This is a genomic window from Streptomyces sp. NPDC053665, assembly GCF_055585285.1.
Window position 1 is genome coordinate 506,377 of record NZ_JBVJKK010000005.1, and the last position, 56,753, is coordinate 563,129.

The window sequence follows — 56,753 nt, forward strand, 5'->3', positions numbered from 1 at the left end:
GGCCTGCTGGTCACACCGGGCCGCAAGACGGTACGGCGGCTCGCGGCCTGCGTGTCCGACTCCGCCACCGCCGCGCAGGCGCTGCACCAGTTCGTCAACGCCAGCCCCTGGGACTGGGAACCGGTCCGCGCCCGTCTCACCGACTGGGCCGCCCGCCGGTCCACGCCCCACGCCCTGGTCCTCGGCGCCGCCGTGCTGCCCAAGCGGGGCGACCGCTCCTGCGGGGTGCACCGGCGCTTCGTCCCCGGCGAGGGCCGCACGGTCAACTGCCAGGTCGGCATCGGCGCGTTCCTCGCCGTGGAGGGCGGAACCGTCCCGGTCGACTGGCGGCTGCTGCTGCCCGGGCCCTGGTCCCAGGACCCCGAACTGCGCGGCCGGGCCCGCGTCCCCGGCTCCGCGACCGGTGACGAGGACTCGGTCTGCGCCCAGGCGCTGGACCTCGTCGACGCCTTCGTCCGGCACCGGCGCGCGACCGGCCCGGAGCCGGCGGTCGGCCCGGAGCCGGCGGCCGAAGCGGACGCCCTTCCGGTGGTGGCCGACCTGTCCGGGTTCGCGGACGCCGCCGCCCTGGCCGCCGGACTCGCGGCCCGCGGACGGCGGTTCGTGCTCGCCGTGCCCGACGGGCTGGTCGTCGTGCCGGAGCGGGCCGCCCCCGTCGACCGGGGCGGGGCGCCGGCCGGTGTGCGGGTGGGGGACGTGCCCGTCTCCCACCGGTCCCGGCCGTCCCTTCCCCGGCCGGCCGCCGTGGCGACGGGGAGGGTGCGCCTCCCCGGCCTCCCCGTCGCCCTCCGGCTGGTCGCCGAGCGGCTGCCGGACGGCACCGGGGAACGGATCTGGCTCACCGACCTCGTGGACCGGCCGCCCCGTGAGGTGGTGGCACTGGGCCGGCTGGCGACGGACGCCGCCCGCACGGTGGACCGGCTGGCCGAGGACTTCGGACTGCGTGCCTTCGAGGGGCGTTCGTACCCCGGCTGGCACCACCACATGACCCTGGTCTGCGCGGCCTACGCCTACGGCACCCTCGGCTCCACGCCACCGCCCGCCCCCGTCCCGTCCCGGTCCGCCCGCGGCCCCCGCGCCGGCCGCCCGCCCCGCGGCGCCCGCACACCGTCCGCCCCGGCCAGAACCGCACCCCCGGCCACCGCCCCGACCCCGACACGACGAGACCCGGCAGCCCCGACGCCGTCCCCGACGCATGACCGCCCCGCTACGACGACCGCGACCACACGGCCGGACCGCGATCCGTGGGACGCGGCGGTGGCGGGAGCGCGAACGCCCGGTTCCGCGAACGGTGCTGGCGCCGCGCTGCCGCAGGACGCGCCGACGGTACGCACGCGAGTGCCCGGTTCCGCCATGGGCCCTGGTGTCGCGCTGCCGGAGCGCGAGCAGCGGGACGCGACGACCGGAGCGCGCACGCCGGGGGTACGAACGCGAACGCCCGGGTCCCCGACGGGCACCGACACGGCGCCGCCGGACCACAATCCGCAGGACGCGTCGGCGATAACGCACGCGTCGGCAGTTCGCACGCGAGCGCCCGGTTCCGTGACGGACGCCGGCGCCGCCCCGCCGGAGCGTCCGCGGGACGCGGCGGCAGGAGCGCGCACGCTGGCGGTTCGCGCGCGAACGCCCGGGCCCCCGACGGCCACCGACACCGCGCCGCCGGACCACGATCCGCTGTACGCACCGGCGTTACGAGCGCGGACGCCGGGGTCCGCGACGGACCCGCAGGCGCTCCGAGCGCGAAATCCCGGGTCACCGGCGGACGTCGGCACGGAACGTACCCGGAATCTCGCCGCGGCGGCACGCACTCCGCAGGGCGTGCCGCCACCCGCCGGGCCCCGTGCCCCGGCCACCCCGCCCCGCCATCGGCAGGACCCCACCGGGTGCCCGCCGGCCCCGACACGAACGGACTGCTCCTGATGGCCCTTCCCCAAGCGTTCTGGCTGCTGTGGTGCGGGCAGACCGTCAGCCGGCTCGGCACCCTCGCCCCCGCCTTCCTCGTCCTCTACCTGGAGCAGGACGGCCTGGTCGCCCCGGGGACGACCCCGCTCGTCGTCGGCCTCTTCGGCGCGGGGGTCGTGCTGTCCGGACTGGTGGGCGGCGCGGTCGCCGACCTGATCGGGCCACGCCGGACCATCGTGGCGGCCCAGCCCGTCACCGCCGCGATGGCCCTGCTGTTCGCCGTCGCCGACCACGTGGTCGCGCTGTGCGTCCTGTCCCTGATCACCGGCTTCCTGTCGTCCGTCGACCGGCCCGCCGGGGCCGGGCTGATCTCGGCGATCGTGCCGCAGGAGCAGTTCTCGAAGGCGTACAGCCTCTTCCTCGTCGGCTTCAACATCGGCATGTCGCTCAGCCCGGTCGTGTCCGGCTTCCTGCTGGCGGTCAGCCCCGGCGCGCTGTTCGTCGTCTGGGCCGCCTCCAGCCTCGTCTACGCGGCCCTGGTGTTCGCCGTGCCCGCCGACGCGCCCCCCGCCGCCGACCGGCCCACCGGGGCGGCCGCCGCCCTCAAGTCCGCCGCGCGCGGCATCACCGAGCCCTTCCGCACCCCGGTGCTCCTCGGCTTCCTCCTGCTGACCTTCCTGCTGGCCTGCATCTACCTCCAGGTCAACTCCGCCCTGCCCCTGGGCATGCGGGACAACGGCCTGACCTCCGGCGACATCGGCTTCGTCCTGGCCGTCAACGCGGTGCTGTCCGTCATGCTGCTGCCGCTCGTACCCCGGCTCGTCGGACGGCTGCGCGCCCACGTGCCCCTGATGCTGGCCGGCGCCCTCATGGCCGTCGGCTTCGGCGCCAACGCGTTCGCCGGGGGCGTCGTCTCCTTCACGATCACCACGGTCGTCTGGACGCTCGGCGAGGTGCTGTGGGCACCGATGTCCGCGACGTTCATCGCCGACCGGGCACCCGCCGGGCGCAGCGGCACCTACCAGGGGTCGTACTTCTTCGCCTGGAACGCCGCCTTCGTCGTCGGCAGCCCTGCCGGACTGGCTCTCGCCCGGGTGCACGGCTACGAGTCGCTGTGGATCACCGTCCTCGGCCTCGGCCTCGTCGTGACGCTCGGCTTCGCCCTGCTGCCGCGCCTGGCCGGGTTCGCCACCGAGCCGCGCACCGACGCCGAACCCGAGACCACCGCCCGCGAATCCACCGCCCCCGAATCCACCGCCCTTCAGCCCACCGCCCCCGAACCCACCGAAGCGCTGACCCGAGAGAACAGGTGACCCCCGTGTCCGCACCGCACACCCCCCGCACCGCCCTGCTGATCGGCGCCGCCGGCGGCATCCTCGAGGAAGTCGCCCGCGAGCTGGCCGAACAGGGGCACACCCTGGTCCTGTTCGACCGCGACGCCGAGGCCCTGGACCGGCTCGCCACGCGGCTCACCGCGATCACCAAGGTCGAGGCCGTCGTCGGGGACATCACCGACATCCCGGCGGCCGAACGGCAGCTGACCGACATCGTCGACCGGTTCGCCCCGTCGATCCTCGTCAACGGCGTCGGTGGCGACACCCGCGTCATCGGCTACGCCGACCTCACCACCGACCACTTCGACCAGTCGTTCCTGGAGAACGTGGTCAGCAGCTGGATCGCGGTCAAGGTCTGCGCCCCGCGCATGGCCGCCGACGGCTACGGCCGCATCGTCAACTTCGCCTCCGCCGGCGGCCGTACGTACAGCCACTTCAACAACGCCGCGTACGTCGCCGCCAAGGCCGCCGTCATCGGCATGACCAAGCAGATGGCCTACGAACTGGCCGCCAGCGGCGTCGTCCTCAACGTCGTCGCCCACGGCCCCATCGCCACCGCCCGGGTCGCCGGTGCCTGGGAGCGGCGCGACCCCGCGCAGAAGGAGGCCGTGCTCGCCCGGCTGCCGATGGGCCGCATGGGCACCGTCTCCGAGGCGGTCGGCAGCGTCCTCCACCTGTGCTCCGAGAGCGCCGGCTACTCGACCGGCTCCGTCATCGACATCAACGGCGGCCTCTACATGTGAGGCCCGCCCCCGTCCCCGACCCGGCAACCGCCCGGACACCCCAGGAGGCACCCATGGCGACCTTCGTCGTCGAGTTCGAGTACAACGTCGACCGCGAGGGCCGGGAGCACCTGCACCCCGCCCACACCGCGTACCTGCGCGACCTCACCGACCGCGGCGTGCTGCTGCTCGCCGGTCCGCTCAAGGACGTCAACGGCGGCCTGCTCGTCTACGAGGCCGACGACGCCGAGCACCTGCAGCAGATCCTGGACGCCGAGCCCTACGTCAAGGGCGGCATCGTCTGCCGCGTCCGCATCCGCCGGTGGGCCCCCGGCAAGGGCGCGATGCTCGCCGCCCCGCAGCCCTCGGCCGCCTGACCCCACCGCGACCCCGCCCGGCCGCCCCTCCCGTTCCCCAGCCCCGGAAGGAAGCAACTGACGTGCTCGTGACGCCAGTTCAGCCCGACACCGCCCTCCGCCGCGAAGCGCTGCACGCCGGCATCGTCGATCCGGACATGGACTCGATGCGCCTGCTCAGCGAGACGGCGATGAAGTTCCCCGACGCCCTGTCGTTCTCCTCGGGCGCCCCCCACGACGGCACCCACGACCTCACCAAGCTCTCCTACTACGTCGACCGGTACCTGACCCACCTGCGGGACCAGGGCGTCCCCGAACAGCGCATCACCCGGCTGCACTTCCAGTACGGGCCGGTCAACGGCTTCATCCAGGACGAGGTCGTGCGGATGCTCGCCAAGGACGAGGGCATCGAGGTGCCGCCCGAGGCCGTGATGATCACGCACGGCTTCCAGGAGGCGGCCCTCATCGCCCTGCGCGGCCTGTTCCGCTCGCCCGACGACGTCCTGCTGTGCGTGTCCCCGGCGTACGTCGGGATCCGGGGCGCCGCCCGCATGCTGGACATCCCGGTCAAGGGCATCACCGAGGGCCCCAGCGGTCTGGAGCCCGAGGCCGTGGCCGCCGCGGTCCGCGCCGTCCGCGCCGAGGGCCGCCGCCCCACCGCCCTGTACCTGGTCCCCGACTTCTCCAACCCCTCGGGCACCGTCGTCCCGCTCGAAGCGCGCCGGCGACTGCTGGAACTGGCCGCCGAGGAGGGCTTCACCATCCTCGAGGACAACCCCTACGGCCTGTTCGCGAGCGACGAGGAGCGGCTGCCGACCCTGAAGGCGCTCGACACGCGCGGCGACGTCGTCCACCTCGGCTCGTTCGCCAAGTCCGCGTTCCCCGGAGCCCGCCTCGGCTTCCTGGTCGGGGACCGCACGGTCGTCGGCGAGGACGGCGTGCGGCGCACCCTCGCGCAGGAACTGTCCAAGGCCAAGGCCATGTTCACCGTCGGCTCCTCGTCGCTGTCCCAGGCCGCGATCGGCGGCATCCTGGTCGACGCCGGCCACGACCTGCGCTCCGCCACCCGCGAACTGGCCGCCGTCTACAAGGAGCGGCTCGCCGCCACCCTCGACGCCCTCGCCGAGCACTTCCCGCCGGAGCACTACGCCGAGCACCAGGTGCGCTGGAACCGGCCGCGCGGCGGCTTCTTCCTGGTCGTCGAGGTGCCCTTCGAGGCCGACCTGGCCGCCATGGAACGGTCCGCCCGCGACCACGGCGTCAGCTGGGCGCCGATGAGCATGTTCCACCTCGACGGCGGCGGCGAGCGCGCCCTGCGCCTGGGCTTCAGCAACCTCACGCCCGGCGCGATCCGCGAGGGCGTCGCCCGCCTGGCCGGGTTCATCAAGGCCCAGGCCGGCGACCCCGGCACGGCCCCCACATCCCCGATCGTGCCGGAGGCCCACTCGTGACCAGCACATCCACCGGACCGGGCAGGCGCCGCGTCGCCGTCGTCGTCGACGGCTACTCCGCCGGCAACTTCTACCCCGTCGCCTTCGCCGCGTACGACACGGACGTCGTCCACGTGCAGAGCACGCCGGAACTCATCCCGGCGATGGCACCGCCCGACCTCACCGCGTACCGCGAGAACATCGTGTCCTCGGACGAGACCGCCCTCGTCGAGGCGCTGCGCGCGCTGGACCCGGTGTGCGTGATCGCCGGCCAGGAGTCGTCCGTGCCCCTCGCCGACCGGCTGAGCGAGGCGATCGGCGTCCCGTCCAACGGCTCGGCGCTGTCCCCGGCCCGCCGCGACAAGTACGAGATGACCGAGACGCTGCGGCGGGCCGGCGTGCGCTGCGCCCGCCAGATCAAGACCGCCGACCCGGACGCGGCCGTGGCCTGGGCCGAGGACCACGGCAGCTACCCGGTCGTCGTCAAGCCGCTCAGCTCGGCCGCCTCCGACGGCGTGGTCGTCTGCGACGGCCCCGACGCGGTGCGCGCCGCCGCCCGCGCCGTCCTCGACGCCCCCAACATGTTCGGCCTGGCCAACACCGAGATCCTGGTGCAGTCCTACCTCAAGGGCACCGAGTACATCGTCGACACCGTCAGCTGCGGCGGCGAGCGCTACGCCTGCGGCGTCTGGGAGTACGAGAAGACGCTGCTGCCGTCCGGCAAGAACATCTACAACCGCGATCTGCTCGCCGACCCGGACACCACCCCGCTGGTCGCCGACCTGATCGGCTACGTCGACCAGGTCCTCGCCGCCCTCGGCATCGCCTGGGGACCGGCCCACGCCGAGGTCATCGTCACCGACGAGGGTCCCGTCCTGGTCGAGATCGGCACCCGCCTCAACGGCAACATCAACGCGCCCTTCCACGACGTGTGCCTGGGCCACAACCAGGCGGCGCTCACCGCGCAGGCGTACACCCGGCCCGACGAGTTCCGCGCGCAGCACGCCGGCCGGACGTACGCCCGGCGGCAACCGGCCGTCGTGTACAACACCCCGACCGCGCTGGACGGCGTGGTGGAGGCCGTCGACGAGACGGCCGTGGCGGAGATCCGCTCCCTGGAGAGCGTGTTCTTCACGGCGGTCAAGTTCCCGCCCGGCTCCCGCATCCGGCCCACCGTCGACCTGCTGACCAGCTCGATGCGCGTGTACCTCACCGCACCGGACGAAGCCGCGCTCACGGCCGACTACGAGAAGGTCCGCTCCCTCAAGGACGCGGTCTATCGGCTCGCCTGACCGGACACCGTCCGGCTCCCCGACCTTCCTTTCCCTCATCACGACCCTTCCCGGAGGCTCACTGTGCACAGCCGTATCGGTCTCTTCCTGTCCCCCGTCCACGAGACCGGCCAGGACCCGCACCTGGCGATCCGCCGGAACCTCGACCTCGTCGAGTACGTCGACGACCTCAACTTCGACGAGGCGTGGTTCGGTGAGCACCACACCCTGGGGTGGGGCCTGGTCGGCGCACCCGAGACGCTGATAGCCGCCGCCTCGCAGCGCACCCGCCAGATCAAGCTGGCCCACGGTGTCGTACCGCTCTCCGGCCACCACCCCTTCCACGTGGCCAGCCGGGCCGTCCACCTCGACCACCTCACCCGCGGCCGGTACATCCTGGGCGTCGGGCCGGGCGTGCCCTTCGACGCCAAGATGTTCGGCCTGGAGCAGCCGGTGCAGCGCCGCCGTCTGGAGGAGGCCCTGCCGACCGTCCTGGAACTCGTCAACGGCGAGGAGCGCATCACCCAGCAGACCGACTGGTTCGACCTGCGCGACGCCAAGCTCCAGCTGCCACGCTTCAGCCCGCAGGGCATCGAGGTCGCCGTCGCCACGTCCGGCACCTCGCAGTCCAGCCCCCGGCTGATCGGGCAGTACGGGCTGAGCATGACCTCGTTCGCCCTGCCCTTCGCCCTGCTGACGCCGGGCGCCCCCGCGCACATCAACCTGGCCCACCAGTGGAAGTACGCCGAGGAGGCGGCGGCCGAGCACGGGCAGACGCTGGACCGCGACAAGTGGCGCATCGCCCTGCCGGTGCACGTCGCCGAGACCCGCGAGGAGGCCTACGCGGACGTGCGCGAGGGCTACGACCGCTGGCTGTTCGAGTACTTCGGCAAGGCCGCCGGCCGCGAGGTGCTCAGCCCGGACGTGCCCCGGGAGCGGGCGCTGGAGGCCCGGGTCGAGGCGGGCGGCGCGCTCGTCGGCTCCGTCGACGACGTGGTCGCCGGCATCGAGCGGCTGCACGAGATCACCGGCGGCTTCGGCACGCTGCTCGTCTACGTCGCCGACTGGACGTCGTGGGAGAGGACCAACCGCAGCATGGAACTGCTGGCCCGCTACGTCGCCCCGCGCATCACCGGCTCGGCGGCCCGGCCGCAGGAGGCGGTCGACTTCGCGATCGCCGCCCGCCGCAAGTAGCCCGCGGAACCACCGCCGACCGGGACCCCGCCGCGGCACCGCACCGCCGCACGGGGCCCGGTCGACGGGCGGGGGCGCCCGACGGCCCCGGCCCGCCCCCGTGCCACGCCACGCCTGCACGCACGCCATCGGAGAGAACTCATGCTGGAGCAACGCTCGTTCCGCGACATACTCGGCCGGTTCACCACGGGAGTGGTCCTGGTCACCGCAGACACCGCCGAGGGCCCGAAGGGCATGGCGGTCAACTCCTTCACCTCCGTCTCCCTGACACCGCCGCTGGTCGCCCTGTGCGCCGCGGACACCTCCTCGACCTGGCCGGCCATCCGCGAGCACGGCACGTTCGCCGTGACGATCCTCGGGGACGGTCACGCGGACCTGTGCCGGCTGTTCAGCACCAAGGGCGCGGACCGGTTCGCCACCGGCCGCTGGTCGTCGACCCGGGCCGGGCACCCCATCCCGGCCGACGGCCTGGGCTGGCTCGACTGCCGCATCAGCACGCTGCACCGGGCGGGCGACCACGAGCTGGTGATCGCCGAGGCCCTGGAGGGCGACCTCACGGAGCAGGCCGGCCCCCTGGTCTTCCACGCCGGCCGCTTCACGGCGCTGGCAGCGGCCTGACGCACGGCAGCCGCGCCTGACGCACGGCAGCGGCGTCACCCGCCGTAGCGCGTCGCCCAGGAGCCACCGCCCCCGGCACCGTCGACCGGCCCGGGCCGAAGCCCTCCGGCACCCTCGGCCCACCCGCCGACCTGGACGGGCCCTCCGAGCCGGGCTCGACTTACTCGGCCTGCTCGGTCCGCTGGGTCCGTTCGGCCCAGGTCGGCTCACCTGTCCTGCTCGCCTGCCTGGTCTGCTCACCTGTCCTGCTCGTCCGCTCGGCCCGTCCGGCTCAGCTCGGTTCCTCGGCCGCTTGGCTGCTCGGTTCGCTCGGCTCGGCTCCTCGGTCTGCTCGGCCTGGCTCGGCCGCCTGCCCTGCTCGGCCACCCGTCCTGCTCGGCCCGCCGGGCCTGCCGAGCTCGTCGTGAGCCGGCCCGGCCGAACCCGGCCGGTCCTGCCGAAACACGGCCGACTTCTGCCGGACAGGGGCCGGACCCGGCCGGGCACGGGCCGGTACCCGCACCCGGTCCGCCCCGGCAGGACCGGACCGGCCGAGCGCCTGGCCGGGTCCGGTACGCGCCCGTGCCGACGCCCACGAGAAAGGCAACCCGCGTGTCCCTCACCGACCCCATACCCACCCTGCCCCTGCCGCCGGATGCCAGGGGCGAGGCCGAGCTCCGCTTCGTGCGGACCGCACCACGCCATCTCGTCGACCGCACGGCGGTCGCCGAGGTACTGATCACGGACTGGCGCCGGCTCGGCCCCGACACCTTCCGCCTGGGCGCGCAGTGGCCGCGCGGCCACCACTTCTACGCGCCCGTCGCCGGCGTCTGGTACGACCCGCTGCTCGCGGTGGAGTCGCTGCGCCAGGCGTCCGTGCTGGTCGGCCAGACGTACTACGGGGTCCCGGCGGACCACCACTTCGCCATCGCCGACCTGGAGATCGAGATCGTCCCGGCCGCCATGCTGCTGGGTTCTCGGCCCGCGGAGGTGCATATGGAGGCCGGTGCCTCGGAGGTCCGGGGCCGCGACGGCACCCTCAGCGCCCTCACCCTGGAGGCCGACCTGCTGCGCGGCGGCGACTTCGCCGGGGCGGGACGCCTCACCCTGCGCGTCGACGCCCCGCGCGAGCCCGCCGCAGCGGAGGGCGCCGGGTACCCGCCCCTGCCGCCCCCCGTCCCGCCGGCGATCGTGGGCCGCCTCGACGAACGCGACGTCGTCCTCGGCGTCCCCGGCTCCGCGGCCGCCCGCCGCGGCCTGTCCTGGGACCTGCGGATCGACCCCGGCCACCCGGTGCTCTTCGACCACCCCGCGCACGACGTCCCCGGCATGGTCCTGCTGGAGGCCACCCGCCAGGCCGTCCAGGCGGCCTGCGCCCCCTACCGCGTCCTGCCCACGGAACTGCGCTGCGCCTTCCACGCACCTCTGTCCCTCAGCGTCCCGTGCCACGTCACGGCGACGAGACTCCCGCCCCAGGACGCCACGGAGGACGCCGTGCTCCGCGTCACGGCCCACCAGTCCGGCCACCTGGCCTTCGACAGCCTGGTCGTGGCCACCCTGTGCGACTGAAGTCGGGTGGGCCTCGCACGCGAAACAGGTGAGGCACCCAGGAACGTTCCTGAGTGCCTCACCTGATGTTTCAACTGTCGGGGTGGCGGGATTTGAACCCACGACCTCTTCGTCCCGAACGAAGCGCGCTGCCAAGCTGCGCTACACCCCGATGTCGCTGCTGTCGCGGCGACGTCGTTTACTTTAGCCCACCGGTGGCTAGAGACGAAATCCGGTTTTGCCGCGGTGGCGCATGGGGTTCGGGCGGGCGTGGTCCAGCCCCACCAGCAGGACTGCCAGCGCGTAGAAGGACAGGCCCAGGAGCAGGGCGTTGCCGAAGACCTTCTTGTAGCCGTCCTGGGCGACGTCCAGGAAGGGGTAGAGGTACTGGTCGGTGCTGCCCGGCAGGAGCAGCTCTCCCCGGACCAGGCAGAAGGCCAGGTACGCCAGGGGGTACAGCAGCCACGTGCTGGCCTGGCGCAGGTGCAGGCGGCCCGGGGCCGTGAGCAGGAGCCAGTCCAGTACCGCCAGGACGGGGGTCACGGTGTGCAGCACGGCCTGGGAGACCGCCCGCCGGCCGCTCGGCTCGGCCGCCGCCTCGCCGGTGAGGGCGAAGGGGCTCGCGTCGTTCGCCAGGAGCAGGTGGTGCACCGCCGCAGCGATCACCACGTAGAGCAGCGTCGCGCCCAGGAGGCCGCCCGGCAGCGGGCGGCTCGCCGTCCAGGCGCGCCGGGCCGACAGGGTCATGACCAGGGCCAGCAGGATGTTGCTCTGGACGACGAAGAGCCCGAGAGCACGGGACGCGTCGCCGAGGAGCAGCTCCAGCGTCACGGCCCCGGCCGCCGCGGCGGCGACCAGGAGGCGGAACGCCGCGGCCGCGGGGCGGCGGACCGGGGTGACGACGGCCGTGGCGGGCACGGGCGTCGGCTTCAGCGCGGGCTTGCCCGGAATCGCGGGGAGGTCCGGTATGTCCCTGGGTATCGGGGCTGTCATGCCCTCACGCTGACAGAACCGGACATAAGGGGCTATGTGGGCGGAGCTGAGTGGGTGACCGAGCCCCGGCCCGGGGCCGCGCTCCGGCCCGCTGCCGCCTGCCCCGGCCTCTACCGCCTGCCCTGGTCTCGTCCGACCAGCGTCAGCAGCGTCGCCTCCGGCGGGCACGCGAACCGTACGGGGGTGTAGCGGTTCGTCCCGCAGCCGGCCGAGACGTGCAGGTACGACGTGTGCCCGTCGGCCGTGTGCGTGGACAGGCCCTTCACCCGGTCCGTGTCCAGGTCGCAGTTGGTGACCAGGGCGCCGTAGAAGGGGATGCAGAGCTGCCCGCCGTGGGTGTGGCCGGCGAGGATCAGCGGGTACGCGTCGGCCGTGAAGGCGTCCAGACTGCGCAGGTACGGGGCGTGCACCACGCCCATCGAGAAGTCGGCCGAGTCGGACGGGCCGCCGGCCACGCGCGCGTAGCGGTCCCGCTTGATGTGCGGGTCGTCCAGACCCGTCAGCTCCACCGTCGCGCCCTCGAGCTTGAGCTCGCCGCGGGTGTTGGTGAGGTTGAGCCAGCCCGCCGCGTCGAAACCGTCCCGCAGGTCCTCCCACGGGTTGTGCACCACACCCTTGGCGGGCGCGTTGCCGTTCAGGCCGTGGCGGCCCTGGGCCTTCTCCTTCAGGTAGAGGGCCGGGTTGCGCAGCTTGGGACCGTAGTAGTCGTTGGAGCCGAAGACGTACGCGCCGGGGAACTCCATCAGCGGGCCGAGCGCGTCCAGGACCTCGGGGACGCCCTCGGGGTCGGACAGGTTGTCACCCGTGTTGATCACGAAGTCCGGGCGCAGACCGGCCAGGGAGCGCAGCCAGCGCTGCTTCTTGCGCTGTCCGCCGACCATGTGGATGTCGGAGACCTGGAGCACACGCAGGGGGCGCATCCCCGGGGGCAGGACCGGGACGGTGACCCGGCGGAGGCGGAAGGAGCGGGCCTCGAAGCCCGCGGCGTACAACAGACCGGCGGCGCCAGCCGCCGCGATTCCCAGGGGGACTCCGTATCGCGCGCGCATACGCCCATCGTGTCAGACCGCGGAGGCGGGCCGGGTACGGCGGTGGGTGAAATGGCCTGCCGGTACGGGCCCTTGCGGTGCCGTCGCCGGGCAGGGCCGCGGTACGGCCGCTAAATCGAGGGCGCCCTTCGTCGCGCACCTGCGACAATCACCGCATGACCACGCTCAAGTCGAAGCTGCAGGATGACCTCAACGCCGCGATCAAGGAGCGCGACGAGCTCCGCTCCTCGACGCTCCGGCTGACGCTCGCCGCGATCACCAAGGAGGAGGTCGCGGGCAAGGAGAAGCGCGAGCTCTCCGACGACGAGGTCCAGAAGGTGATCACCCGCGAGGCGAAGAAGCGGCGCGAGGCCGCCGAGGCCTTCGCGCAGGGCGGTCGTCCCGAGCAGGCCGAGCGGGAGAAGGCGGAGGGCGAGGTCCTGGCCGGTTACCTGCCGCAGCAGCTGTCCGACGACGAGCTCCAGCGGATCGTGGCGCAGGCCGTCGAGGAGGCCAAGGCGGCCGGTGCGGAGGGGCCGCGGGCCATGGGCGCGGTCATGAAGATCGTGAACCCGAAGGTGGCCGGTCAGGCCGAGGGCGGCCGCGTCGCCGCCGTCGTGAAGAAGCTCCTCGCCGGCTGAGCCGACGCCAGACGTCAGACGTCAGGCGCCAGACGCCGACGCCAGACGCCCACGCCGTACGCGACGCGGCCCCCTCTCCACCACCAGGTGGAGAGGGGGCCGCGCTCATGTCACTGCCCGTCGGAAGCCGCACGGGCCAGCGGAAGTCGCCCGCGTCAGCGGAAACCGCCTCCGTTGCCGCCTCCGTTGCCGTTGCCCCCACCGTTGCCCTGGCCGCGGAAGAGGCCCTCCGGGAGGGAGAACGAAGGCGTCGGGAAGGGGTTGTCGCCGCCGCCTCCGCCGTTGTTGTTGCCCCCGAACAGACCGCCGATGAGGCCGTCGTTCCCGCCGTTGCCGTCACCGTTCCCGCCGTCGTCACGGCCACCGCCGTCGTCCCCGCGGTCCCGGTCCCGGTCGCGGTCGACGCCGCCGGGGATGTGGACGTCGTTGAAGTTCTCGACCGGCTTGCCCGCCAGCGCGCCGGACATCATGTCGCGCCAGATCGGACCGGGCACCTCGCCACCGAAGACCTTGCCGTAGGACCGGCCGCCGATGGTGATGCCGGTCATCTTGCGCTTGTGCGCCGGGTCGCCGACCCACACCGCGCCGGCCATGTTCGGCGTGTAGCCCACGAACCAGGCCGCGTACCGCTCGTCCGTCGTACCGGTCTTGCCCGCGCTGGGCCGGCCGCCGAGGCCCGCCTTGGAGCCGGTGCCGTCCTCGACCACGCCCTTGAGCAGCGCGTTGATCGTGTCGGCGGTCTTCTCGGACATCGCGCGCGAGCACGTCGACTTCGGCACCGGGAGCGACTTCGTCTTGTCACCGATCCGCCGGCTGACCGCCTCGATGGCGATCGGCGTGCAGTGCATGCCGCGCGAGGCGAAGGTCGCGTAGCCGTTCGCCATGGTCAGCGGGGACATCTCCTGGGTACCGAGGGCGATGGACGGCACCTGCGGCATCTTGTCGCCGTCGGCGCGCTGGACGCCCATCTTCTTCGCCATCGTCGTCACCGGGCAGATGCCGATGTCGCTGATCATCTGCACGTAGTAGGTGTTGACCGACTTGGCGGTCGCCTCGCGCATGTCGTACGGGCCGACCTCCGACTCGTTCTCGTTCTCGAGCCGGGCCGGGTTGCCGGTGTCGTTCATCCACTGCTTGCCGTCGCAGGCCGAGACGGGGCTCGGGTACGGCATCTGGTACGGCGAGGAGTACACCTTGTTCGCCGGCATCCCGTCCTCGAGGGCCGCCGCCGCCACGATCGGCTTGAACGTCGAACCGGGCTGGTAGCCCATGCCGCCGCCCATCGCCTGGTCGACGGAGAGGTTGATCTGCGTCTCGTTCTTCTTGAAGCCGTACGGACGCGACTGGCCCATGGCGAGGATCTTGCCGGTGCCCGGCTGGACCACCGTGGCGGCCGTGGCCACCTCGTCGCTCTTGTAGACGTGGTCCCGGATGGAGTTCTGCGCCGCGTCCTGGGCCTGCGGGTCCAGGGTGGTGCGGATGGTGAGGCCGCCCTGGTTCCAGACCTTCGCGCGCTGCTTCCTCGTCTTGCCGAAGACCGGGTCGGTCAGGAAGACCTCGCGCACGTAGTCGCAGAAGAAGCCGGCGCCCTTCACGGCCGTGATGCAGCCGTTCTTGGGCTTGCTGACCTTCAGCCCGAGCGGTGCCTCCATGGCCTTGGCGGCCTGCGCGCCGGAGATGTCGCCCACCTCGGCCATGCGCCGCAGCACGATGTTGCGCCGCTTGGTGGCCTCCGCCTCGTCGTTGACCGGGTCGTACCGGCTGGGCGACTGGACGATGCCGGCCAGCAGGGCCGACTCCTTCAGCTTCAGGTCCTTGGCGGGCTTGGAGAAGTAGCGCCGGGACGCGGCCTCGATGCCGTAGGCCTGCTGGCCGAAGAACGTGATGTTCAGGTAGTTCTCGAGGATCTTCTTCTTGCCCAGCTCCTCCTCGACCTGGATCGCGTACTTGAGCTCGCGGATCTTGCGGCCGATGGTCTGCTGGGTGGCTTGGGCGACCTTGGTCGGGTCGTTGCCGGCCTCCTCGATGAAGACGTTCTTCACGTACTGCTGCGTCAGGGTGGAGGCGCCCTCGGAGACGCCGCCGGCCTGCGCGTTCTTGTTGAGGGCGCGCAGGACGCCCTTGAGGTCGACTGCGCCGTGCTGGTAGAAGCGCGAGTCCTCGATAGCGACGATCGCCTTCTGCATGGACGGCGACACGTCCTTGAGGGGGACCACCGTGCGGTCGCGCGAGTAGACCGTGGCGATCGGGCCGCCCTCGGCGTCGAGGATGGTGGTGCGCTGGCTCAGCGGCGGGGTCTTCATGTTGGCCGGGAGCTCGTCGAAGCTCTCGACGGATCCCTTCGCCGCCAGCCCCAGCGCACCCACCGCGGGCAGCGCGAGACCGGCCAGCACCGCCCCCGCCAGGACACTGACACCGAGGAACTTGGCGGCCTGCTGCGTGGGAGACAGACCACCGCCCGAGCGCTTGTTTGGCATGAGGGCAGCCTACGTTCTCATTCGCCGGACAGGCGTATATGCCTTGGCCTAAGCTGCTCTCAACTGTCACAGCAGCGAGGTCACGTATCAATACGTCCGGCGACCCCGAATCGTTCCGGATGTTCCCGACTTTCTGGTGGGGGCGTGTCCGAATCCGCCTTGTGTGTCATACGGCGTCCGTTGTGACGCAACTGAACTGTCCCGTTTTGACGGGAAAGTTGCGTATGTCGCCAGCTCACTCCCCCGGGTGATCTGCCGCTTACCCATAGTCCGTTCGGGCCATTCAAGATTGGGCCCGAAGGGGGTGTTGCGCTGTGCCCACCTTCCGTAACGTCCTCAACTGGCGGCGGTGAATATGCCGCTGCCGCCGTGGGGGAGCCTCGATTCGGGAGAGGACGGCGCCGGTATGGGCTGGGTAACCGACTGGAGTGCGCAGGCGGCCTGCCGCACTACCGATCCGGATGAACTGTTCGTTCAGGGAGCAGCGCAGAACAGGGCCAAGGCGGTGTGCACCGGATGCCCGGTGCGCACGGAGTGCCTGGCCGACGCGCTGGACAACCGCGTCGAGTTCGGCGTGTGGGGAGGCATGACGGAGCGGGAGCGCCGCGCACTGCTGCGCAGGCGACCCACCGTGACCTCCTGGCGCCGGCTGCTGGAGACGGCGCGTACGGAGTACGAGCGGGGGTGCGGTGTCCTCCCCCTCGACGACGACGAGGTCTACGAGAACTACGCGGCGGTGAGCTGAGCGGCTCCCGCCGGGAGCCGCCGGAGGTCGAGGGCCCTTCACGGGGCCCGCGCCACCGGTCGCGGACGATTCCGCCACGCCACCCGGCCACGGAGTGGCGCCACCCGGCGGCACAGGGCCCGGCGCCCTTCGACGCCACCGGCCTCTTGCAGCCGTTTTTCGGTCCACCCGGGCGTCGGCGGTGCCGGCGGGGTGCCGCAGTGCCGGCGGTGCCGGCCTCAGGCAGTCGCCTCGGGCGGGTCGTCCGACTCCGCTCCGGTCGTCGCGGCCGGGTCGGGCAGTTCCCGCTCGCCTGCCGCGAGCCGGTCGCCGATCTCCCGCAGTCCCGCGAGGTCGTGCACGTCACCCGGCAGCGCCGCCACCTCCGTCACGGCCACCTCGGGGTGGAGCGCGGCGAAGCGGTCACGCGTGCGCTGCTCGCGGGAGAGCAGCTGCATCCGGTCCGCGTGCAGCCTCAGCAGGCCCGCGGTGAGCCGGTCGACGGCCCGCTCGTCCTGCGCGGCGTCCTCGACTGTTCCGCTGTCGTCGCCACCCTCGGTGTTCTCGGCGGGGGAGCCGGGCTCGGGAGCCGGGGCGGCGTCACGTTCTGGGGTTCCGGGCGTGGGAGAGTCTGAACTGTCCTGTGCGTCGGGGGAGTTACGAAGTAGTGCTTTCCCGCCCCCCTGATCCACAATGCGAGCCTCTTCAAGATTTTCCGCGGCGGCGAGCGCCCGCTCGGCCGACAGCCCGTCGGCGCCGCTGCCGTGGACCCGGTTGAGCACCAGCCCGGCGAGCGGCATGTCCTCCGCGGCCAGCCGCTCCACGAAGTAGGCGGCCTCGCGCAACGCGTCCCGCTCCGGGGCCGCGACCACGAGGAACGCAGTACCGGGCGCCTGAAGCAGCTTGTACGTCGCGTCCGCGCGGGTGCGGAAACCGCCGAACGTGGTGTCCATCGCGGAGACGAACGTCTGGACGTCCTTCAGGAGCTGACCGCCGAGCAGCTTGCCCAGGGTGCCGGTCATCATGGACATCCCGACGTTCAGGAACTTCATGCCGGCCCGGCCGCCCAGCTTCGCCGGAGCCGTCAGCAGCCGGATCAGCCGCCCGTCCAGGAACGACCCGAGCCGCTTCGGCGCGTCCAGGAAGTCCAGCGCCGAACGCGAGGGCGGGGTGTCGACGACGATCAGGTCCCACTCGTCCCGGGCGCGCAGCTGCCCGAGCTTCTCCATCGCCATGTACTCCTGCGTGCCCGCGAAGCCCGCCGAGAGCGACTGGTAGAAGGGGTTGTTCAGGATCGCGGCCGCCCGCTCGCGGTCCGCGTGCGCCTCGACGATCTCGTCGAAGGTGCGCTTCATGTCGAGCATCATCGCGTGCAGCTCGCCGCCCGCGGCGTCGTCGATGCCCTTCACCCGGCGCGGGGTGTTGTCCAGGGAGTCGATGCCCATGGACTGGGCCAGCCGGCGGGCCGGGTCGATGGTCAGGACGACGACCTTGCGGCCCCGCTCCGCCGCGCGCAGCCCCAGCGCCGCCGCGGTCGTGGTCTTGCCGACCCCGCCCGAGCCGCAGCAGACCACGATCCGGGTCCGCGGGTCCTCGAGCAGCGGATCGACGTCCAGCGGGCGGGCGGGGGCGAGGCGGTGACGGGCCTGGTCGTGCGTGTGGGCCGGGTCCGGACGACTCATTTCATCCCCTGCTTCCCGCTCGTGACCGACCTCGACCGTGTGCCCCTGGGCCGTGTGCCCCTGGACCGAGCGCCCCTGGACCGTGCGCCGCCGCTCATGACACGCCCTGCTCGCGCAGCTCGCGCGCCAGGGCGTACAGCCCCGCCAGGTCCATGCCCTCGGCGAACAGCGGCAGTTCGTGCAGCGGCAGGCCCAGCTCGGCGAGGACCGCGCGCTGCTCCTGCTCCAGCGTGTACCGCTCGGCGTACTCCCCGGCCTGGGCGAGCAGCGGGTCCACCAGCCGCTCGGCGTGCCCCCCGCGCCGCGCCCCGCCGAGTCCCGCCGACGACAGCGACCGCGCGACGGTGGAACGCGCCACGGCCCCCACGAGTTCCAGGTCGGCCGCGTCCAGCACCTCCGGGCGGACCATGTTGACGATGACCCGGCCCACCGGCAGCCGGGCCGAACGCAGCTCGGCGATGCCGTCCGCGGTCTCCTGGACGGGCATCTCCTCCAGCAGCGTCACCAGGTGCACCGCCGTCTCCGGCGACTTCAGCACCCGCATCACCGCCTGGGCCTGATTGTGTATCGGGCCGATCTTGGCGAGTCCGGCGACCTCGTCGTTGACGTTCAGGAAGCGGGTGATGCGGCCGGTCGGCGGGGCGTCCATGACCACGTAGTCGTAGGTGAAGCGGCCGCTGCGCTCCTTGCGGCGCACCGCCTCGCACGCCTTGCCGGTCAGCAGGACGTCCCGCAGGCCGGGCGCGATGGTGGTGGCGAAGTCGATCGCGCCGAGCTTCTTCAGGGCCCGTCCCGCGCTGCCCAGCTTGTAGAACATCTGGAGGTAGTCCAGCAGGGCCTGTTCGGGGTCGATGGCGAGGGCGTACACCTCCCCGCCCCCGGGAGCGACGGCGATCTTCCGCTCCTCATAAGGCAGCGCTTCCGTTTCGAAGAGCTGCGCGATGCCCTGGCGGCCCTCGACCTCGACGAGAAGCGTCCGCTTCCCTTCCGTGGCGAGGGCCAGCGCTAGGGCAGCGGCCACCGTGGTCTTGCCGGTACCGCCCTTGCCGCTGACGACCTGGAGCCTGCTCACGTATTCGAGCCTAACCAGTCCGCGCCCGCGCTACGCGGCAGGCTGTGGACAACGGGTGGCGGGGGCGCCCCGGGACCGCGGCCCTGGCCCGTCCGGACACGGGCTAAAGTCGGCCGCATGACCAAGTGGGAATACGCAACCGTGCCGCTGCTCGTCCACGCCACGAAGCAGATCCTGGACACCTGGGGCGAGGACGGCTGGGAGCTCGTCCAGGTCGTGCCCGGGCCGAACAACCCCGAGCAGCTCGTGGCCTACCTGAAGCGGGAGAAGCAGTAGTGGGCGCCGTCGAGGCGAAGCTCGCCGAGCTGGGCCTGACCCTGCCCGACGTGGTCCCGCCGCTGGCGGCGTACCAGCCTGCCGTGCAGTCCGGCCCCTACGTCTACACCGCGGGCCAGCTGCCCATGGTGGACGGCAGGCTCCCGGTCACCGGCAAGGTCGGCGCCGAGGTCACCGCGGAGGAGGCCAAGGAGCTGGCACGCACGTGTGCGCTGAACGCCCTGGCCGCCGTCAAGTCCGTCGCCGGCGACCTGGACCGCATCGCGCGCGTGGTGAAGGTCGTCGGGTTCGTGGCCTCCGCCGCGGACTTCACGGGCCAGCCCGCGGTGCTCAACGGCGCGAGCGAGCTGCTCGGCGAGGTCCTCGGCGACAAGGGCGTGCACGCGCGCAGCGCCGTCGGCGTGGCCGTGCTGCCCCTGGACGCCCCGGTCGAGGTCGAGATCCAGGTGGAGCTCGCGTAGCAGCCCGCACCCCTGCGAGCTGCGCGATCCGTACCCGGGGGCCACTCGAACATCCGGCCGTCACGGGATAGCCTCGCGCCCATGGCGAACGGTCAGTGGTACCCCGCGGAGTGGCCGGACCGCATCCGCGCCCTCGCGTCGGGGGCCCTCACTCCGGTGACCCCGAAACGCGCGGCCACCGTCATGCTCCTCAAGGACACGGGCAGCGGCCCCGCCGTCCACATGCTGCGCCGACGCGCCTCCATGGCCTTCGCCGGGGGCGCGTACGCGTACCCGGGCGGCGGTGTGGACCCGCGCGACGACGACCACCAGGTCCGCTGGGCGGGTCCCACGCGCGCGTGGTGGGCCCGGCGGCTCGGCGTCGGCGAGGCGGAGGCCCAGGCGATCGTCTGCGCGGCCGTCCGCGAGACGTACGAGGAGGCGGGCGTGCTGCTCGCCGGTCCGGCGCCCGACGCGGTCGTCGGCGACACCACCGGCGCCGACTGGGAGGCCGACCGCGCCGCCCTGGTCGCCCGGGAGCTGTCGTTCGCGGAGTTCCTCGACCGCCGCGGCCTCGTCCTGCGCTCGGACCTGCTCGGCGCGTGGACCCGCTGGATCACCCCCGAGTTCGAGTCCCGGCGCTACGACACCTGGTTCTTCGTGGCCGCGCTCCCCGAGGGGCAGCGCACGCGCAACGCCTCCACGGAGGCCGACCGCACGGTGTGGATCGCCCCGAGCGACGCGGCGGCCCGGTACGACGACGGCGAGCTGCTGATGATGCCGCCGACGATCGCGACCCTGCGCCAGCTGACGGCGTACGGCACGGCCGCAGAGGCCCTCGCGGCCGCACCCGAGCGCGACCTGACGCCCGTGCTGGCCACCGCGCGCCTGGTGGACGGGGAGATCGTGCTCTCCTGGCCGGGACACGACGAGTTCACCAAGCACGTCCCGACGTCCCCGACCGGTGGAGCCAGCGCATGACGGACGCCGCAGCCCTGCCCGGCCAGCCCCGCGGCGGGGTCCTGTCCGGCCCCGCCACCGCGCGGGCCGTCAACGTCCTGGCGCCCAACGCGTCGGCGATGACCCTGGACGGCACCAACACCTGGATCCTGTCCGAGCCCGGCTCGGACCTGGCCGTCGTGGTCGATCCGGGACCGCTGGACGACGGGCACCTGCGCCGGGTCGTCGCCACGGCCGAGGAGGCGGGCAAGCGCGTCGCCCTCACGCTGCTGACGCACGGCCACCCGGACCACGCGGAGGGCGCGGCCCGCTTCGCCGAACTGACCGGCACCCGCGTGCGGGCCCTCGATCCGGCCCTGCGTCTCGGCGACGAGGGCCTGTCCGCCGGGGACGTGATCACCACCGGCGGTCTCGAGCTGCGGGTCGTGCCGACGCCCGGGCACACCGCCGACTCCCTGTCCTTCCACCTCCCCGCCGACGGGGCGGTCCTGACCGGCGACACCGTCCTCGGCCGCGGCACGACCGTCGTGGCCCACCCCGACGGCCGCCTCGGCGACTACCTGGACTCCCTGCGCCGCCTGAGGTCCCTCACCGTCGACGACGGCGTCCACACGGTGCTGCCGGGCCACGGCCCGGTCCTGGAGGACGCCCAGGGCGCCGTCGAGTACTACCTCGCCCACCGCGCCACGCGCCTCGCCCAGGTGGAGACGGCCGTGGAGGACGGCCACCGCACCCCGTCCGCGGTGGTCGCCCACGTCTACGCGGACGTGGACCGCTCCCTGTGGCCGGCGGCGGAACTGTCCGTCCGCGCCCAGCTGGAGTACCTGGAGGAACACGGCCTCATCCAGCGCCCCGGCTAGGAGCCCCGGGCAGAGCGTCCCCCGGGACGCCCGCACCGCCCGTGACACGACGTCGGGCCCCGTCCCTGCAGGACGGGGCCCGATGACTGCGGCCCGGTGGGTGGGCGCTCAGCGGGAGCGCTTGGCGAGGCGTTCGACGTCCAGGAGGATCACCGCGCGGGCCTCCAGACGCAGCCAGCCGCGCTGCGCGAAGTCCGCCAGCGCCTTGTTGACCGTCTCGCGGGACGCGCCGACCAGCTGGGCCAGCTCCTCCTGCGTGAGGTCGTGCACGACGTGGATGCCCTCCTCGGACTGCACGCCGAACCGGCGGGACAGGTCCAGCAGGGCGCGGGCGACACGGCCCGGGACGTCCGAGAAGACCAGGTCGGACATGGCGTCGTTGGTCTTGCGCAGCCGCCGCGCGACGGCGCGCAGCAGGGCCGTGGCCACCTCGGGGCGGGCGTTCAGCCAGGGCTGGAGGTCGGGGTGGCCGAGGCCGAGCAGCTTCACCTCGGTCAGCGCGGTGGCGGTCGCCGTGCGGGGGCCCGGGTCGAACAGCGACAGCTCGCCGATCAGCTCGCCGGGGCCGACCACGGCCAGCATGTTCTCCCGGCCGTCGGGCGACGTGCGGTGCAGCTTGACCTTGCCCTCCGTGACCACGTAGAGGCGATCACCGGGGTCGCCCTCGTGGAACAGCGAGTCCCCGCGGGCGAGGGTCACCTCACTCATGGAGGCGCGGAGCTCCGCGGCCTGCTCGTCATCGAGCGCCGCGAAGAGCGGATTGCGCCGCAGAACGTCGTCCACGAGTTCTCTCCCTTTCGACCTGCTCAGGGGATCTTGCTCCCCTGCGTACCAGGGGACCGTGGTGCCCATTTTGCCGGACGGTCCAAACAGTGTGATCTGTCACAAGGATGCCGTACACGTGTCCCGGGGTACGCGGCAGGGGTCCAATTGGGCGCCGATCTTCGGGGGCCGGGGCGGGCGACAGTGCCACGCCTTAGGCTGGCCGGGTGTCCAAATCGCCGGTGAGAGCACAGGCCGAGGGGGCTGCGCGGGTGGTTGTACGTCGCGATTCCGCTGTGGGCGAACAGAGCCCCGATGGCGGTAGGAAAACGGCGAAAGCGACAGAGGAGGCGGCGGTGAGGAAGACGGCGGCGGCCTCGGCGGAGACGACGTCCGCGGCGAAGGGAGCGGCGCCCGCGAAGAGGGCGACGCGTACCGCGAAGAAGGAGCAGGCACCGGTGGCGGAGAAGACCTCGGCAGCCAAGAAGGCCCCTGCCAAGAAGGCCCCTGCCAAGAAGGTCCCTGCCAAGACGGCCGGTGCCGGGAAGGCCGCTGCCAAGACCGGTGCCGAGACGGCCGGTGCCGGGAAGGCCGCCGCGAAGAAGACCGCCACGAAGGCCCCTGCCAAGACGGCCGCTGCCGGGAAGACCGCCGCCGTGAAGAAGGCGCCGGCCGCCAAGAAGGTCGCCGTCGCGCCCAAGAAGGCCACCGCCCGGGTCAAGGACACCGCTCCCGCCAGAACGGTCGTCCACCCGCCGGGCGACGAGTCGCGCACGGCCCTGGTCCGCCGCGCCCGCCGTATCAACCGCGAGCTGGCCGAGGTCTACCCGTACGCCCACCCCGAGCTGGACTTCGACAACCCCTTCCAACTCGTCGTCGCCACCGTCCTGTCGGCGCAGACCACGGACCTGCGCGTCAACCAGACCACCCCCGCGCTGTTCGCCAGGTACCCCACCCCGGAGGACCTGGCCGCCGCCAACCCCGAGGAGGTCGAGGAGATCCTGCGCCCGACCGGCTTCTTCCGGGCCAAGACCAAGTCGGTCATAGGGCTGTCGAAGGCCCTGGTGGAGGAGTTCGGCGGGGAGGTGCCCGGCCGACTGGAGGACCTGGTCAAGCTGCCCGGGGTCGGCCGCAAGACGGCGTTCGTCGTGCTCGGCAACGCCTTCGGGCGGCCCGGCATCACCGTCGACACGCACTTCCAGCGGCTGGTGCGCCGCTGGCGGTGGACCGCCGAGACCGACCCGGACAAGATCGAGGCCGCCGTCGGCGCGCTCTTCCCCAAGAGCGACTGGACGGACCTGTCGCACCACGTCATCTGGCACGGCCGCCGGATCTGCCACGCCCGCAAACCGGCCTGCGGCGCCTGCCCGATCGCCCCGCTGTGCCCGGCCTACGGCGAGGGAGAGACGGACCCGGAGAAGGCGAAGAAGCTCCTCAAGTACGAGAAGGGCGGCTTCCCGGGCCAGCGGCTGCGGCCCCCGCAGTCCTACCTGGACGCGGGCGGCACACCGGCGCCGCCGCTGGGGGCCGGATGATTCGCCCGCACCGCCCGTACCGCCGCCCGTACCCCCGCCGGTCCCGCCGGTCCCGCCGGCCCGCGGGCCCGGGCAGCTTGGGGGCGTGCCCGGCCTCCTCACGCGCCGCTGTCCACCCCCACGCGAGCTCCTCGATCGGTGGAACAGGGCCGTCCGCGGAACGATCCGCCGGGCGCCGGGCGTTGGAAGCGGCAGGACGACGGGGGTGGCGATGACGCGGGCGAGTGAGACGCAGGGCGGGCCGGTGACGGTGAGCAAGGAGGACCTGCCCGGCTGGCTGGACCCCGTGGTGCGCGCGGTCGAGACGGTCCGGCCGCAGCAGTTGAGCCGCTTCCTGCCGCCCGAGGACGGCGCGGGACGCCAGTCCGCCGTGCTCATCCTGTTCGGGGAGGGCGAGCGCGGCCCCGAGCTGCTGCTCATGGAGCGGGCCAGCTCCCTGCGCTCGCACGCCGGTCAGCCCTCCTTCCCGGGGGGCGCGCTGGACCCCGAGGACGGCGACCCGGCCGGTGACGGCCCGCTGCGGGCCGCTCTGCGCGAGGCCGAGGAGGAGACCGGCCTCGACCCTTCCGGCGTCCAGCTGTTCGGTGTCCTGCCCCGGCTGTACATCCCGGTCAGCGGCTTCGTCGTCACGCCCGTGCTGGGCTGGTGGAGGGTGCCGAGCCCGGTCGGGGTGGTCGACCCGAACGAGACCGCCCGGGTCTTCACCGTCCCCGTGGCCGATCTCACGGATCCGGCGAACCGGGCCACGGCCGTCCACCCCAGCGGTCACCGAGGTCCGGCATTCATGGTCGAATCGGCCCTCGTCTGGGGCTTCACGGCCGGCATCATCGACCGGCTGATGCACTTCGCGGGCTGGGAGCGGCCCTGGGACCGGGAGAAGCAGGTCCCGCTCGACTGGCGCGCATGACAGGGTGGCCTCCGTGAACGTGCTGGACATCTTGTTGCTGGTCGCCGCCGTGTGGTTCGCGGTCGTGGGATACCGCCAGGGGTTCGTCGTCGGCATCCTGTCGGTGATCGGCTTCCTGGGCGGTGGCCTCGTCGCGGTCTACGTGCTGCCCGTCATCTGGGACGCGATGACGGACAAGGCGGAGGTGAGCACGACCGCCGCCGTCGTCGCGGTCGTCGTGGTCATCGTCTGCGCCTCCGTCGGACAGGCCCTGACCACCCACCTCGGCAACAAGCTGCGCCGGCACATCACCTGGTCCCCGGCCCGGGCGCTGGACGCCACGGGCGGCGCCCTGGTCAACGTCGTGGCGATGCTCCTGGTCGCGTGGCTGATCGGCTCGGCCCTCGCGGGCACCACCCTGCCCACGCTCGGCAAGGAGGTCCGCAGCTCCAAGGTGCTGCTGGGCGTCTCGCAGGCGCTGCCCGACCAGGCGGCCACCTGGTTCGCGGACTTCTCCTCCGTCCTCGCGCAGAACGGCTTCCCGCAGGTCTTCAGCCCGTTCTCCAACGAGCCGATCACCGACGTCCGGCCGCCCGACCCGGCGCTGGCCCACAGCCCGGTGGCCGCCCGCGCCCAGCGCTCCATCGTCAAGGTGATGGGCACGGCCCCCGACTGCGGGAAGGTCCTGGAGGGCACCGGCTTCGTCTTCGCCGACCGCCGGGTCATGACCAACGCGCACGTGGTGGGCGGCGTCGACGAGCCGACCGTGCAGATAGGCGGCGAGGGCCGGAAGTACGACGCCGAGGTCGTGCTCTACGACTGGCGGCGCGACATCGCCGTCCTGGACGTGCCGGACCTGGACGCGCCCGTGCTGCGCTTCACCGACAAGGACGCGACCAGCGGCGACGGCGCCATCGTCGCGGGCTTCCCGGAGAACGGGGCGTACGACGTGCGGGCCGCGCGCGTGCGCGGACGCATCACGGCCAACGGCCCGGACATCTACCACCGCGGCACGGTCCGCCGCGACGTCTACTCCCTGTACGCGACCGTCCGCCAGGGCAACTCCGGCGGCCCGCTGCTCACCCCCGGCGGCAAGGTCTACGGCGTGGTCTTCGCCAAGAGCCTCGACGACGCCGAGACGGGGTACGCGCTCACCGTGGACGAGATCCGCGAGGACATCACCAAGGGGCGCACCGCCGACCAGCAGGTGGACAGCGACAGCTGCGCACTCTAGACGCCCGATGGAACAGCCGGGTTGTCACTCACGCGAGTGACAACTCAGTCACGTGGGTGACGCAGGCGTACGGAGACCCACCGGGCCCGCCGGCGGAGGATGCGCGGGATTCCCACCCGGGGGTCGGCGGTCACCATCTGCGGTGCGCCGCTGCGCCGGTAGGGGTTCGTACCGCTCGCCGAGCGGCGACTGCGGGTTGCGTCACTGTAGTCGTGCGTCCAGCCCATACCCGGACGTGTGCCCCCGCCCCATGGTCCATAACCGCTTCGGCGGCGGCCAATTGGCCTATGCGCCGGGCAAGTGGCCGTTCGTCGGACACGCGTTCAGATCCGCGCGTACCGGGCGCCACCCGGCGGTCACCGGTCGGGTTCGGGATCCCGCAGCCAGTTGATGAGTTCCGCCGAGAACGCGACCGGGTCCTCCTCGTGCGGGAAGTGACCGAGGCCGTCGAACAGGCGCCAGCGGTACGGGGCTTCGACGTACTCCCCGGAGCCGGCCGCGCTGCGCGTGCGCATCACGGGGTCGAGCGAGCCGTGCAGGTGCAGCGTCGGCACCCGCACGGGCCGCTTCATCCGGCGGTTGAACTGGATGCCGTCCGGCCGGGCCAGGGAGCGCACCATCCAGCGGTACGGCTCGACGGCGCAGTGCGCCGCGGAGGGGATGCACAGGGCGCGGCCGTAGTTCTCCAGCGCCTCGTCCTCGGGCGGGCGCGGCCCGGACCAGTCGCGGATCAGCTCCCCGACCAGCGCCCCGTCGTCGGCGGTGAGCTGCCGCTCGGGGATCCAGGGGCGCTGGAACCCCCAGATGTGTGAACCGGCACGGGTCTGCTTGACGTCGCGCAGCATGGCGGCGCGCCAGCGCCGCGGATGGGGCATCGAGGCGACCGCCAGCCGCCGCACCAGCTTGGGGCGCATCGCGGCGGCCGTCCAGGCGAGGTATCCGCCCAGGTCGTGGCCGACCAGCGCGGCGTCGGACTCGCCGAGGGAGCGGATGACGCCGGTGACGTCGAGCGCGAGGTTGGCGGGGTCGTAGCCGCGCGGTGTGCGGTCGCTGCCCCCGACGCCCCGCAGGTCCATGGCCACGGCCCGGAACCCCGCGTCGGCGAGCGCCACCAGCTGGTGCCGCCAGGTCCACCAGAACTGCGGGAACCCGTGCAGCAGCAGCACCAGCGGCCCGTCGCCCAGCTCGGCGATGTGGAAGCGGGCGCCGTTGGCGGCGACGTCGCGGTGGCTCCAGGGGCCGTCCAGGAGGACGGCCGAGGCCGAGGGAGCCGGGGGCGGGGCGGGGTCCGTCATGACGACGAGCGTGCCACAGCCTCGATGGCCTCGGGGACCCGGTCCTTCGGGAGCTCGGGACGCGGGTGCGGCTTGGCGTTCTGCAGGACGACCGCGCTCTCCTTCATCGACGCGGCGACCTTCTGCGGGCCCTTGCTCTTCTTGGCCTTCTTCGCGAAGACCACGCCGATCAGCGCCAGCCCGCCCGCCACCAGCACGTTCGCGGCGAAGGACAGCAGGAAGCAGACGGCGAGGTTCCAGTCCGACCAGGTCCGGATGCCGTACGCCAGCGCGAAGTTCAACATCGGCAGGGAGAACACCAGGACGGCGCCGGCCAGCGAGAAGGCACCGCCACTGGTCGCGCCGCGCTTGACGTCCTGCTTGAGCTGCGCCTTCGCCAGCGCGATCTCGTCGTGCACCAGCGCCGACATGTCCGCTGTCGCCGTGGCGAACAGCTGGCCGATGCTGCGTTCGGCGCCGACCGGGCTGCCGTCGGGTGCGCTCATCGCGGTCTCCCTCTTTCGCGTACGGTCCGATTTCCGCTACTCCTGCCGGACCCGCACACGGTCGTCCGCTGCGTCCGGCCCGACTGCGTACGGTCCCGTCTTTTGTACCGTCTCGTCAGATCATGCCGGACGGTGGTGGTCCTCGCCTGCCCCGCCCGGCACTTCGGCAAGCTCGTGGCGCGCGGCCGCCTTCTCCTGGGCGATCCGGCGGTGCTCGGCGGCCTTGCGCTCGTAGATGTCGGCGAGCCGCAGGTGGTAGGCCGGGTCGTCCTCCTCGTAGACGTCGGGGATGCCGTCGGCGTCCTCGTCGCGGTCCTCGTTCTCGCACAGGCTGCGGTACTTGGCGTTCCGTATCTTCAGCAGCACGGTGGCGAGTGTCGCGGCGACGAGCGACCCGATCAGCACGGCCGCCTTGACCTCGCCGGTCATCGCCTCGTTGTTCTCGAAGGCGAGTTCGCCGATGAGCAGGGAGACGGTGAAGCCGATGCCGGCGAGGCTCGACACGGCGAACACGTCCGCCCAGGCGAGTTCGTCGCTGAGCGAGGCCCGGGTGAAACGGGCCGTCAGCCAGGTGCCGCCGAAGATGCCGAGGGCCTTGCCGACCACCAGGCCGAGGACGACCCCGAGCGTCTCCGGCTGGGTGAACACGTCCGCGAGGGCCCCGCCCGAGACGGAGACGCCCGCGCTGAACAACGCGAACAGCGGCACGGCCAGCCCCGCCGACAGGGGCCGCACGAGGTGTTCGATGTGCTCGCCGGGGGAGACCTCCTCGCCCTCGCGGCGGTGGCAGCGCAGCATCAGGCCCATGGCGACACCGGCGATGGTGGCGTGGACGCCGCTGTTGTACATCAGCGCCCAGATCACTAGCGCGAGCGGCACGTACACGTACCAGCCGCGCACTCCGGTGCGCAGCAGCAGCCAGAATACGGCCAGCCCGGCGACGGCACCGCCGAGCGCGGCGAAGTCGAGGCTGTCGGTGAAGAACACCGCGATGATCAGGATGGCGAAGAGGTCGTCGACCACGGCCAGTGTGAGCAGGAAGGCGCGCAGTGCGCTGGGCAGCGACGTGCCGATGACCGCCAGCACGGCGAGGGCGAAGGCGATGTCCGTGGCGGTCGGCACCGCCCAGCCCGCCAGCGAGCCGCCCCCGCCGAGGTTGGTGAGCGTGTACACGAGCGCGGGTACGGCCATGCCGCACAGCGCGGCGACGACCGGGAGCGCGGCCGCCTTGGGATCGCGCAGATCGCCCGCGACGAGTTCGCGTTTGAGTTCGATGCCGGCGACGAAGAAGAAGACCGCGAGCAGCCCGTCGGCGGCCCAGTGCGCGACCGAGAGATCGAGTCCGAGGGCGGCGGGGCCGAAGTGGAAGTCGGAGACGCTGTCGTAGCTGCCGTGCAGGCCCGGGATGTTCGCCCAGAGCAGCGCGGCGACGGCGGCGACGAGGAGCAGCACGCCGCCCACGGTCTCGGTGCGCAGCGCGTCCGCCACGTAGGTCCGCTCGGGCAGGGACAGCCGGCTGAGGACCTTGCGGGTGGTGGTGGGGCGGGGCGCAGTCACGAGCAGAACCTCCGGGAGGTGGGCAGGACGGAGCACATGCCGACCAGACTTCCCGGCGCACCATGGAGCACTTGTACTTATTAGTTTAGCTAAGGGAGTGGTCGCCCGCATCCCTTGATCTGCGGCGGAGGCGCGCGGAGGGCACCCGGCGTACCGCTCACCGGGTGCCCTCCGCGGCCTGTGCCATGCCCGCGTGCGGTCAGTCCTCGCTGGGCGCCGCCGGCAGCTTGGCCTGGATGAGGTCCATGACCGTGGAGTCCGTCAACGTGGTCACGTCACCCAGCTGGCGGTTCTCGGCGACGTCCCGCAGCAGCCGGCGCATGATCTTGCCGGAGCGCGTCTTGGGCAGCTCGGCCACGGGCAGGATCCGCTTGGGCTTGGCGATCGGGCCGAGGGTGTTGCCGACGTGCGTGCGCAGCTCGCCGACCAGGTCCTCGGTCTCGGCGGCCGTACCGCGCAGGATCACGAACGCGACGATCGCCTGCCCGGTCGTCTCGTCCGCCGCGCCGACCACGGCCGCCTCGGCGACCGAGGGGTGCGACACCAGCGCGGACTCGACCTCGGTGGTGGAGATGTTGTGCCCGGAGACGAGCATGACGTCGTCCACCCGGCCCAGCAGCCAGATGTCGCCGTCGTCGTCCTTCTTGGCGCCGTCACCGGCGAAGTACTTGCCCTCGAAGCGCGACCAGTAGGTGTCGAGGAACCGCTGGTCGTCGCCCCAGATGGTGCGCAGCATCGACGGCCAGGGCTCGGTGAGCACCAGGTAGCCGCCCCCGCCGTTCGGCACCTCGTTGGCCTCGTCGTCGACGACCGTCGCGGAGATGCCGGGCAGTGGCGTCTGCGCCGAGCCGGGCTTGGTCGCGGTGACGCCGGGCAGCGGGGTGATCATCATCGAGCCGGTCTCGGTCTGCCACCAGGTGTCGACGACCGGGGTGCGGTCGCCGCCGATGTTCTTGCGGTACCAGACCCACGCCTCGGGGTTGATCGGCTCGCCCACCGAGCCCAGCACGCGCAGGCTGGACAGGTCGAACTTGGCGGGGATGTCGTCGCCCCACTTCATGAACGTGCGGATCGCGGTCGGCGCGGTGTAGAGGATCGTCACGCCGTACTTCTGGACGATCTCCCAGAAGCGGCCCTGGTGCGGGGTGTCGGGCGTGCCCTCGTACATGACCTGCGTCGCGCCGTTGGCCAGCGGGCCGTAGACGATGTACGAGTGGCCGGTGACCCAGCCGACGTCGGCGGTGCACCAGTAGACGTCGGTCTCCGGCTTGAGGTCGAAGACGGCGTGGTGGGTGTAGGCGGTCTGGGTGAGGTAGCCGCCGGAGGTGTGCAGGATGCCCTTCGGCTTCCCCGTGGTGCCCGAGGTGTAGAGGATGAACAGCGGGTGCTCGGCGTTGAACGCCTGCGGGGCGTGCTCGGCGCTCTGCCGCTCCACGAGCTCGTGCCACCACACGTCGCGGCCCTCGGTGAAGGCGACCTCCTGGCCCGTGCGGCGCACGACCAGGACGTGCTCGACGTTGCCCGCCTTCTCGACGGCCTCGTCCACGGCCGGCTTGAGCGCGGACGGCTTGCCGCGGCGGTAGCCGCCGTCGGAGGTGATGACCACGCGCGCGTCGGCGTCCTGGATGCGGGTGGCGAGGGCGTCGGAGGAGAAGCCGCCGAACACGACCGAGTGCGCGGCGCCGATGCGGGCGCAGGCCAGCATGGCGATCGCCGTCTCGGGGATCATCGGCATGTAGACCGCGACCCGGTCCCCGGCCTGGACACCGAGCTCCAGCAGCGCGTTGGCCGCCTTGGAGACCTCGTCCTTGAGCTCGGCGTAGGTGATGGCGCGGCTGTCGCCGGGCTCGCCCTCGAAGTGGATGGCGACCCGGTCGCCGTGCCCGGCCTCGACGTGCCGGTCGACGCAGTTGTAGGCGACGTTGAGCTCGCCGTCCTTGAACCACTTGGCGAACGGCGGGTTCGACCAGTCGAGGATCTCGGTGAACTCCTTGGCCCAGGTCAGCCGGCGGGCCTGCTCGGCCCAGAAGCCGAGCCTGTCAGCCTTGGCCTGTTCGTACGCCTCCGCGGTGACGTTGGCGTTCGCGGCCAGGTCGGCGGGGGGCGAGAAGCGTCGCTCCTCCTTCAGGAGGTTGGCCAGGCTTTCGTTGCTCACGGCATCTGCCTTTCCCAGGGTGTCCGTTGTGTCCCAAGCCACAGCTCATCAGACCCGGGGGTGCGCTGACAAGGGCCGACCGCCGATTGGTTTAGACCTGTCGACGGTGCTGGTGGCGGTGCTGCCGGGGACCGGGGTCATCCGTACCCACGGACGCCGACCAGGGAAAGTTCACGCGGGGGTTCGCTGCGCGGGTGCCGGGATGCCGGGATGCCGGGGCGCGGGGGCGCGGGGGCGCGGGGGTGCTGGGGTGCGGGGGTGCTGGGGTGCCGGGGCGCGGGGGTGTCGGGGTGTCGGGGTGCCGGAGCGCGGGGACGCGGAGGCGCGGGGTGCAGGGGCGCCGGGCGCGGCGGGGCAGGGCGTGCGGCCGCGCCCGCCATGCGGCCGCACGCCCTGCCCGCTCGACGCGCCGACGGGTTCACGCCGTCACGTCCGCCTCCCGTACGCGGTCGAAGACGCCACCGGCCTCCGTCTCGGTGAGCAGGTACGCCTCCGCCTCGCCCACGTGGAAGTACATGCCCTGCAACTCCAGCGCCCCCTTCTCCAGGGCCCGGGCCACCGACTCGTGTGCGCGCAGATGCTCCAGCTGCTGGACGACGTTGGTCAGGCACAGCTGCTCGACCGCGTCCGCGGGCATCCGGCCGGCCAGTCTGCTCCAGGGCCGGCTGCCGTCGCCCATCCGCTCCAGGCTCGGCATACCGTGCCGCAGCCACCGCTGCAACGGGGTCCGTCCACCGCCGGGCTCGGCACCGAGCAGGGCCTGCATGGCCCCGCATCCCGAGTGCCCGCACACGGTGATGGAGCGCACGCCCAGGACGTCCACGGCGTACTCGATCGCCGCGGCCACCGAGTCGTCGCCGCTCTCCTCGCCCGGGCGGGGGACGAGGTTGCCCACGTTGCGCACCACGAACAGGTCACCCGGGCCACTGGAGGTGATCATCGACGTGACCAGCCGGGAGTCGGCGCAGGTCAGGAAGAGCTGCGAAGGCCGCTGTCCCTCACGCGCCAGCCGGGCCAGCTCGCTGCGCACCAGGGGTGCGGTGTTGCGCTGGAACGCGCTGATGCCGCGCGCCAGTTCGTCCCCGCTGCCCCCACTCTGGCCCATCGCATCCGACGGCGCCGGCTCGGAACCGTCCGTCCTCCCCGACGGGCCCCGCTCGCGCTCCTGGGCGGCGGACTCGGGGCGGTCGCACTGGTGATTGCGCCAGGGCGTCCAGGGCCGGCAGCGGCAGCCGGTGAAGTCCTGGGGCTCGGAGATGCGGATGCCGGGGTGGCGTCCGGTGATCTCCACGCCGCCGCCCTGCGAGGTGTGCGTCTTCTGCCAGTCCTGCAACGTCTCGTACGCGGCGTGGTCCATGAACGACCCGTCCAGCTCGACGACGGCGTCGGCGCCGTGCGGCACGAGGTGCAGGGCGCGGCTGAGCCGCGGCACGGCGAGGAACGTCAACTGACCTCGGACGTGGACGTGATGGACTCCTTCCCTCTCCTCGTGCGTGATGCGGGTGCGGGTGAGGCGGTGCAGGGCGACACCGACGGCCATGGCGATCCCCAGCGCCACGCCCTGGAGGACACCGAGGAGCACCACGCCGAGGGTCGTCACGGCGTAGACCCACACCTCCCGGTGGCGGGTCACCGTGCGGATGTGGTTCAGGGACACCATCTGGATGCCGACGGCCATCACCAGGGCGGCGAGCGAGGCGAGGGGGATGAACTCCAGGATCGGGACCATCAGCAGGGTGGCGAACACCACGAGAACGCCGTGCAGCATCGTGGAGTTCCGGCTCACCGCTCCCGCGTGCACATTCGCCGTACTGCGCACCGCGACACCGGCGATGGGCAGACCGCCGAGCGAGCCGGAGACGATGTTGGCGGCTCCCTGGCCGAGCAGTTCGCGGTCGAGGTCGGAGCGTCCGACCCGGGCGGGCAGGCCCGGGCGGCCGGCCACCAGCTTGTCCACGGCGACCGCGCCGAGCAGCGACTGCACGCTGCACACCAGGGTCGTCGTGAGCACGGCGGCCACCAGGCCCAGGACGGGGCCCTCGGGGAGCCCGGCCAGCGCGTGGTTGCTCCAGGACGGCAGGTCCACCTTGGGCAGGCGCAGGCCCGTGAGCGTGGCGACCGCGGTGGCCCCCGCGACGGCCACGAGCGCGGCCGGGACCTTGCGCAGCACCCGGCCGGCCCGGCCGGGCAGTCTCGGCCAGAGCAGCAGCAGGGTCAGGGTGAGCACGCTCACCGACACCGACGCCGGGCGCATGTCCGCCAACTGTGCGGGCAGGGCACGCAGGTTGTCGGGCACGGAGCTCTGCGGAGTGCCGCCGAGCACGATGTGGAGCTGGGCGACGGCGATGGTGACGCCGATCCCGGCGAGCATGCCGTGCACGATGGCGGGGCTGACGGCGAGGGCGCCCCGGGCCACGCGCAGGCAGCCCAGACCGAGTTGGGCGAGCCCCGCGAGGACGGTGATGGCGCAGGTCGTCCGCCAGCCGTAGCGCTGGATGAGGTCGGCGGTGACGACGGTGAGGCCGGCGGCCGGTCCGCTCACCTGGAGCGCGGACCCGCCGAGCCGGCCGACGACCAGCCCGCCCACGGCGGCGGCGACGAGGCCGGCCTGGAGGGGGGCGCCGGTGGCGAGGGCGATGCCCAGGGACAGGGGCAGGGCGATCAGGAAGACCGCGATCGAGGCCGACACGTCGGCTCCCGCGATCCGGTAGCGGCGAGGGCCGGTGGGCGGCGGACTGTGGGGTGGATGGGTGCGCTCGGTCCGGTTCGGGTCGGCGGCGCGGGTGGGGACGCAGGCTGACATGGGTTCCCGTCTCCTCCGGGGCTGCGCGGTCGCATGACTGGTGTCCCCGCTCCAGCGGGGTCGGTCGCGGCCGTTGGGTCACGGCGTGAATCGGCGGGATGAATCAACGCTCGGTAAACGGATCGTAATGCAGAGTAAAGGCAGGGCATAGACTTTCCGGGCAAATGGGTGAATGCATCATCCGGAAGAGTGGCGTGGATATTTGATCGGCTTGTCGTACTAATTCCTTCTCCGGGTCGTGCGAATTTGGCGGCGCTGTCGGCACCCGAGAGAAGGAAGAAGGTGGGCGGAACATGGCCGCCACCCACAGGATCGCCGCGTGCTCCGTGATCGCCGCGGTCTGCGCCGCATCGCTCGCCGGTTGCGGGACCGGCACCCCCCGGCAAAGCAACCCCGAACCGTCCAAGGCGAAGCCCGCCCAGGCGCCGAAGAGCATGGTCCGCCTGATCGGGGACGGCTCCACCGCCTACACCGGCGCCCAGCCGCACCTGCCCACCCCCGAGCGGCTGCGCCCGGGCCAGAAGCCGCCGCAGTTCGTCGTCTTCTCCTGGGACGGCGCCGGTGAGGACAGCCAGAAGCTGTTCTCGCACTTCCGCAAGGTCGCCAAGGAGAACAAGGCGACCATGACGTACTTCCTGAGCGGCGTGTACATGCTGCCCGAGGAGAAGCGCGACCGGTACCGGCCGCCCCAGCACTCCCCGGGCCGCTCCGACATCGGCTTCAACGACCGCAGCGGTATCGCCGCCACCGCGAAGCAGCTGCGCCTGGCGTGGCTGGAGGGCAACGAGATCGGCACCCACTTCAACGGCCACTTCTGCGGCAGCGGCGGGGGAGTCGGCGAGTGGTCGGTCGACGACTGGAAGGACGAGATCTCCCAGGCCAAGCAGTTCGTGAAGACCTGGAAGACCAGCACCGGCATGAAGGACGCGGCCCCGCTGCCCTTCGACTACGACAAGGAACTGATCGGCGCCCGCACCCCCTGCCTCGAGGGCCAGCACAACTTCATGCGGGCCGCCCGCGACCTGGGCTTCCGCTACGACACCAGCGGCGTCAACGACCAGGTCTGGCCCAAGCGGAAGCAGGGCCTGTGGGACCTGTCCATGCAGCTCGTGCCGTTCCCCGGCCACTCCTTCGAGCAGCTCACCATGGACTACAACTTCATGGTCAACCAGTCGGGCACCAAGACCCAGGGCAACCCCGCCATGCACGACTTCTGGGGCGACCAGATGCGCGACGGCCTCCTCGCGGGTTTCCAGAGGGCGTACGACGGCAACCGCGCGCCCCTGATCATCGGCAACCACTTCGAGTCCTGGAACGGCGGCACCTACATGCGGGCCGTCGAGGAGGTCATCGAGACCGTCTGCACCAAGCAGGAGGTGCGCTGCGTCTCGTTCCGCCAGCTCGCGGACTGGCTGGACGCGCAGGACCCGAAGACGCTGGAGAAGCTGCGCACCCTGAGGGTGGGGGAGGCGCCCAAGGGCGGCTGGGAGGCCTTCCTGTCGAACCGCCCGGCTCCGGCGCCGAAGGGCGTACCGGGCGCCCCGGCGGCCAGGGACTAGTCCGCACGCAGGCCTCACGTAGGCCCTCCGGAGGCTTTCCGTCGCTCCACGCGCGAGTGGAGCGACGGAAGGCCCCCACGCGCGCGTGAAGAAGGCCACTCCGCCGCAGGGTGGGGCCGCGGGATGCGTAGGGTCGTACTCATGAGTACAGCAGGTGCGACCGATCCGCTCGCGGCCCTGGGCACGCTGCCCGGCGTGGCCGATTCCGTGGAGTCCGTGCGCAAGGCCGTGGACCGGGTCTACGGGCACCGGATCATGCGGCGGCGCAGCAACGAGATCACCTCCGAGGCGGCCCTGCGCGGTGCCCGCGGCTCGGCCGCGCTGTCGGGTGCGGACTGGGCCCTGGAGGAGGTGCGCCGCCGGACGGACTTCAGCGGGGACGCCGAGGCGCGCACCGTGGGCGCCGCGCTGCGGCTCACCGCGGAGGCGGGCCAGCTGCTGTCGATCTGGCGGCAGTCACCGCTGCGGGTCCTGGCCCGGCTGCACCTCGTGGCGGCCGCCGAGCAGGCCGACCACGTGGGCCGCCCCCGCCAGGAGGGCGAGCCGGTCGACGAACCCCTGGTCGGCCTGCCCCTGCCCGGCGCCGCCGAGACGCACGGCCGACTGGAGGGACTCGCCGAGCTGATCGTCGCGGGCGGCTCCGCTCCCGCCCTGGTCACGGCGGCCGTGGTGCACGGCGAACTGCTGGCGCTGCGCCCCTTCACCTCGCACAACGGCCTGGTCGCGCGCACCGCCGAGCGGATCGTCCTGGTCGGCAGCGGCCTGGACCCGAAGTCCGTCTGCCCGGCCGAGGTCGGTCACGGCGAACTGGGCCGCGCCGCCTATCTGAAGGCGCTCGACGGCTATGTCTCCGGTACCCCCGAGGGCATGGCCGCATGGATCGCCCACTGCGGCAGGGCGGTCGAACTGGGCGCCCGGGAGTCGACGGCGGTGTGCGAGGCACTGCAGCGCGGAGCCGCGTGACGCCGCGGCCCCTGCCGGAACGTCCGGAACACGAAAATGCGGCGGTACGAGAACTCGTACCGCCGCTGGCATGACCATCGGGTTACCAAGCGTCCTCGATATGTGCCCATCAGGCCGGGGACTTTGCCCGTCACCTGGTGCGGCTGGCCCGTAATCGACGGGTCGACGTCGCGTGGGTGCCCGGTGTTCATGCGCGGTCCGTGGGGCCAAATGCGTGTAAAGGTGATCCTTTCGGATGTCCTTGGTCTCGCGGGCCGTTGAATCCTTTGTACTCCTGACCCGGTGGTAGCGGAAGTCCGGGCCGCAGTTCTTTACTTTTAGGTTCAAACAGGGCGTTCGTGCGGGGCGATCAGGCGGCCGATGCCCGGCGCCGGCTGGCGTACCAGACGAGTCCCGCGGTGGCCGCCGCCGCGCCTATCGCGGCGATCGCGACGAGCGCCGGACGCGGTGGCACCGAGAAGGCGGGCATGCGCTGCTTGAGCCGCACCGGACGGTGGAAGTCCAGGATCGGCCAGCCCCGCGCGAGGGCCTCGCGGCGCAGCGCGCGGTCCGGGTTCACGGCGTAGGGGTGGCCGACGGACTCCAGCATCGGCACATCCGTGGCCGAGTCGCTGTAGGCGTAGCAGCGGCTGAGGTCGTACCCCTCGGACTCGGCCAGCTCCCTGACGGCCTCGGCCTTCGTGGGGCCGTACGCGTAGTACTCCACCTCGCCGGTGAAGCAGCCGTCCTCGCCCACGACCATGCGGGTGGCCACCACCCGGTCGGCACCGAGGAGTTCGCCGATCGGCTCGACCACCTCCGCGCCCGACGTGGACACGATCACCACGTCGCGGCCGGCGGTGTGATGCCCCTCGATGAGGGAGGCGGCCTCGTCGTAGATGATCGGGTCGATCAGGTCGTGCAGTGTCTCGGCGACGATCTCCTTGACCTGCTGGACGTTCCAGCCGCGGCACAGTGCGGACAGGTAGGCGCGCATGCGCTCCATCTGTTCGTGGTCGGCGCCGCCGGCCAGGAAGACGAACTGGGAGTACGCGGTCCGCAAGACGGCCCTGCGGTTGATCAGACCGCCTTGGTAGAACGACTTGCTGAAGGTGAGCGTGCTCGACTTCGCAATGACCGTCTTGTCCAGGTCAAAGAAGGCCGCTGTGCGGGGCAAGGAGTGGTTTTCCACGCCCTTGAGCATAGGGGCAGCCCATTCGGCGTAAGGTGTGGCGCGTGGGTTTGCCTGAGAGGGCTCTCGGGTACACCATGGAGGTCACGGATCGTTCGCGACCGTGCTAACCCGGCCCGACTCCTCCCCCCCCGAGTCGGCCGTGGGGACGACCCCCGCTCTCCCCCCCGGCGGGGGTCGTCGCATGTCCGGGTGGGTTTTTCCTTCCTTCGCGCGGCCTTGACGCCGCCTCGCAGCGGCTGCGGCCGCTCCTTCGGCGCGCCATGGAATCGTCACTGTGTGTAGCCGTCGGACTCCTCTGTGGAAGTCGCACGGAGGGTCTGCGGGCCTCACCGGTTTGGGTGACGGCGATATTCACAACCCCCGGGCCGTCCACAGTTTTTCACCAAGATCCACACGATTTCCGGGATCGCTGCACCGTGATTCCAGCGCACCCCGCTCGCGGCGACTTCCTTGGCCGCCCGGCGATTGCGGGGAGGCGTTTGGCCGGTTTGCGTCGGCCGTTCCGAGGGAGGCCACGTTGCCGGTTCTCCCGGCGTATTGGGAATCGCGGGGCCGCAAGGGCTCCGTGAGCAGTGAAGGGGGATGGAGACCGTGGCCGGAACCGTCACACACGATCCGCCGCCCGCCGCAGGGCGGCAGGGTGGACCGCTGATCGTCACCGAGGACACCGACCTTCTCGACGACCTGCTGCGCCTGTGCGCCGCGGCGGGCGCCACACCCGAGGTGCACCACGGGGTGCCCGAGCGCAGAGGCGGGTGGGAGGCCGCACCGCTCGTCCTCGTGGGCGACGACGCGGCGCGGCGGGTGCGCGGCGCCGCCCGCAGGAAGGGTGTCGTCCTCGTCGGACGGGACCAGGACGACTCGGGGGTGTGGCGGCGGGCCGTCGAGATCGGCGCCGAGCACGTCCTGATGCTGCCCGACGGCGAGCAGTGGCTGGTCGACCGGATCGCCGACGTCGCCGAGGGCGTGGGCCGGCCGGCTCTCACCGTCGGGGTCGTCGGCGGCCGCGGCGGGGCCGGCGCGTCCACACTCGCCTGCGCCCTTGCCGTCACCTCCGCGCGGGAGGGACTGCGCACCCTGCTGGTGGACGCCGATCCGCTGGGTGGCGGACTCGACGTCCTGCTCGGTGGGGAGACGGCCGAGGGGCTGCGCTGGCCGGCGTTCGCGTCCTCACGAGGGCGCGTCGGCGGGGGCGCCCTGGAGGAGTCGCTGCCTGAGCTGCACTCGCTGCGCGTGCTCAGCTGGGACCGGGGCGATCGAATCGCCGTCCCGCCCCCGGCGGTGCGCGCGGTCCTGGCGGCGGCACGCCGGCGGGGCGGCACGGTGGTCGTCGACCTGCCGCGTCGGATCGACGACGGTGTGGCTGAGGTGCTCACCCAGCTCGACATGGGTCTGCTGGTGGTGCCCTCGGAGCTGCGGGCCGTGGCCGCTGCCGGCCGGGTGGCGTCCGCGATCGGCATGGTCCTGCGGGATCTGCGGGTCGCGGTCCGCGGCCCGCACGCGCCGGGGCTCGACGACCGGGAGGTGGCCCGGCTGCTGGGGCTGCCCTTGGCCGGCGAGGTGCCGGTCGAGCCGGGGCTGCTGCGACCGGACGGAGGTGCGGCACCCCCGGGTGCGGCTCCGCGCGGACCGCTCGCCCGGTTCTGCCGGGAGTTCTGGGAGCGGGCGCTCGTCGAGGCGGGTGCGGCATGAGCACGCTGACCGGACCCGAGGGCGCGGAGCTGCTCGACGGCGTACGGCGGTGGCTGGCCGACAGCGGGGCGGAGCCGACCCCCGCACGCGTGGCGCAGGCCCTGCGGGACCAGGGCCGGGTGCTCGGGGACGCCGAGGTCCTGGGGGCTGCGGCCCGGCTGCGGTCCGAACTGGTCGGCAGCGGGCCGCTGGAGCCGCTGCTCGCCGACCCGTCGGTGACCGACGTGCTGGTGTCGGGCCCGGACCGGGTCTGGGTGGACCGGGGCGGCGGGCTGGAGCTGACGCCGGTACGGTTCGCGGACGCCGCGGCCGTGCGGAGGCTGGCCCAGCGCCTGGCCGCCGTGGCGGGCCGCCGGCTGGACGACGCCCGCCCCTGGGCCGACGCCCGGCTGCCCGACGGCACCCGGCTGCACGCCGTGCTGCCACCGGTGGCCGTGGACTGCGCCTGCCTGTCCCTCCGCGTGGTCCGGCCGCGGGCCTTCACCCTCGGGGAACTGGTCGCGGCGGGCACGGTGCCGCCCGGCGGCGACCGGGTCCTGCGCGCCCTGCTCGACGCCCGGCTCTCCTTCCTGGTCAGCGGGGGCACCGGCAGTGGGAAGACGACGCTGCTGAGCGCCCTGCTCGGCCTGGTCGGGCCGGACGAACGGATCGTCCTCGCCGAGGACTCGGCGGAACTGCGACCGGACCACCCCCACGTGGTGCGGCTGGAGACCCGCCCCGCCAACCAGGAGGGCGCGGGCCTGGTCACCCTGGAGGACCTGGTGCGCCAGGCGCTGAGGATGCGGCCCGACCGGCTGGTGGTGGGTGAGGTGCGCGGGCCCGAAGTGGTGCATCTGCTGGCCGCGTTGAACACGGGACACGAGGGCGGCTGCGGAACGGTCCACGCGAACGCCGCCGCCGACGTCCCCGCCCGGCTGGAGGCCCTGGGCACGGCCGCCGGGCTCGACCGGGCCGCCCTGCACAGCCAGGTGGCGGCCGCCCTCTCGGTCGTCCTGCACCTCGCGCGCGACCGCGCCGGGCGGCGGCGCGTCGTCGAGGTGCACGTGCTGGAGCGCGAACCGTCGGGGCTGGTGCGGACCGTGCCGGCGCTGCGGTGGGGAGAGGAGGCATTCGTGCGCGAGGCCGGGTGGGAGCGGCTGCGGGGACTGCTTCGCGGTGAGGGCGCCGGGAGCGGGCCGGCCGGCGGTCGGGCGGTGGGCGGCGGAGGCCGGGCCGGAATCGGGCCGCGGTCCGCCGAGTGGACACGGGGTTCCGGACCACCGGCCGGTGACGGAGCCGGAGTGGAGCCGGGAGCGGTGAACGGGGTGACGGCATGGCGTTCGGGATGACGGGGACGACGGCGATGTCCATGGCAGTCGCGGCGGCCTGCGGGGGAGCGGCCGCGTGGCTGCTGGTCCGACGGGATGCGGCGGTACGGCGGGCCCGGCTGCTGTTCGAGGGAGGCGGAGCGGTCGGTGCCGATCCGCCCGGGTGGCGGACGAGGGCCGGTGTGCCGAGGTGGGTGCGGGACCGGTGGCGGACCGAGTGGTGGGCGCCGGCGGCCGGGGCGCTGGTCGCGGTGCTGGGGGCGTCGGTACTGCCGGTCGTGCTGGGAGCGGCCGGGGTGCCGTTGCTGCGGAAGGCCCGGCTGGCCGGCCGAGAGCGCCGGGACCGGGAACGTCGGGCCGCCGAGGTGATCGCCCTGTGCTCGGCGCTCGCCGGCGAGGTGCGGGCCGGACGCCAGCCGGGTGAGGCACTGCTGCGCGGCGCCCGGGACTGCGGCGGACTCGCCGAGGCCCAGGCCACGGTACTGGCGGCGGCACGGTTCGGCGGTGACGTGCCGGAGGCCCTCGCGACGGCGGCGCGGCAACCGGGGGCCGAGGGCCTGCGCGGCCTCGCCGCCTGCTGGCGGGTGGCGGTGGACCAGGGCGCGGGCCTCGCGTCCGGACTCGACCGGCTGGCAGCCGCCCTCCGGGCCGAGCGAAACCAACGGTCGGACCTGAGCGCCCAGTTGGCGGGTGCCCGGGCGACGGCGGTGATGCTCGCGGGGCTTCCTGCTCTGGGGCTGCTCATCGGCACCGCCCTCGGCGCGGATCCCCTGCACGTCCTGCTCCACACCCCGGCCGGCCTGGGCTGCCTGGCCGTCGGCGGGATCTTGGAGGGCCTCGGGCTGTGGTGGGTGTCGCGGATCGTGCGGGGTGCGGAGGCGGTGGCATGAGCGCGGAGGTTGTCCACAGGCTGGGGGTGGCCCTGGGGATGGTGCTCGCCCTCGGTTGGTGGGGCCGGTGGCTGGTCGAGACGCGGCGCCACCGGGCGATGCGGCGGCGGTTGGCACGGCTGCGGCCCCGGGAGGAGGTCTCGCGTTCCCCTCGTCTCGATCTGCGCGGGGCGGCGCGCACGTGGTCGGCTCCCCTGGGCGTCGCGTGTGCCGGATGGGCGCTGGTCGGCGGTCCGGCCGGATTGGCTGTGGGACTCGCCGGTGCGGTGGGTGTGTGGCGGTGGCGGCTGCACCAGGAGGCGAAGGGCAGAGCCGCCCGGCACGCGCCCGATCCGGCCGAGACGGAGCGGCAACTGCCCCTGGCTGCCGACCTGCTGGCCGCCTGCATCGCGGCGGGTGCCGGCCCGGTTGTCGCTGCCCAGGCCGTCGGGCAGGCGCTGGGCGGTCCGGTGGGCGACGCCCTGGCCAGGGGCGCGGCGGAGGTACGGCTGGGTGGTGAACCGGGTGCGGCCTGGCGGAGTGTGGCAGTCCTGCCCGGTGCCGGAGGACTGGCCCGGCTGCTGGAGCGGGCCGGTGTGTCGGGCCTGCCCGCTGCCGCACCGGTGGCCCGGCTCGCCGCCGAGGCCCGGGCGGACTGGGGCCGGGCTGCCACGGCCAGGGCCCGCCGGGCGGGCGTGATGGTCAGCGCTCCGGTCGGCTTGTGCTTCCTGCCCGCGTTCCTCGCGGTCGGGGTGCTGCCCGTGGTGATCGGGCTGGCGGGTGGAGTGCTCGGAGGAGGTGGTCGCTGACGCGGAGACCGACCGGAGCAGCTGAGCGCAGTGAGTGAAGCAGACGACGAGCAGTGGAAGTTCGGATCCTTTCCTACGGGGGTTGAGATGTATCAGGCGGTACGGGCGCGGCTGCGTGCCCTGGTGTGCGGAATGCGGGCGGCGCGCAGGGACGCGGGGATGGTCACCTCGGAGTACGCGATGGGCATCGTGGCCGCCGTGGCGTTCGCGGTGGTGCTGTACAAGGTCGTCACGAGCGGCACGGTCAGCGCGGAGCTGCAAGGCATCGTGAAGGGCGCCCTCAATGCGCGGATGTGAGCGGGGCGGCGACCGCGGGTTCGTCACAGCGGAGTCGGCGGTGGTGCTGCCCGTGCTGGTCATGTTCGCGATGGCGCTGGTGTGGGGCCTGCTGGCCGTGGCCGCGCAGATCCAGTGCGTGGACGCCGCACGGACCGGCGCCAGGTCGGCGGCCCGGCAGGACCCGCCCGAGCGGGTCGTACGACTGGCCCGGGAGGCGGCGCCGCCCGGCGCGAAGGTCACCGTCAGCCGTGGGCCGGAGCAGGTCCGGGTCGTCGTGGTGGCCGAGCCGCCGGTCCTGCGGGGTCTGTCCTTCTCGGTGCGCGAGGAGGCCGTGGCCTCCGTGGAGGAGGCGGTGGGCACATGAGACACCGGGACCGCCGCCTCGTGTGTGGCGCGCGGCGTGGGCCGGGAGACCGTGCGCGAGAGGGGCTTGCGGCGGACCGGGGGTCCGCCACCGTCTGGAGCGTCGGAGCCGTCGCCGTCCTGTGTGTCGTCTTCGGCGTGGTCCTCGCGCTGGGACAGCCGGTGGTGATCCGGCACCGCGCCGCGGGCGGCGCCGACCTCGCCGCCCTCGCGGCGGCGGACCACTGGGCCGAGGGCGGCACGGTGGCCTGTGCCCGGGCCGCCCGGGTAGCCCGGGCACAGGGGGCGCGGCTGGTGCGGTGCAAGGTCGTCGGAGACATCGCGGACGTGACGGCGGCGTCGGGACGGGGACCGTTCACGGCGCGGGTCAGGGCCCGGGCCGGCCCGCCGACGCAGACGGCGACGGCGACCGCGACGCAGACGCCGACGGGCACGGACGGGGCAGTGTCGGCGGAGGGAACGGGGCGGAAGGAGACACGCGGAGATTCCGCAGCCGGGTAGAAGCCGGGTAGGTGGCCGGGCCCCGTGGGCGGCGCCGATCGTCCCGGGCCCCGGTCGCACCGCCCCCGGCTAGCCGTCCGCCGCCTGGCTCTCCGGCCCCTCCAGGCCCTCCAGGCCCTCCAGGCCCTCCGGGCTCTCCGGGCCCTCCGGGCTCTCCGGCCCCTCCGGTCCCCCGGCGGGCTCCTGCCCGGGCAGGGTGCCCCGTTCCTGCTTCCGCGGCTCCCCGTCGGCCTCCTTCTCCTCCGGCGCCCCCTCCAGCAGCACCGTGAGGAGGCGTACCGCGCCCCTCTTGTGCAGCGGGTCGTTGCCGTTGCCGCACTTGGGGGACTGGATGCAGGACGGGCAGCCGGCCTCGCACTCGCAGGAGGCGATGGCCTGGCGGGTGGCGGTCAGCCAGGTACGGGCGGTGTGGAAGGCCCGTTCCGCGAAGCCCGCGCCGCCCGGGTGGCCGTCGTAGACGAAGACGGTCGGCAGGAGCGTGTCGGGGTGGAGGGGGATCGACACGCCGCCGATGTCCCAGCGGTCGCAGGTCGCGAACAGGGGCAGCAGGCCGATCGAGGCGTGCTCCGCGGCGTGCAGGGAACCGCCGAGGATCTCCGGGCTGATCCGTGCGCGGTCGAGCTGGTCCTCCGTGACCGTCCACCACACGGCGCGGGTGCGCAGCGTACGAGGAGGGAGGTCGAGCTTGGTCTCGCCCAGGACTTCACCGGTGATGAGCCGGCGGCGCAGGAAGGAGACGACCTGGTTGGTGACCTCGACGGAGCCGTAGCACAGGCGGCCGTCGCCCCAGGGGATCTCGACGTCGGTCTCCAGCACGGAGATGGCGGTCGTGTCGCGGGCGACCGTGGAGTAGGGCGGGGAGGCCTCCTCGACGAGGGCGACGGAGTCCTCCAGGTCCAGGGAGCGCACCAGGTACGTGCGGCCCTGGTGGAGGTGGACCGCGCCCTCGTGCACGGTCGAGTGGGCCGCACCCGCGTCGACCGTGCCGAGCAGCCGGCCCGTCGCCGCCTCCACGACCTGGACCGGCCGTCCGCCCTCTCCGCGGATGTCGGTCAGGTCGGCGGCACGCTCGCGGCGGGTCCAGTGCCAGGCCCTGGTGCGGCGGCGCAGCAGCTTCGCGGCCTCCAGTTGCGGCAGCAGGCCCTGGCTGGCGGGGCCGAACAGGTCGAGGTCCTCGTCCGTCAGGGGCAGCTCCGCGGCGGCCGCGCACAGGTGGGGGGCGAGGACGTAGGGGTTGTCCGGGTCGAGGACCGTCGATTCGACCGGCTGGTCGAACAGGGCCTCCGGGTGGTGGACGAGGAAGGTGTCCAGCGGATCGTCCCGGGCCACGAGGACGGCCAGTGCGCCCTGACCCGACCGTCCGGCCCGGCCGGCCTGCTGCCACAAGGAGGCCCGGGTGCCCGGGTAGCCGGCGATCACGACGGCGTCGAGGCCGGAGATGTCGATGCCGAGTTCGAGGGCGTTCGTCGCGGCGAGGCCCAGGAGTTCACCCGAATGGATGGCTCGCTCCAGTGCGCGGCGTTCCTCCGGGAGATAGCCGCCCCGGTAGGCCGCGACACGCCCGGCCAGCGAGCGGTCCACCTCGGCCAGTCGCTCCTGCGAGATGACGGAGATCAGCTCCGCGCCACGCCGGGAGCGGACGAAGGCCACCGAGCGGACGCCCTGCACGGTGAGGTCGGTCAGCAGGTCGGCGGCCTCGGCCGTGGCCGTCCGGCGAACGGGGGCGCCCTTCTCGCCGTGCAGCTCGGTCAGCGGCGGCTCCCAGAGGGCGAACACCAGTTCACCGCGCGGTGAGGCGTCGTCCGCCACCTCGACGACCGGCACGCCGGTCAGTCGCCGCGCGGCGACCGCGGGCTCGGCGGCGGTGGCGGAGGCCAGCAGGAACACCGGCGACGCGCCGTACCGGGCGCACAGCCTGCGCAGCCGCCGCAGCACCTGGGCGACGTGGGAGCCGAAGACGCCCCGGTAGGTGTGGCACTCGTCGATGACGACGTACTTCAGCGACTTCAGGAAGGAGGACCAGCGGGGATGGGAGGGCAGGATGCCCCGGTGCAGCATGTCGGGGTTGGTCAGCACGTAGTTGGCGTACTGGCGGATCCACTCGCGTTCCTCGAACGGAGTATCGCCGTCGTAGACGGCCGCCCGGACGGCGGTGCCGAGCGGTTGTGAAAGTTCCTTCACCGAGCGGCGCTGGTCCGCCGCGAGGGCCTTGGTGGGAGCCAGGTAGAGGGTGGTCGCGCCCCGGCCGTTCGGGGCCTCGGAGCCCTCCAGAAGGGTGGACAGCACCGGCACGAGGTAGGCGAGGGACTTGCCGGAGGCGGTACCGGTGGCGACCACGACCGAGTCGCCGTCCAGGGCGTGCTCGGTCGCCCGGGCCTGGTGGGCCCAGGGGTGTTCGATACCGGCCGCCTGCACCGCCGCCACGATCTCCGCGCGGATCCGGTCCGGCCAGACGGCATGCCGACCCGCGCGCGGGGGCAAGTGCTCCGTATGAGTAATGCGCGAAGCCCTGCTCGGACCGGACGCGAGCCGGTCCAGGACCGCGCCCGGCGCGGGCCGGGAGGCGGGGTCCGGCGGGGTTCGATCGGATCGGTGATTCTTGGCCATCGGCACCGAGTGTGTCACTGGCGTGACGGACAATGGAGCCAAGGCGTCGTGCACGCCTGCCGGTAAGTGATTGAATGCCATCGCGGCTGGCGAAGCGTCCAAGGGCTGAAGCCGAGATGCCCCGAGGGCGACCGCTCGATAGCAAGGTGCTGGAGGATCCGTGGACCTGTCCCTGTCGACCGAGACCATGGGCGATCGCACGATCGTCAGGGTCGGTGGCGAAATCGACGTATATACCGCGCCCAAGCTGCGCGAGCAGTTGGTCGAGCTGGTGAACGACGGCAGTTTCCACCTTGTCGTCGACATGGAGGGCGTGGACTTCCTCGACTCCACCGGGCTCGGCGTTCTGGTCGGCGGCCTGAAGCGCGTGCGTGCCCATGAGGGCTCCCTGCGCCTGGTCTGCAACCAGGAGCGCATTCTGAAGATTTTCCGCATCACCGGCCTCACCAAGGTGTTCCCGATTCACACCTCGGTCGAGGAAGCGGTTGCGGCCACCGACTGACACCGGCCCCGGGCTCCGTGCCCGGGCCGGCCGATGTTCGGCGGAAGTGAAGACCGAGGGGGCCCGGGCTTTCGGCGGCCCGGAGCCCCTCGACAGCACGCCCGAAGTTGCGAGGGGGATGCATGGCCACCGTTGAGCTCCGCTTCAGCGCGCTGCCCGAGCACGTCAGGACCGCCCGGCTGGTGGCGGCAGCGGTGGCGCGCAGGGCCGGAGTGGAGGAGGCCGTCCTCGACGAGGTCAGGCTCGCCGTCGGTGAGGCGTGCACCCGGGCCGTCGGCCTGCACCAGCTGGGCGGGATCTCGGCACCGGTGAAGGTGCTGCTGATCGAGGAGGAGAAGCAGTTCTCCATCGAGGTCGGCGACGAGGCCCCGCACGCCACACCCGGCGACCGCGCGTCCGACGGCGACGGCGAGGCCGACGAGGACGAGATGGGCCTCGCGGTCATCAGCGGACTCGTCGACGACGTCGAGGTCAGCGCGGGCGAGCACGGCGGATCCATCAAGATGACCTGGCCGACGACGCCGCCGCCGACGATCCTGGTCTGACACCGCCACCGCGCAGGGCGGCCACCGCGCAAGCGGTGACCGCACACCCCGCTCGTCATGAAGGGCCCCACCCGTGGGGCCCTTCGTCATGTGCGGGTGTCAGTGATCGCCTTTACAGTGGTTCCTGTGCCGTTCGACGCGTGAATTGATTCACGATCATTCGCGCGCCCGGCGGAACTCCGAGAATGCTTTCAGAGCATTACTCGCGCGGCGAATTCCCTTTATCGTGCACTGTTTTGATCAGGTTCCGGTACCTACAATCCCGTCCACATCTTGAGCTCAGCCCAAGCGTCAAGGAGGACGAATGGCGGGGCTTTCCTTCACACCACAGTCGGGCCATCCCACCGATCTCGCAGCCGCCGTACTGACCGACGGCAACCGTGTGCTCGTCGTGATCATCGCGGTCGTCGCCCTGGCGGCCCTGGTGCTCGCGGGGGTCCTGGTGCGCCAGGTACTCGCGGCAGGCGAGGGCACCGACAGCATGAAGCAGATCGCGGCAGCGGTCCAGGAGGGCGCGAACGCCTACCTGGCCCGGCAGCTGCGCACTCTCGGCGTATTCGCAGTGGTCGTGTTCTTCCTGCTCATGCTGCTTCCCGCGGACGACTGGAGTCAGCGTGCCGGACGTTCGGTCTTCTTTTTGATCGGAGCGGCGTTCTCGGCGGCCACCGGTTATATCGGCATGTGGCTCGCCGTCCGCAGCAATGTGCGCGTCGCCGCCGCGGCGCGCGAGGCGACACCGGCCGAGGGCGAGCCGGAAAAGGATCTGACCACCGTCTCGCACAAAGCGATGAAGATCGCTTTCCGTACGGGTGGTGTGGTCGGCATGTTCACGGTGGGCCTGGGCCTGCTCGGCGCCTCCTGCGTGGTGCTGGTGTACGCGGCCGACGCGCCGAAGGTGCTGGAGGGCTTCGGTCTCGGGGCCGCGCTGATCGCGATGTTCATGCGGGTCGGCGGCGGCATCTTCACCAAGGCCGCCGACGTCGGCGCCGACCTGGTCGGCAAGGTCGAGCAGGGCATTCCGGAGGACGATCCGCGCAATGCCGCGACCATCGCCGACAACGTGGGCGACAACGTCGGCGACTGCGCGGGCATGGCGGCCGACCTCTTCGAGTCGTACGCCGTCACCCTGGTCGCCGCGCTGATCCTGGGTTCGGCGGCCTTCGGCGACGCCGGTCTCGGTTTCCCGCTGCTGGTGCCGGCGATCGGTGTCCTCACGGCGATGATCGGCATCTTCGCGGTGGCGCCCCGGCGGGCCGACCGCAGCGGCATGAGCGCCATCAACCGCGGCTTCTTCATCTCCGCGGCGATCTCGCTCGTGCTGGTGGCGGTGGCCGTGTTCGTCTACCTGCCGGGGAAGTACGCGGACCTGGACGGCGTCGGCGATGCCGCCATCCGCGCCAAGGACGGCGACCCGCGGATCCTCGCCCTGGTGGCGGTGGCCATCGGCATCGTGCTGGCCGCCCTGATCCAGCAGTTGACCGGCTACTTCACGGAGACCACCCGCCGGCCCGTCCGGGACATCGGCAAGACCTCGCTGACCGGCCCGGCCACGGTCGTCCTCGCCGGCATCTCCGTGGGTCTGGAATCGGCCGTCTACACCGCCCTGTTGATCGGGCTCGGGGTGTACGGGGCGTTCCTGCTCGGCGGCACGTCGATCATGCTGGCCCTGTTCGCGGTGGCGCTGGCCGGCACCGGCCTGCTCACCACGGTCGGGGTGATCGTCGCGATGGACACCTTCGGGCCGGTGTCCGACAACGCACAGGGCATCGCGGAGATGTCCGGCGACGTCGAGGGCGCGGGCGCGCAGGTGCTCACGAACCTGGACGCGGTCGGCAACACCACCAAGGCGATCACCAAGGGCATCGCGATCGCCACGGCCGTGCTCGCGGCGGCGGCGCTGTTCGGGTCCTACCGCGACGCGATCTTCACCGGGGCGCGGGACGTGGGCGAGAAGCTCAGCGGTGAGGGTGCGCCGATGAGTCTGATGATGGACATCTCCCAGCCCAACAACCTCGTGGGCCTTGTCGCGGGCGCGGCGGTCGTCTTCCTCTTCTCGGGGCTGGCGATCAACGCCGTGTCGCGGTCGGCGGGTTCCGTTGTCTTCGAGGTGCGGCGCCAGTTCCGCGAGAAGCCCGGGATCATGGACTACAGCGAGAAGCCGGAGTACGGCAAGGTAGTCGACATCTGCACCAAGGACGCCCTGCGCGAGCTGGCCACTCCCGGTCTGCTGGCCGTCATGGCGCCCATCTTCATCGGGTTCACGCTGGGCGTAGGCGCGCTCGGCGCGTTCCTGGCGGGCGCGATCGGCGCGGGCACGCTGATGGCGGTGTTCCTCGCCAACTCCGGTGGTGCGTGGGACAACGCGAAGAAGCTCGTCGAGGACGGGCACCACGGCGGCAAGGGCAGCGAGGCGCACGCGGCGACCGTGATCGGCGACACCGTCGGCGACCCGTTCAAGGACACCGCCGGTCCCGCGATCAACCCGCTGCTGAAGGTCATGAACCTGGTGGCCCTGCTCATCGCGCCCGCGGTGATCAAGTTCTCCTACGGTCCGGACAAGAGCATCGGGGTGCGCATCCTGGTTGCGGCCCTGGCGTTCGTCGTCATCGCCGGGGCGGTGTACGTCTCCAAGCGGCGCGGGATCGCCATGGGCGACGACGACAACGCCGAGCCGAAGCCCCCGAAGCCGAAGTCGGCTGATCCGGCGGTGGTTTCGTAGGCGGTTTCCCGGATATCCGGCTCAAGGTGCGGGCGGGCGGCGTGCGTTGACGCGTCGCCCGCCCGCACTGTGCGGTGCACGACCATGCGTGAGCCTTCTCTCGCTTGGTGCAAAAGGTTACAAAACGGTCTTATTGGGCGTTCGGCGTGCGGTGGCCGTGCATGCGGCGTGTATGTTCCGGGGCCGAGAGCCATGGAAGGGACCAAACCGGTGAACAAGAAGCTCGCGGCCGCACTGTCCGGCGGTGCGGTACTGGTACTGGCGCTGTCCGGCTGCGGCGGCGACGACGGCAACGACAAGCTCGACTCCTGGGCCAAGCAGGTCTGCGACGCCGTGCAGCCGCAGGCCAAGAAGATCGAGTCGGCGAACGCCGCGATCCAGAAGGAGACCTCGGACAACAGCGCTCCCGAGGAGGTCCAGAAGACCGACGCGCAGGCCTTCCAGGACATGTCCGACGCCTACAAGGCGATCGGCAGCGCCGTGAACAAGGCCGGGGCGCCGGACGTGGAGAACGGCGAGAAGAAGCAGCAGGACGCGGTCAAGGAGCTCAACTCGATCTCCGCGTCGTACGCCTCGCTGAAGAAGCAGGTGGACGACCTCGACACCAAGGACCAGGGCAAGTTCGCCGACGGCCTCAAGGACATCGCCGGCGAGCTGGACAAGCTGAGCCAGAGCGGCAACGACGCCCTGAAGAACCTGGAGGAGGGCGAGGTCGGCCAAGCGATGGCCCGTCAGTCCAGCTGCAAGGCGGCCACCGCGTCGGCGGGCGCCACGCAGAGCTGACCCGACGCCCGGGCGGGGCAGCGGGCCCCGCCGGTGCCCCTGTCCCCTCGCGTCCGCGCGAGGTCGGTCGGAGCCGGTGGCGGATCACCCCGCCCGGCGTCCGCACCCGGGCCGGATTCCGTCCGCGCGAGACGCGCGCCCGGGCCGGAGGACTGAGTGCGAGACGCGTGCCCGGGCCGGATGGCGTCCCCGGCTTGAACGCTCCTGCCCGTGTCGGACGGCGCCCCGACCCCCGGGAGTACGCGGCACGGGCGCGTGCGATCTCGTTCCCGGCGGCCACAATGGGGGCGTGAGTAACGCCAGCCAGTCATCCCTGCCCCCGCTGCCCGCCGCCGACCGGCCCGATGTCGCCGCCCGGCTCCGGGACGCCCTGCTCGCGGTCTCCTTCACCGCCGACGGCCTGCTCGACCTGCTCGGGGCCCCCGCGTACGCGGCGCTGGCCCGCAGCGAGACCGTGCCCGCGCTGCGGGCGACCCGCGGGGACACGCCCCTGGAACTGCTCGTCCGGCTGTTCCTGCTCCAGCAGCCCGTGCCGCACGCGCGCGTGGCGGAGGTGCTGCCCGTGGACGCCTGCCTGGAGAGCGGCTGGCTGGCACGGGCGGGCGAGGGCGAGCTGACCGCCACGGTGGACGTACGGCCCTACGGTGGCCCCGGCGGCGAGGACTGGTTCATCGTGTCGGACCTGGGCTGCGCGGTCGGCGGCGCCGGCGGCATCGGACGCCGGGACGAAGGAGTCGTCCTCGGCGTCGGCGGCGCCTCCACGACCCTCGCCGGCATCACCGTCCGTACGCCCGTGGACTCCGCGCTCGACCTCGGCACCGGCTCCGGCATCCAGGCGCTGCACGCCGCGCAGCACGCCACGCGCGTGACGGCCACCGACCTGAACCCGCGCGCCCTGCACATCACCGCGCTCACCCTGGCGCTGTCCGGCGCCCCGACCGCCGATCTGCGCGAGGGCTCGCTCTTCACGCCCGTCCGGGACGGCGAGAAGTACGACCTGATCGTCTCGAACCCGCCGTTCGTGATCTCGCCCGCCGCCCGGCTCACCTACCGCGACGGCGGGATGGGCGGGGACGATCTGTGCCGCACGCTCGTTCAGGAGGCGGGGGAGCGGCTGACCGTGGGCGGGTTCGCGCAGTTCCTCGCCAACTGGCAGCACGTGGAAGGGGAGGACTGGCAGGACAGGCTCAGGTCGTGGGTGCCGCGCGGCTGCGACGCGTGGATCGTGCAGCGCGAGGTGCAGGACATCCACCAGTACGCCGAGCTGTGGCTGCGGGACGCCGGTGACCACCAGGGCGACCCGGCGGAGTACCAGGCGCGGTACGACGCGTGGCTCGACGAGTTCGAGGCGCGCAAGGTGAAGGCCGTCGGCTTCGGCTGGATCACCCTGCGCAGGACGGACGCCGCCGTGCCCTCGGTGACGGTCGAGGAGTGGCCCCACCCGGTCGAGCAGCCGCTGGGCGACACCATCCGCCACCACTTCGACCGGCTCGACTTCCTGCGCGGCCATGACGACGCCGCGCTCCTGGCCGCGCACTTCCGGCTCGCCGCCGAGGTGGTGCAGGAGCAGGTCGGGCTGCCCGGCGCGGAGGACCCCGAGCACGTCGTGCTGCGCCAGAACCGCGGCATGCGCCGGGCCACCCGGGTGGACACCGTCGGGGCGGGCTTCGCGGGGGTGTGCGACGGCTCGATGAGCGCCGGCGTCATCCTGGACGCGATCGCCCAGCTGCTCGGCGAGGACCCGGTGCTGCTGCGCGACCGCACCCCGGCCCAGATCCGGCTGCTGGTCGAGCAGGGCTTCCTGGAGCCGGCCCGCTGACCCCGTGACCGCCGACCCGTGGCCGACCGCCCCGTGACGCTAACCCGTGGCCGACGGCCCCGTGACCGCTGACCCCGTCACGCTGACCCCGTCACGCTGACCCCGTGGCCGACGGCCGTCCGGCCCGGGCTCGAGGGGCGCTGCCGGTCCGGCCGGTCCGGCCATGCGGCTCGCCCTCGCCAGCGAACGCGCCGACCCACGCGCCAACAAATTCGAGTCGAATTGAACACCCTCCCCGGGACGGGCGGCGAGCGCGTCACGTCCTCGGCCGCGCCCACGCGCCGCCCCGGCGTTCACCTCGGGTTCGCCTCCCCGCCGCCCACGCGTGACAGCCTCCCGGGGCTGGGCACGGGTGGGTGGGAGAAAAGGGGCGCGGCGAGCCATGGAGAGCGAACCGGCGATCTTCGCGGGAGCGGTGTTCTCCCTGTTCGGGGGCGGACTGCTGGCGTGGACGGTGGCGTGCGTGCGCCAGGAACGGCCCGTCGCGGAAGGTGTGAGGCCGGTCGCATCGGCGGCCGTGGCGGGCGTGGTCGCGGTGCTCGCGCTGGCCGCCGGAACCTGGTGCTTCACCCGCCTCTGAGAGGCGGCCGGGCCGGACGCCCGCCCTTGATCGGGGAGCCGGCGCTCCGCCCGGGACCGGGTCCGGGCCCCGCACTCCGGGCGGCAGGAATGGTGGTAGTCGGGTTACCGTTCGAGTGGCCGTTGCGGGCTTTTCCCGTTTGACACGGGGGCGGGATGTACCGTCACACTCCGCAGCGTCACCATCTACCCAGCCCCGGTACACGACTCCGGGGAGGCCCCAGCGTCGACCGGAGAGAAGAGCGAAGTTGTCCCCGACCAGCGAGACCGCGAAGGGCGGCCGCCGACTCGTCATCGTCGAGTCGCCTGCCAAGGCGAAGACGATCAAGGGCTATCTCGGCCCCGGCTACATCGTCGAGGCGAGCGTCGGGCACATCCGTGACCTTCCCAACGGCGCCGCCGAGGTGCCCGAGAAGTACACCGGCGAGGTCCGCCGCCTCGGTGTGGACGTCGAACACGACTTCGCGCCGATCTATGTGGTCAACGCCGACAAGAAGGCGCAGGTCAAGAAGCTCAAGGACCTGCTGAAGGAATCCGACGAGCTCTTCCTCGCCACCGATGAGGACCGCGAGGGCGAGGCCATCGCCTGGCACCTCCAGGAAGTGCTCAAGCCCAAGGTCCCGGTCAAGCGGATGGTCTTCCACGAGATCACCAAGGCCGCGATCCAGGCCGCCGTCGCCAACCCGCGCCAGCTCAACCAGCGGCTCGTCGACGCCCAGGAGACCCGCCGCATCCTCGACCGCCTCTACGGCTACGAGGTCTCGCCGGTCCTGTGGAAGAAGGTCATGCCGCGGCTGTCCGCGGGCCGTGTCCAGTCCGTCGCCACCCGGCTCGTGGTGGAGCGGGAACGCGAGCGCATCGCCTTCCGTTCGGCTGAGTACTGGGACCTGACGGGCACCTTCGCGACCGGCCGCGCCGGAGACCCGTCGGACCCGTCGTCCCTGGTCGCGCGCCTGCAGACCGTCGACGGCAGGCGGGTCGCGCAGGGCCGCGACTTCGACTCCCTGGGACAGCTGAAGAGCGCGAACACCCTCCACCTCGACGAGGCGAACGCCCGCGCGCTGGCCGCCGCCCTGGAGCAGACGCGGTTCGCCGTCCGCTCCGTCGAGTCCAAGCCCTACCGCCGCTCGCCGTACGCCCCGTTCCGTACGACGACTCTGCAGCAGGAGGCGAGCCGCAAGCTCGGCTTCGGCGCGAAGGCCACGATGCAGGTCGCGCAGAAGCTGTACGAGAACGGCTACATCACCTACATGCGTACGGACTCCACGACGCTGAGCGACACGGCGGTCGCCGCCGCCCGCGCCCAGGTCACGCAGCTGTACGGCGCCGACTACCTGCCGCCGCAGCCGAGGACGTACGCCGGGAAGGTCAAGAACGCGCAGGAGGCGCACGAGGCGATCCGCCCCTCGGGCGACCGCTTCCGCACCCCCGCCGAGACCGGACTGACCGGTGACCAGTTCAAGCTCTACGAGCTGATCTGGAAGCGGACCGTCGCCTCCCAGATGAAGGACGCCACCGGCAACAGCGTCACCGTCAAGATCGGCGGCACCGCCTCCGACGGGCGGGACGTCGAGTTCAGCGCGTCCGGCAAGACGATCACCTTCCACGGCTTCCTGAAGGCCTACGTCGAGGGCGCCGACGACCCGAACGCCGAGCTGGACGACCGCGAGCGCCGGCTGCCGCAGGTCTCCGAGGGCGACGCCCTGACCGCCGAGGAGATCACGGTCGACGGGCACGCCACCAAGCCCCCGGCCCGCTACACCGAGGCGTCCCTGGTCAAGGAGCTGGAGGAGCGCGAGATCGGCCGCCCGTCGACCTACGCGTCGATCATCGGCACGATCCTCGACCGCGGCTACGTGTTCAAGAAGGGCACGGCGCTGGTGCCGTCCTTCCTGTCCTTCGCCGTGGTCAACCTCCTGGAGAAGCACTTCGGGCGGCTCGTCGACTACGACTTCACCGCCAAGATGGAGGACGACCTCGACCGCATCGCCCGCGGTGAGGCGCAGTCCGTGCCGTGGCTGAAGCGGTTCTACTTCGGCGAGGGCACGGTCACCGGTGCCGCCGCCGACGCCGGCAACGGCGACGGGGACCACCTCGGCGGCCTGAAGGAACTGGTCACGGACCTGGGCGCGATCGACGCGCGCGAGGTGTCCTCGTTCCCGGTGGGCAACGACATCGTTCTGCGGGTCGGCCGTTACGGGCCGTACATCGAGCGCGGCGAGAAGGACACCGAGCAGCACCAGCGCGCCGACATCCCCGAGGACCTGGCGCCCGACGAGCTGACGGTCGAGCTGGCCGAGGAACTGCTCGCCAAGCCGAGCGGTGACTACGAGCTGGGCACCGACCCCGCCACCGGCCACACGATCGTCGCCAAGGACGGCCGCTACGGCCCGTACGTGACGGAGATCCTCCCCGAGGGCACCCCGAAGACGGGCAAGAACGCGGTCAAGCCGCGCACGGCGTCCCTGTTCAAGACGATGTCCCTGGACACGGTGACCCTCGACGACGCCCTGCGGCTGATGTCGCTGCCTCGCGTCGTCGGCACCGACGCCGAGGGCCAGGAGATCACCGCGCAGAACGGCCGCTACGGCCCGTACCTGAAGAAGGGGACGGACTCGCGTTCGCTGCAGGCCGAGGAGCAGCTCTTCACCATCACGCTGGAGGAGGCGCTGGCGATCTACGCCCAGCCCAAGCAGCGTGGCCGGGCCGCGGCCAAGCCGCCGCTGAAGGAGCTGGGCACGGACCCGGTGAGCGAGAAGCCGGTCGTGGTCAAGGACGGCCGCTTCGGCCCGTACGTCACCGACGGGGAGACCAACGCGACCCTGCGCTCCGGCGACAGCGTCGAGGAGATCACCCCGGAGCGCGGCTACGAGCTGCTCGCCGAGAAGCGGGCCAAGGGACCGGCGAAGAAGACCGCGAAGAAGGCGGCCAAGAAGGCCCCGGCGAAGAAGGCCACGACCAAGAAGACCGCGGCGAAGAAGACCACGACCGCGAAGAAGACGACGGCGAAGAAGACGACGGCCGCCAAGACGACCGCCGCGAAGAAGACGGCCGCCAGGACGGCGTCCGCCGCGAACCCGGCCGACGACTGAGGCCGTTGGGCCTGTCGTGAAGAGAGTGTGAGAACCCTCCGGGGATCCGGGCGCCAAGGCCCGGGTCTTCGCCCCGGGTTCGGAATGCGAACGCCCCGGCAACACTTCGGTGTCGGGGCGTGCGCATGCCAGACCGGGCGGCCCGTGGTGTCGGTGGCTCCCGATAGGCTGAACGCATGACGCGAGCCGACGAACCGACGGCCCCTCAGCCGGCCCCCGACGACGCACTGGTCACGGACTCCCGTGAGCGCGCCGTCCGCGCCCTGCTGCGACGTCCGCAGCTGAGGCGGTTGTGGAGCGCCCAGCTCGTGGGCGGTGTGGGAGACACGCTCGCCCTCCTCGTCCTGGTCCTGCTCATGGTCCAGGCGGCTG

At 72.5% G+C, this 56,753-nt stretch carries 48 protein-coding genes, 1 tRNA gene and 1 pseudogene (2 of these 50 only partly in view); 35 read left to right on the forward strand and 15 right to left on the reverse strand.

The window, feature by feature from the left end; genetic code table 11:
* The 9 genes and pseudogenes from ACZ6ZN_RS22405 to ACZ6ZN_RS22445 form a co-directional block, all read left to right on the forward strand.
* Positions 1 to 1,047 (forward strand): annotated as a pseudogene (locus ACZ6ZN_RS22405) (IS701 family transposase) (its annotated part extends 144 nt beyond the left edge of the window); the annotation flags it as partial.
* Between the two features lie 872 nt (positions 1,048 to 1,919).
* Positions 1,920 to 3,215, forward strand: a complete 1,296-nt coding sequence (locus ACZ6ZN_RS22410; protein WP_469648736.1) for an MFS transporter — start codon at positions 1,920 to 1,922, stop codon at positions 3,213 to 3,215.
* 5 nt (positions 3,216 to 3,220) lie between these two features.
* Positions 3,221 to 3,979, forward strand: a complete 759-nt coding sequence (locus ACZ6ZN_RS22415) for an SDR family NAD(P)-dependent oxidoreductase (RefSeq protein WP_398108928.1) — start codon at positions 3,221 to 3,223, stop codon at positions 3,977 to 3,979.
* Positions 3,980 to 4,032: 53 nt separating this feature from the next.
* Positions 4,033 to 4,335: a YciI family protein gene (locus tag ACZ6ZN_RS22420; RefSeq protein WP_398108927.1), complete on the forward strand. Its 303-nt coding sequence runs from the start codon at positions 4,033 to 4,035 to the stop codon at positions 4,333 to 4,335.
* A 62-nt stretch (positions 4,336 to 4,397) separates the two neighbouring features.
* Positions 4,398 to 5,765: a PLP-dependent aminotransferase family protein gene (locus ACZ6ZN_RS22425; RefSeq protein ID WP_398108926.1), complete on the forward strand. Its 1,368-nt coding sequence runs from the start codon at positions 4,398 to 4,400 to the stop codon at positions 5,763 to 5,765.
* On the forward strand, positions 5,762 to 7,036 hold the full coding sequence (locus tag ACZ6ZN_RS22430; RefSeq protein ID WP_469648740.1) for an ATP-grasp domain-containing protein: 1,275 nt from the start codon (positions 5,762 to 5,764) through the stop codon (positions 7,034 to 7,036). The genes ACZ6ZN_RS22425 and ACZ6ZN_RS22430 overlap by 4 nt, the downstream gene beginning before the upstream one ends.
* Before the next feature lie 63 nt (positions 7,037 to 7,099).
* On the forward strand, positions 7,100 to 8,209 hold the full coding sequence (locus ACZ6ZN_RS22435) for an LLM class flavin-dependent oxidoreductase (protein WP_469648743.1): 1,110 nt from the start codon (positions 7,100 to 7,102) through the stop codon (positions 8,207 to 8,209).
* 141 nt (positions 8,210 to 8,350) lie between these two features.
* Positions 8,351 to 8,827 (forward strand): flavin reductase family protein, encoded by a 477-nt coding sequence (locus ACZ6ZN_RS22440; RefSeq protein ID WP_398108923.1) that lies wholly within the window; start codon positions 8,351 to 8,353, stop codon positions 8,825 to 8,827.
* Between the two features lie 591 nt (positions 8,828 to 9,418).
* Positions 9,419 to 10,375 (forward strand): ScbA/BarX family gamma-butyrolactone biosynthesis protein, encoded by a 957-nt coding sequence (locus ACZ6ZN_RS22445; RefSeq protein WP_469648745.1) that lies wholly within the window; start codon positions 9,419 to 9,421, stop codon positions 10,373 to 10,375.
* A 77-nt stretch (positions 10,376 to 10,452) separates the two neighbouring features.
* On the opposite strand, the gene ACZ6ZN_RS22450 is transcribed toward ACZ6ZN_RS22445, so the two are convergent.
* From ACZ6ZN_RS22450 to ACZ6ZN_RS22460, 3 genes are all read right to left on the reverse strand, one after another.
* Positions 10,453 to 10,526 (reverse strand) — tRNA-Pro (locus ACZ6ZN_RS22450).
* 47 nt (positions 10,527 to 10,573) lie between these two features.
* Positions 10,574 to 11,347 (reverse strand): Pr6Pr family membrane protein, encoded by a 774-nt coding sequence (locus tag ACZ6ZN_RS22455; RefSeq protein ID WP_469648748.1) that lies wholly within the window; start codon positions 11,345 to 11,347, stop codon positions 10,574 to 10,576.
* A gap of 110 nt (positions 11,348 to 11,457) precedes the next feature.
* Complete coding sequence (locus tag ACZ6ZN_RS22460) at positions 11,458 to 12,396, reverse strand: metallophosphoesterase (RefSeq protein WP_451876231.1); 939 nt, start codon at positions 12,394 to 12,396, stop codon at positions 11,458 to 11,460.
* A gap of 155 nt (positions 12,397 to 12,551) precedes the next feature.
* Between ACZ6ZN_RS22460 and ACZ6ZN_RS22465 the strand changes: the two genes are divergently transcribed.
* On the forward strand, positions 12,552 to 13,016 hold the full coding sequence (locus ACZ6ZN_RS22465) for a GatB/YqeY domain-containing protein (protein WP_376328139.1): 465 nt from the start codon (positions 12,552 to 12,554) through the stop codon (positions 13,014 to 13,016).
* Positions 13,017 to 13,171: 155 nt separating this feature from the next.
* Here ACZ6ZN_RS22465 and ACZ6ZN_RS22470 read toward each other — a convergent pair whose 3' ends face one another.
* On the reverse strand, positions 13,172 to 15,493 hold the full coding sequence (locus tag ACZ6ZN_RS22470; protein WP_451876232.1) for a transglycosylase domain-containing protein: 2,322 nt from the start codon (positions 15,491 to 15,493) through the stop codon (positions 13,172 to 13,174).
* Between the two features lie 406 nt (positions 15,494 to 15,899).
* On the opposite strand from ACZ6ZN_RS22470, the gene wblA reads away from it, so the two are divergent.
* The gene (wblA, locus tag ACZ6ZN_RS22475) at positions 15,900 to 16,238 is read left to right on the forward strand and encodes a transcriptional regulator WblA (protein WP_333932195.1); all 339 of its coding nucleotides are present in this window, start codon (positions 15,900 to 15,902) and stop codon (positions 16,236 to 16,238) included.
* 218 nt (positions 16,239 to 16,456) lie between these two features.
* On the opposite strand, the gene bagB is transcribed toward wblA, so the two are convergent.
* The gene (gene bagB, locus ACZ6ZN_RS22480; protein WP_469648753.1) at positions 16,457 to 17,899 is read right to left on the reverse strand and encodes an ATPase BagB; all 1,443 of its coding nucleotides are present in this window, start codon (positions 17,897 to 17,899) and stop codon (positions 16,457 to 16,459) included.
* 94 nt (positions 17,900 to 17,993) lie between these two features.
* Entirely contained in the window at positions 17,994 to 18,971 is a 978-nt protein-coding gene (gene bagA, locus ACZ6ZN_RS22485; RefSeq protein WP_398108899.1) for an ATPase BagA, read from the reverse strand.
* A gap of 117 nt (positions 18,972 to 19,088) precedes the next feature.
* Here bagA and ACZ6ZN_RS22490 point away from each other — a divergent pair, with 117 nt between their 5' ends.
* The 4 genes from ACZ6ZN_RS22490 to ACZ6ZN_RS22505 all read left to right on the forward strand — a co-directional run bounded on the left by ACZ6ZN_RS22490 (position 19,089) and on the right by ACZ6ZN_RS22505 (position 21,507).
* The gene (locus tag ACZ6ZN_RS22490; protein WP_003991873.1) at positions 19,089 to 19,247 is read left to right on the forward strand and encodes a DUF4177 domain-containing protein; all 159 of its coding nucleotides are present in this window, start codon (positions 19,089 to 19,091) and stop codon (positions 19,245 to 19,247) included.
* Positions 19,247 to 19,708: a RidA family protein gene (locus ACZ6ZN_RS22495; protein WP_398108898.1), complete on the forward strand. Its 462-nt coding sequence runs from the start codon at positions 19,247 to 19,249 to the stop codon at positions 19,706 to 19,708. The genes ACZ6ZN_RS22490 and ACZ6ZN_RS22495 overlap by 1 nt, the downstream gene beginning before the upstream one ends.
* Before the next feature lie 81 nt (positions 19,709 to 19,789).
* On the forward strand, positions 19,790 to 20,668 hold the full coding sequence (locus ACZ6ZN_RS22500; RefSeq protein ID WP_469648756.1) for an NUDIX hydrolase: 879 nt from the start codon (positions 19,790 to 19,792) through the stop codon (positions 20,666 to 20,668).
* A complete protein-coding gene (locus ACZ6ZN_RS22505; protein WP_469648758.1) occupies positions 20,665 to 21,507 on the forward strand; it encodes an MBL fold metallo-hydrolase in 843 nt (280 codons plus the stop codon). Before ACZ6ZN_RS22500 ends, ACZ6ZN_RS22505 begins: the two co-directional genes overlap by 4 nt.
* A 108-nt stretch (positions 21,508 to 21,615) precedes the next feature.
* Here the strand turns inward: ACZ6ZN_RS22505 and ACZ6ZN_RS22510 are convergent, their stop codons facing one another.
* Entirely contained in the window at positions 21,616 to 22,290 is a 675-nt protein-coding gene (locus ACZ6ZN_RS22510) for a Crp/Fnr family transcriptional regulator (protein WP_369198385.1), read from the reverse strand.
* Between the two features lie 437 nt (positions 22,291 to 22,727).
* Between ACZ6ZN_RS22510 and nth the strand changes: the two genes are divergently transcribed.
* From nth to ACZ6ZN_RS22525, 3 genes are all read left to right on the forward strand, one after another.
* A complete protein-coding gene (nth, locus tag ACZ6ZN_RS22515; RefSeq protein WP_469648950.1) occupies positions 22,728 to 23,804 on the forward strand; it encodes an endonuclease III in 1,077 nt (358 codons plus the stop codon).
* A 211-nt stretch (positions 23,805 to 24,015) separates the two neighbouring features.
* Positions 24,016 to 24,711, forward strand: coding sequence for an NUDIX hydrolase (locus ACZ6ZN_RS22520; protein WP_398108895.1), 696 nt, complete (start codon positions 24,016 to 24,018; stop codon positions 24,709 to 24,711).
* A 13-nt stretch (positions 24,712 to 24,724) separates the two neighbouring features.
* Positions 24,725 to 25,924, forward strand: coding sequence for a MarP family serine protease (locus ACZ6ZN_RS22525; protein WP_469648760.1), 1,200 nt, complete (start codon positions 24,725 to 24,727; stop codon positions 25,922 to 25,924).
* 44 nt (positions 25,925 to 25,968) lie between these two features.
* On the opposite strand, the gene ACZ6ZN_RS22530 is transcribed toward ACZ6ZN_RS22525, so the two are convergent.
* The 6 genes from ACZ6ZN_RS22530 to ACZ6ZN_RS22555 all read right to left on the reverse strand — a co-directional run bounded on the left by ACZ6ZN_RS22530 (position 25,969) and on the right by ACZ6ZN_RS22555 (position 34,219).
* Entirely contained in the window at positions 25,969 to 26,151 is a 183-nt protein-coding gene (locus ACZ6ZN_RS22530; protein WP_333932212.1) for a hypothetical protein, read from the reverse strand.
* 129 nt (positions 26,152 to 26,280) lie between these two features.
* A complete protein-coding gene (locus ACZ6ZN_RS22535) occupies positions 26,281 to 27,219 on the reverse strand; it encodes an alpha/beta fold hydrolase (protein ID WP_469648763.1) in 939 nt (312 codons plus the stop codon).
* Positions 27,216 to 27,704 (reverse strand): phage holin family protein, encoded by a 489-nt coding sequence (locus ACZ6ZN_RS22540; RefSeq protein ID WP_398108892.1) that lies wholly within the window; start codon positions 27,702 to 27,704, stop codon positions 27,216 to 27,218. Before ACZ6ZN_RS22540 ends, ACZ6ZN_RS22535 begins: the two co-directional genes overlap by 4 nt.
* A 120-nt stretch (positions 27,705 to 27,824) precedes the next feature.
* Positions 27,825 to 29,261 carry a Na+/H+ antiporter NhaA gene (nhaA, locus tag ACZ6ZN_RS22545; RefSeq protein ID WP_469648765.1) on the reverse strand — a complete coding sequence of 479 codons (1,437 nt, stop codon included), beginning with the start codon at positions 29,259 to 29,261 and terminating at the stop codon, positions 27,825 to 27,827.
* Positions 29,262 to 29,460: 199 nt separating this feature from the next.
* The gene (gene acs, locus ACZ6ZN_RS22550) at positions 29,461 to 31,416 is read right to left on the reverse strand and encodes an acetate--CoA ligase (protein WP_451876238.1); all 1,956 of its coding nucleotides are present in this window, start codon (positions 31,414 to 31,416) and stop codon (positions 29,461 to 29,463) included.
* Positions 31,417 to 31,834: 418 nt separating this feature from the next.
* Positions 31,835 to 34,219, reverse strand: coding sequence for a bifunctional SulP family inorganic anion transporter/carbonic anhydrase (locus ACZ6ZN_RS22555; protein ID WP_469648769.1), 2,385 nt, complete (start codon positions 34,217 to 34,219; stop codon positions 31,835 to 31,837).
* 293 nt (positions 34,220 to 34,512) lie between these two features.
* On the opposite strand from ACZ6ZN_RS22555, the gene ACZ6ZN_RS22560 reads away from it, so the two are divergent.
* Entirely contained in the window at positions 34,513 to 35,778 is a 1,266-nt protein-coding gene (locus ACZ6ZN_RS22560) for a polysaccharide deacetylase family protein (protein WP_469648771.1), read from the forward strand.
* 141 nt (positions 35,779 to 35,919) lie between these two features.
* Positions 35,920 to 36,741, forward strand: coding sequence for a Fic family protein (locus ACZ6ZN_RS22565; RefSeq protein WP_469648773.1), 822 nt, complete (start codon positions 35,920 to 35,922; stop codon positions 36,739 to 36,741).
* A 349-nt stretch (positions 36,742 to 37,090) separates the two neighbouring features.
* On the opposite strand, the gene ACZ6ZN_RS22570 is transcribed toward ACZ6ZN_RS22565, so the two are convergent.
* Positions 37,091 to 37,924 (reverse strand): HAD family hydrolase, encoded by an 834-nt coding sequence (locus tag ACZ6ZN_RS22570; RefSeq protein ID WP_451876242.1) that lies wholly within the window; start codon positions 37,922 to 37,924, stop codon positions 37,091 to 37,093.
* Positions 37,925 to 38,497: 573 nt separating this feature from the next.
* On the opposite strand from ACZ6ZN_RS22570, the gene ssd reads away from it, so the two are divergent.
* The 7 genes from ssd to ACZ6ZN_RS22605 all read left to right on the forward strand — a co-directional run bounded on the left by ssd (position 38,498) and on the right by ACZ6ZN_RS22605 (position 43,735).
* A complete protein-coding gene (gene ssd, locus ACZ6ZN_RS22575; RefSeq protein ID WP_398108885.1) occupies positions 38,498 to 39,607 on the forward strand; it encodes a septum site-determining protein Ssd in 1,110 nt (369 codons plus the stop codon).
* A complete protein-coding gene (locus ACZ6ZN_RS22580) occupies positions 39,604 to 40,935 on the forward strand; it encodes a TadA family conjugal transfer-associated ATPase (protein WP_469648778.1) in 1,332 nt (443 codons plus the stop codon). The genes ssd and ACZ6ZN_RS22580 overlap by 4 nt, the downstream gene beginning before the upstream one ends.
* 20 nt (positions 40,936 to 40,955) lie before the next feature.
* The gene (locus ACZ6ZN_RS22585; RefSeq protein ID WP_469648952.1) at positions 40,956 to 41,804 is read left to right on the forward strand and encodes a type II secretion system F family protein; all 849 of its coding nucleotides are present in this window, start codon (positions 40,956 to 40,958) and stop codon (positions 41,802 to 41,804) included.
* A complete protein-coding gene (locus ACZ6ZN_RS22590) occupies positions 41,801 to 42,592 on the forward strand; it encodes a type II secretion system F family protein (RefSeq protein ID WP_469648780.1) in 792 nt (263 codons plus the stop codon). The genes ACZ6ZN_RS22585 and ACZ6ZN_RS22590 overlap by 4 nt, the downstream gene beginning before the upstream one ends.
* 87 nt (positions 42,593 to 42,679) lie before the next feature.
* On the forward strand, positions 42,680 to 42,889 hold the full coding sequence (locus ACZ6ZN_RS22595) for a DUF4244 domain-containing protein (RefSeq protein WP_369198401.1): 210 nt from the start codon (positions 42,680 to 42,682) through the stop codon (positions 42,887 to 42,889).
* Positions 42,876 to 43,235, forward strand: coding sequence for a TadE family type IV pilus minor pilin (locus ACZ6ZN_RS22600; RefSeq protein WP_398108831.1), 360 nt, complete (start codon positions 42,876 to 42,878; stop codon positions 43,233 to 43,235). Before ACZ6ZN_RS22595 ends, ACZ6ZN_RS22600 begins: the two co-directional genes overlap by 14 nt.
* On the forward strand, positions 43,232 to 43,735 hold the full coding sequence (locus ACZ6ZN_RS22605) for an Rv3654c family TadE-like protein (RefSeq protein ID WP_469648784.1): 504 nt from the start codon (positions 43,232 to 43,234) through the stop codon (positions 43,733 to 43,735). Before ACZ6ZN_RS22600 ends, ACZ6ZN_RS22605 begins: the two co-directional genes overlap by 4 nt.
* Positions 43,736 to 43,804: 69 nt before the next feature.
* Here the strand turns inward: ACZ6ZN_RS22605 and ACZ6ZN_RS22610 are convergent, their stop codons facing one another.
* Positions 43,805 to 46,423, reverse strand: coding sequence for a DEAD/DEAH box helicase (locus ACZ6ZN_RS22610; protein ID WP_469648786.1), 2,619 nt, complete (start codon positions 46,421 to 46,423; stop codon positions 43,805 to 43,807).
* 79 nt (positions 46,424 to 46,502) lie between these two features.
* Between ACZ6ZN_RS22610 and bldG the strand changes: the two genes are divergently transcribed.
* From bldG to tmk, 8 genes are all read left to right on the forward strand, one after another.
* Positions 46,503 to 46,844 carry an anti-sigma factor antagonist BldG gene (gene bldG, locus ACZ6ZN_RS22615; RefSeq protein ID WP_003991900.1) on the forward strand — a complete coding sequence of 114 codons (342 nt, stop codon included), beginning with the start codon at positions 46,503 to 46,505 and terminating at the stop codon, positions 46,842 to 46,844.
* A gap of 122 nt (positions 46,845 to 46,966) precedes the next feature.
* Positions 46,967 to 47,389: an ATP-binding protein gene (locus ACZ6ZN_RS22620; protein ID WP_451876248.1), complete on the forward strand. Its 423-nt coding sequence runs from the start codon at positions 46,967 to 46,969 to the stop codon at positions 47,387 to 47,389.
* A 304-nt stretch (positions 47,390 to 47,693) separates the two neighbouring features.
* A complete protein-coding gene (locus ACZ6ZN_RS22625; RefSeq protein WP_451876249.1) occupies positions 47,694 to 50,108 on the forward strand; it encodes a sodium-translocating pyrophosphatase in 2,415 nt (804 codons plus the stop codon).
* A 192-nt stretch (positions 50,109 to 50,300) separates the two neighbouring features.
* Complete coding sequence (locus ACZ6ZN_RS22630) at positions 50,301 to 50,891, forward strand: small secreted protein (RefSeq protein WP_369198407.1); 591 nt, start codon at positions 50,301 to 50,303, stop codon at positions 50,889 to 50,891.
* Positions 50,892 to 51,180: 289 nt separating this feature from the next.
* Positions 51,181 to 52,710 carry a DUF7059 domain-containing protein gene (locus ACZ6ZN_RS22635; RefSeq protein ID WP_469648788.1) on the forward strand — a complete coding sequence of 510 codons (1,530 nt, stop codon included), beginning with the start codon at positions 51,181 to 51,183 and terminating at the stop codon, positions 52,708 to 52,710.
* Positions 52,711 to 53,092: 382 nt separating this feature from the next.
* Complete coding sequence (locus tag ACZ6ZN_RS22640) at positions 53,093 to 53,290, forward strand: hypothetical protein (RefSeq protein WP_333932242.1); 198 nt, start codon at positions 53,093 to 53,095, stop codon at positions 53,288 to 53,290.
* Between the two features lie 247 nt (positions 53,291 to 53,537).
* Entirely contained in the window at positions 53,538 to 56,381 is a 2,844-nt protein-coding gene (topA, locus tag ACZ6ZN_RS22645; protein ID WP_451876251.1) for a type I DNA topoisomerase, read from the forward strand.
* Positions 56,382 to 56,557: 176 nt separating this feature from the next.
* On the forward strand, positions 56,558 to 56,753 hold the start of the coding sequence (gene tmk, locus ACZ6ZN_RS22650) for a dTMP kinase (protein ID WP_469648792.1). Its footprint extends 3,050 nt past the window's final position; the window shows 196 of its 3,246 coding nt (coding positions 1-196); the start codon lies at positions 56,558 to 56,560; the stop codon falls past the right edge of the window.

What these genes read in the sequence shown, in the direction of transcription:
- ACZ6ZN_RS22410 (WP_469648736.1), top strand. Translation starts at nt 1,920, where the DNA reads ATGGCCCTTCCCCAAGCGTTCTGGCTGCTGTGGTGCGGGCAGACCGTC.
- ACZ6ZN_RS22420 (WP_398108927.1), top strand. Translation starts at nt 4,033, where the DNA reads ATGGCGACCTTCGTCGTCGAGTTCGAGTACAACGTCGACCGCGAGGGC.
- ACZ6ZN_RS22440 (WP_398108923.1), top strand. Translation starts at nt 8,351, where the DNA reads ATGCTGGAGCAACGCTCGTTCCGCGACATACTCGGCCGGTTCACCACG.
- ACZ6ZN_RS22455 (WP_469648748.1), bottom strand. Translation starts at nt 11,347, where the DNA reads ATGACAGCCCCGATACCCAGGGACATACCGGACCTCCCCGCGATTCCG.
- ACZ6ZN_RS22460 (WP_451876231.1), bottom strand. Translation starts at nt 12,396, where the DNA reads ATGCGCGCGCGATACGGAGTCCCCCTGGGAATCGCGGCGGCTGGCGCC.
- ACZ6ZN_RS22465 (WP_376328139.1), top strand. Translation starts at nt 12,552, where the DNA reads ATGACCACGCTCAAGTCGAAGCTGCAGGATGACCTCAACGCCGCGATC.
- ACZ6ZN_RS22470 (WP_451876232.1), bottom strand. Translation starts at nt 15,493, where the DNA reads ATGCCAAACAAGCGCTCGGGCGGTGGTCTGTCTCCCACGCAGCAGGCC.
- wblA (WP_333932195.1), top strand. Translation starts at nt 15,900, where the DNA reads ATGGGCTGGGTAACCGACTGGAGTGCGCAGGCGGCCTGCCGCACTACC.
- bagB (WP_469648753.1), bottom strand. Translation starts at nt 17,899, where the DNA reads ATGAGTCGTCCGGACCCGGCCCACACGCACGACCAGGCCCGTCACCGC.
- ACZ6ZN_RS22490 (WP_003991873.1), top strand. Translation starts at nt 19,089, where the DNA reads ATGACCAAGTGGGAATACGCAACCGTGCCGCTGCTCGTCCACGCCACG.
- ACZ6ZN_RS22500 (WP_469648756.1), top strand. Translation starts at nt 19,790, where the DNA reads ATGGCGAACGGTCAGTGGTACCCCGCGGAGTGGCCGGACCGCATCCGC.
- ACZ6ZN_RS22505 (WP_469648758.1), top strand. Translation starts at nt 20,665, where the DNA reads ATGACGGACGCCGCAGCCCTGCCCGGCCAGCCCCGCGGCGGGGTCCTG.
- ACZ6ZN_RS22520 (WP_398108895.1), top strand. Translation starts at nt 24,016, where the DNA reads ATGACGCGGGCGAGTGAGACGCAGGGCGGGCCGGTGACGGTGAGCAAG.
- ACZ6ZN_RS22530 (WP_333932212.1), bottom strand. Translation starts at nt 26,151, where the DNA reads ATGGGCTGGACGCACGACTACAGTGACGCAACCCGCAGTCGCCGCTCG.
- ACZ6ZN_RS22535 (WP_469648763.1), bottom strand. Translation starts at nt 27,219, where the DNA reads ATGACGGACCCCGCCCCGCCCCCGGCTCCCTCGGCCTCGGCCGTCCTC.
- ACZ6ZN_RS22540 (WP_398108892.1), bottom strand. Translation starts at nt 27,704, where the DNA reads ATGAGCGCACCCGACGGCAGCCCGGTCGGCGCCGAACGCAGCATCGGC.
- ACZ6ZN_RS22555 (WP_469648769.1), bottom strand. Translation starts at nt 34,219, where the DNA reads ATGTCAGCCTGCGTCCCCACCCGCGCCGCCGACCCGAACCGGACCGAG.
- ACZ6ZN_RS22560 (WP_469648771.1), top strand. Translation starts at nt 34,513, where the DNA reads ATGGCCGCCACCCACAGGATCGCCGCGTGCTCCGTGATCGCCGCGGTC.
- ACZ6ZN_RS22565 (WP_469648773.1), top strand. Translation starts at nt 35,920, where the DNA reads ATGAGTACAGCAGGTGCGACCGATCCGCTCGCGGCCCTGGGCACGCTG.
- ACZ6ZN_RS22570 (WP_451876242.1), bottom strand. Translation starts at nt 37,924, where the DNA reads ATGCTCAAGGGCGTGGAAAACCACTCCTTGCCCCGCACAGCGGCCTTC.
- ssd (WP_398108885.1), top strand. Translation starts at nt 38,498, where the DNA reads ATGGAGACCGTGGCCGGAACCGTCACACACGATCCGCCGCCCGCCGCA.
- ACZ6ZN_RS22580 (WP_469648778.1), top strand. Translation starts at nt 39,604, where the DNA reads ATGAGCACGCTGACCGGACCCGAGGGCGCGGAGCTGCTCGACGGCGTA.
- ACZ6ZN_RS22585 (WP_469648952.1), top strand. Translation starts at nt 40,956, where the DNA reads ATGGCAGTCGCGGCGGCCTGCGGGGGAGCGGCCGCGTGGCTGCTGGTC.
- ACZ6ZN_RS22590 (WP_469648780.1), top strand. Translation starts at nt 41,801, where the DNA reads ATGAGCGCGGAGGTTGTCCACAGGCTGGGGGTGGCCCTGGGGATGGTG.
- ACZ6ZN_RS22595 (WP_369198401.1), top strand. Translation starts at nt 42,680, where the DNA reads ATGTATCAGGCGGTACGGGCGCGGCTGCGTGCCCTGGTGTGCGGAATG.
- ACZ6ZN_RS22600 (WP_398108831.1), top strand. Translation starts at nt 42,876, where the DNA reads ATGCGCGGATGTGAGCGGGGCGGCGACCGCGGGTTCGTCACAGCGGAG.
- ACZ6ZN_RS22605 (WP_469648784.1), top strand. Translation starts at nt 43,232, where the DNA reads ATGAGACACCGGGACCGCCGCCTCGTGTGTGGCGCGCGGCGTGGGCCG.
- ACZ6ZN_RS22610 (WP_469648786.1), bottom strand. Translation starts at nt 46,423, where the DNA reads ATGGCATTCAATCACTTACCGGCAGGCGTGCACGACGCCTTGGCTCCA.
- ACZ6ZN_RS22620 (WP_451876248.1), top strand. Translation starts at nt 46,967, where the DNA reads ATGGCCACCGTTGAGCTCCGCTTCAGCGCGCTGCCCGAGCACGTCAGG.
- ACZ6ZN_RS22625 (WP_451876249.1), top strand. Translation starts at nt 47,694, where the DNA reads ATGGCGGGGCTTTCCTTCACACCACAGTCGGGCCATCCCACCGATCTC.
- ACZ6ZN_RS22630 (WP_369198407.1), top strand. Translation starts at nt 50,301, where the DNA reads ATGGAAGGGACCAAACCGGTGAACAAGAAGCTCGCGGCCGCACTGTCC.
- ACZ6ZN_RS22640 (WP_333932242.1), top strand. Translation starts at nt 53,093, where the DNA reads ATGGAGAGCGAACCGGCGATCTTCGCGGGAGCGGTGTTCTCCCTGTTC.